Genomic DNA, 57,671 nt, shown 5'->3' with positions numbered 1-57,671 from the left:
CAAGGTGGCCGATGCGACCCCGGTGACGCCCCAAGCGAACCCTGTCACGAACAGTAAATCGAGCGCGATATTCAATAAGTTCATAGCGATTTGAATCGTCACTGCCAGACGGATGCGCGACATGCCCATCAGCCAGCCGAGGATGACGTAATTGATGAACGTCACCGGCACGCCCCATACGCGGATATGGAAATAATCCAGCGCCAAGGCCTCTACGTCTTGTGCCGGATTAAGCAAGGCCATCGCAGCTGCCGCAATCGGATTTTGGAGGAGCAGGAAAACGAGCCCGATTAACAACGCGATGAAAAACGGCCGGATAAACGACAGCGTTTCCTGCAGTTCATCCCGCGCGCCAAGTGCCTGAGCCGCAAAGCCTGAGGTGCTGACGCGCAAAAAGCCAAACAGCCAGTACATCGTATTGAATATTACGGTGCCGATGGCGACGCCCCCGAGATAAGCGGGGTCCGGCAGCTGCCCGACGACCGCCGTATCCACGGCCCCGAGCAAAGGCGTCGTCACGGTTGAAAAGGTTAAAGGCAAGGCCAACGCCAAGTATTTTTTATGATTCATGGTGCACTCCTGTTCAGTCGAATAAAGAAATCAATTGTTGTGTATAAGGATGGCGTTCATCTGCAAACAAATCACCTTTTTCGAAACGGTCGACGATTTGCCCTTGTTTCATGACCAGTATTTTTTGGCTTAATGCCTGAATGGCCAGCAGATCGTGGGAAATAAATAAATACGATAAGTCCAATGCGTCGCGAAGATGATCCAGCAACTTCAAGATCGACATTTGCGTCAGGACATCCAAACTCGAAGTTGGTTCATCCAGCACTACAAGCGCGGGCTCCAGGCTGATGGCGCGCGCAATCGAGATACGTTGCTTCTGGCCGCCGCTCAGTTCATGGGGATAGCGAGACAACAAGTCCGGAGAAAGTTCCACCGCTTCCATCAATTGGCGCGCCATCCCTTCTTCACTGCCATGTTGGAAGTGGCTCAAAGATACTTGTGCGCCGTATTGGCGAAATGGTTCCATCAATGAATGGCGAATTTTCAGCTTCGGGTTCAGTGAAGAAGCGGGATTTTGCATGACGGTTTGCAGGTGGCGCCGATACGGGCGGATTTCCCGTTCGCCTTTATCCTGCAAGGGCGTGCCTTCAAACAAAATCTCCCCTTGGTCAAGCCCCTCCAACTGCAAAATGCAGCGGGCGAGGGTGCTTTTGCCGCATCCGCTTTCGCCGACAATCCCGAGACATTCCTTCCGGTCGAGCGAGAAGTTGATGTCTGTTAGTACCGGAATGCCCGGCTGGTAGGATTTTTGGACATTGTTCAATTGCAGTAAACGCATGATGTGTCGTCCCCCTTCAACAGCTGGGATGCTGCGGATAAGCTTGGTGATGCCGCCATCAGCGACCGGGTATAAGCATGCTGCGGCTGGTCCAGAACGCTTTGCTTATCGCCTTTTTCGACGATTTCTCCTTCTTTCATCACAATAATTTGGTCGGCATGTTTTCGTACATGCCGCAGATCGTGGGTAATGAACAGCATCGCGCAGCCGGTTTTCTGCTGTAGGTCCGCGAGTAAACGAAGCACCTTAGCGGCTGAAATGCTGTCGAGTGCCGCTGTCGGTTCATCTGCAATGACGAGGTCCGGCTTTGTCAGCAATGCCAAGGCGATCGAGCTACGCTGAAGCTGGCCGCCGCTCAATTGAAACGGGTAGCGCGTGTACATCTCGGGCTGCAATCCGACCGATTCGAGTGCTTGTTCCGCCATTTCCCGTCGCTGTGCTTTCGAAAGCTTGAAATGGGCTTTCAAAAACTCCTCAAAATGGCGGCCGATTGTATGGAACGAAGTAAATGAACCTTGATAGTCCTGAAAGATATAGGAAATGGAAGTGCCCCGCAAGCGGCGCATTTCTTTTGCACCGAACTGCAGGATATCTTTTCCATTATAAAGCGCTTTGCCCTGGGCTTTCAAATTCGGCGCGAGCAAACGGCCGATCGCGGAGGCGCTGACGCTTTTGCCGCTACCGCTTTGCCCGATGATGGCGAGCCATTCGCCTTTTTGGACATCAAAGGAAATGCCCTTAACAAGTGGGACCTCTCCGGCCTGGACCGTTAAATTTTGTACAGAGAGCAACGTCATTCTGCCACTTCCTTTTTCACGTCAAATTTATCGCGTAAATAATCGCCAAGCAAATTAGAGAGCAACACAACGGTCACGATGGCGAGTCCGGGGTAGATCATCAAGGCCGGAACTGTCTGGAAATAGGGACGGGCTTCATTGAGCATCGCGCCCCATTCCGGCGCCGGCGGCTGAGCGCCAAGCCCGATGTAAGACAAGGAAGAAATCAATAAAATGATTTTCCCCAGATCCAAGCTGGCGAGCACCAAAATATGGCCAATCAAATGGGGAAACAAATGTTTCCACATGATGCGCCATTCGCTCAAGCCGTTGATCTTGGCCATGGTGATGTAATCTTTCTGCCGTTCCGTAACGACTGTGCTGCGGGCAAGGCGCGCGTAATTCACCCATTTGACCAAAATGATCGCCAGCAGCAAGTTCTCGATGCCTGCACCAAGCAAACCGCTCAGCACGATCGCGACGACCGTGTCCGGAAACGCCAAAAACGCATCCGCCACCCTCATCAGCAGGCGATCGACAAGGCCACCCTTGAATCCAGCAATGACGCCAATCGGCACTCCGATGGCGACCGCCAACAACAGCGCCAAAAAGCCATAGCCCACCGTCAATTGAAAGCCGAGCAGGATGCGCGTCAGCATATCACGCCCCAAATGATCGGTGCCAAAAGGATGCTGCCAGCTCATCGGGAGCAAGCGCTCATTCAAATCGACGAATGACGGGTCATGCTTCAATATGAGGAATGCGTAAACCGCAATCGCAGCAATGAGGATTAGGAAAGCCGATAAAAACACCTTGGTGGCACGCGTTCTATTTATAGTAAGCCGGCTTGTCATCACACTCTCCCCTTTCCTTTTAAGCGCAGTTCCGGATTCAAATAACGATACGATAGATCGACGATGCTATTGATCACAAATACCAGGATGGCCATAACAAAAATATAGCCCTGGATCATCGGATAATCCCTGCCGCGAATGGCATCAACGACCATCTTGCCGATTCCGGGATAGGCGAAAATCACTTCAATGACAACGACTCCACCGATCAAGCTGCCTAGGCTGACGCCAAATACCGTGATAACCGGCGGCAAGCTCGCTCGCAGCACATGGCTGAAGAAAATCCGCGGCTCTGAAATTCCGCGGGCGCGCGCAGCTCGGATATTTTCCTGGTTCAAGGAATCAATCAAGCTCGAGCGCAACAGCCGGACATAGACGCTTGAAATGGCGAGCCCTAACGTAATAGAAGGAAGGACGGCAGAATGCAAGCCGTCCCTCCCCATTGTCGGCAGCCATCCTAGGCGAACACCGAGCAGATCGATCAATATAAGGCCCAGCCAAAAACTTGGAACGGCGGCACCGAGCAATGACAAGCCGCGGCTCACTTGGTCGATCCAGCTGCCTCGGTAAAGCGCAGCGAGCGACCCGAGCGGCAAAGCGACCAGCACCATGACGAACAGCCCGCCGAGCGTTAATTCCAAAGTTGCCGGAACGCCACTCCACAACATGTCCATGACGGGCTGGTTGGAAATATAGGAATTCCCGAAATCCAAGCGGGCAAAATCTACCAGCCACTCGCCGTACTGGACGAGCAACGGCTCGTTAAACCCCATGTCCTCTCGCAATTGCTCCACCTGTTCAGCCGATACCGATAAATCATCAACGCGCAGGATCGACAGCACCGGGTCTCCCGGAGCCATGCGCGCGAACAGGAAACTGACAAACGTGATCAATAATAGAAAGACCGCAACTTCGGCTAAGCGGCGTGTAATGATGCGAATCACTTACTCCACATCCAATTCGTTCGTCAGCATATAGTACTCGCTTCTTGTCGTCGTCCAATTTTTTACCTTGTCGGAATTATAGGCAACGAGCGTGTTCGGATGCAGTACAAATGAGTTGTACATTTGCTCGTCCACGTAGCTGGCGATTTCTTCTGCGATATCCGAACGTTGCTCCTGGCCGACGACTTGATTTAACTCATCGATCATCGCCGTCAGCTTGTCATCGTCTGCACCGCTGAAATTGAGTGCGCCGTCGGGATGATAGGTCGCGTTCAAATAATAGCCGGCATCCCCGCGCGGTGCCGTTAAGTTGCTATAAGTCGTCAAATCCCAGTCACGGTTAGCGGCCATATGCTCTTCCGGGATTTCAATTTGCTCAATCACTACTTCAATGCCAAGCTGTCCTGCATCTGATTGGAACACTTGGGCAATTAACGGCAAATCGGCGCGTGCGCTATAGGTCAATAGCGTCCAGGTCAACGGCTCCCCATCTTTTTGCATCACACCGTCCTGCTCCGTATAGCCTACCTGTCCCAAAAGCTTGCGCGCTTCATCGATCCCACGCTTTTTTTCAGGATAGTCCGGCGCAAAAGAGAAGGAAGATGGAAACGGCCCTGTCGCCACTTCCGCATGGCCGCTCAAAATCGTCTCAGCGATCATGTCACGGTCGATCAATGCATCGATCGCTTGGCGGACATGCACATCTTTCAAGGACTCACGCTGCAAGTTCATGGTCATCTGGTGGACGCGGAAAGTTGAAGTCGACTCGACCGTCACCCCGTCAATCGCTTCCAACTGTTCGACCGTTTCCACTTCAGGGCGGAACACGATGTCCGCGCCTTTTGATTCGAGCGCAAGCGAACGCGCATTGGCGTCTTCGTTAAATGAAAATCTCGCTTTCTCCAATTTCGCAGCACCGTCCCAATAATCTTCGAAGCGCACCAAGTCTACAGCCGTACCAGGCGTAAACGATGCCACGGCAAACGGGCCGGTGCCGATTGGTTTATTGATAAAATCGGTTTCACTGACGTCGATGATCGAGGTGTTCGGATGCACCAGTTCAGAAGGGAATTCCGGAAACGGCATCGTCGTCTTGATGGTCAATTCCGCCCCTTCGACTGCAATCGATTCGATGCGCAACGCATTTTCAATGGCGATATTATCTGCCATGGCGCGTTCCAAGGAAGCTTTCACCGCTTCGCCGTCCATCGGCTTGCCGTTTTGAAACTTCACGTCTTCGCGCAAGGTGAACGTCCAAGTCTGGCCATCCTCACTCGACCAACTTTTCGCCAGCCAAGGTTCGATCTCCAGAGTTTCGTCATTCAAATAAACCATAGTCTCGGCAATGCCAGCACGCACTGGCACATAGCTTGTGTCGACATGAGGGTCGAGTGAATTGGTCGCAAAATTGAATAATAGATTCACTTCTTTAACGGCGTCTTCCCCGCCCTCCGCCGATGAATCGGAACATGCGGACAATAAAAGCGCCATAGCGGCTAATACAGTGAGTAAAACTAGCAGTTTCTTCATAAAATCTTCTCCTTATCGAATAATTTTGGCAAAATTAGCCGGTCATACAAACTTTTCTTTCGCTAATTGAATGTAATGAATCTTTAAAAAGTAATTATTACGATTTATAAAACCGAAAATTTTTTAGCCTCGTGTGGCAGCGGGCTAAAGATATGCTATGTATTGAAAAACTCTCGATCAAGCGGTTCGGTTGTATGAATCAATGCAAAGAGTAAATGTTACGATTTACATCATATACCTTAGTTTTTCATTGCGCAAGCACAATTTGGGCTGGATGTTATTTTTCATAAAAAAAAAGAGCCTGGCTTCTATTTCAGCCCGCTCTGGTCTCTATTACTTCATCAGGTTTCGGATATGTGGAGGAATCATGACCGCTTCGACTGATAAATCGACGGCTTCAAAATCAGGATCGATGCATTCCTGCCAGTACTCCATATGCTTTTCATCGATCCAATGCGTTGAAGTTTTCACCGCCTGCCCGCCTTTTCCCTGTATCGAATACCAATACAGATACTCGTTCCCATCCAGCGTCTCCCGGAAAATGGTCTCAATGTACATGTTCTCGCCTTCCAAGGTCACCAGAACTTCTTCCATGTGATCGTTCAAGAACTTCAGCCATTCGTCCACTGCTCCCGATTTTCCTTGTTTCACCCGAAACCGAGTTAACTCAATATTCACCCCGACCACTTCCTTTGAAATTTTTTATAATCGCCCGCCTTGCCCGACACTGGCAAACTTATCGAAATTATCTTCCATAAGTTTGTTGACAATACATATATGGAGAAGTAGGATTAAATAAGAATCTAATTGAAAATGATTATCATTATTGATAGACCATTTTCTACTAAAGGAGAAGAAGAACTTGAAAAAATCAGGATTATTGTTCGTGCTTTTACTGCTATTGGCTGTACTCGCTGCTTGCGGCTCTGCCGAATCGTCTGAAGATACGGGCGCTGCAGAACCGGAACAAGACGCAGCAGCGGAAACATTTACATACGAATCGGAAACGGGTCCCGTTGAAGTGCCGACAGACCCACAGCGCATCATCGCCTTGACGAACGGGCCGAATGTCTTGGCGCTTGAAGGCAATATCGTCGGCATCGACGAATGGACCAATGCCAACCCGCTTTTTGAAGATATGCTGTCCGATGTGGAAATCGTTACGGAAGACAATTTGGAGAAAATCATCGAATTGGATCCGGACCTTATCATCGCTGGCACACATATGAAAAATCTCGACAAGATGAGCGAAATCGCACCGACCGTTGCCTTTACATGGGGCAAACTCGATTATTTGGATCAGCAAGTGGAAATCGGCAAATTGCTCAATAAAGAACAGGAAGCGAAAGATTGGGTCGCTGATTTCCAAAGCCGCGCACAAGCTGCCGGTGAAGAAATCCGCGCCAAAATCGGTGAAGACGCCACTGTTTCGGTCATCGAAAGCGGCAATAAGGAATTCTATGTATTCGGTGATAATTACGCACGCGGCACTGAAATCCTCTATCAAGAAATGGGCTTGAACATGCCTGAAAAAGTCGAGGAACTGGCTCTTGAAGCGGGCGTCCACACGTTCTCGCTCGAAGTATTGCCTGACTTTGCAGGGGATTACGTCGTCCTCAGCAAAAACCCGGATGTCGACAACTCATTCATGGAAACCGATGTCTGGAACAATATCCCTGCCGTAAGCGAAGAGCGCGTCATTGAAATCAATACGAAAGCTTCGACTTATAGCGACCCGATCACACTTGACCATTTGCTTGGCATCTTTGAAGAAGGATTCCTTGCCGAAAGTTAAGCCATTTGAAAGCCCCCGTCCGAACGGCCTTCCACACCCCCCCGGAAGCCGTTCGGACGGGGGCTTTCGTTATTTTTTGCTTTTCGAGCACGCATCGCAGGTAAACTTGGCCTCTAGTTTTAAGTACGCTTTGACCTCCGCGAACCCTTTGCGCTTCGGGTAACGCATCTGGAGCTCCACTAATTCACCGCCCTCGATTTCCCTGCCGCACACTTGGCATTTTGGTGGTTCATTGATGAACATCATCATCCCTCCTGCTCAATCGTTATTGTTTCAAGCGCTCTGATAAACCTTGGTCGTCTATATAAGTGAACTTGCCGATCTTGCCTTCTTGGACGGTCGAGAATAACACGACGCCTCCCACTTCAGCGTGCTGCTCTTTTCCGCCTTTTTTCTGAAACGCCACTTCTGCCGTGAACAGGTAGCGGTTCGCCACCGTATCGCTCAACTCGATGTCCACGTCTTCCAAGCGCAGCTCATAGCCATAAATATCAGCCAATCCTGGAAAATAGGTGCCGAATACCCGCATGAATTGATCCAATTCACTGTCGGTGAAATAGGCTCCATATTTGTCGTCCACTTGCTGTTCAAATGCCTCATTCACTTCGACGCCATCCACGATTTGTTTGTTGGCAGGATTCCACATCGCCTCCAAAAACTCCTCGTCCGGCCCGTTGAATTGCAGCTCCAATACGCGCTCAATCGTCTCCATTTTCGGGTCATCGGCTTTCGCCGCCATACACCCGCCTATGGTGAAGACTGCCGCGATCACGGCCAACACCGCCAGCGCCAGCTTCAATTTGCTTGCTCCTTTCTGCACCCCGATCATCCCCTTTGTTTATAATACGAAATAACTAGGGTTAAGTTTCAATTTTCTGGAATTTAAGGAAATTTGCTTAGAAGTCATACATTCCACAAAAGAAAAAACGCCTTTCCCTACGCTCCCCCTAAGGTTCACGAGTAAAAAGGCGTTTTTGGAATGCTATTAGGTATCCAGGAAGCTTTTTCCGTTTAATTCATTCGACGATAAAATAAAGTGTTTCACCAATTCTACTGTATGATCCAAATCTTCCAGATCCACGATTTCAATCGGTGTATGCGTATAACGGGAAGGAATCGAGACGACGCCAGCTGACACCCCTTTATGCGTCATATGGATTGCGCCGGCATCTGTGCCTATACCCATAAAGATTTCCTGTTGATACGGAATCGCTTGCTCTGTGGCCACTTTTTCCAACAAACCCGTTACTAAAGGATGTGAGATCAAGGACTTATCCGTAATCTTGATGCATGGCCCTGCTCCCAGTTTTCGTGTGCCGGTCATGAGCACATCATTCGTGTCACTCGTCGGCGTCGTATCGATTGCCAAAGCGAAATCCGGATGCAGGTTTGCGCTCAAGACGGAAGCGCCGCGCAGCCCGACCTCTTCCTGTACAGTGAATGCGAAATGGATATCGCCATGCGCCAAATCGGCTGCTTGGTGGAATTCATTGATCAACTTCAGCAAGACGGCACAGCCCGCCCGGTCATCCAAGGCTTTCCCGACGACGCGGTTTTGCTTGGCATCACCGATTAATTTCAATTCGCTGCCATAGCTCACTGGCTGGCCCACTCTGACGCCCATTTGCGCCACTTCTTCAGGCGAAGCCGCCCCAATATCAATATACAGTTCCCGGTGCGAAGCAATGCGCTTCGGGTCATCCCATTTCACGTAATGGACAGCGAGCGTTCCGATGACTCCCTGGATGTAGCCATCATCACCTTTGATCGTCACCGGCTGGGCCAGCAAGGTGCGGTTATCGAATCCACCCAGCTGTTCGAAGCGCAGCGTGCCATTCGCTTCGATCTTTTTAACAATAAAGCCGATTTCATCCGCATGCGCAGCGAGCAGAATCGACGGCAAGGAAGCATCCGTCGCCGGAATCGTGGCGATGATATTTCCGAGCGGGTCCACTTCGCAGGTCTCCACTTTATTTTCTATTTCAGCCTTGATATAGCGTTGTACATCTTGTTCGAAGCCGCTTGGCCCCACCAACCCACATAATTCCTTCAATACTTTATACACAACTGCTCAACTCCAACTACTTAGTTTGATAGATATACATCAGTCATTAAATCGTTGCTCATCGGATGCGGATTGTAATCTTCCACATAATCGCTCTGTGCCAAAGGCGGTGTCGTATACGCGAGCATTACCCACGGCGCGTCTTCCTGGAACAATTGCTGGGCTTCTTGGTACAGCTCCGTCCGTTTGTCCTGGTCGATTGTTTCACGTGCTTCCGTGATCAACGATGTGAATTCGTCGCTCTTATAGAACGCGATGTTTTGTGCAGGCACTTCGGCGTTTGTTTTGCTGAGGTTCGGATACAAGAAATTGTCCGGGTCCGCCATAACCCCAGTCCAGCCATACATAGCCATGCTGTGCTTGCCGTTCTTCGTATCTTCCAAATAAGTCGCCCATTCAGACGACACGATTTCTGCCGTGATGCCAATTTCCGCCAAGTCCGATTGGATCGCTTCCGCAATTTTCATCGGTTCCGGCAAATAAGGGCGCGGATTGCTCATCGTGTGCAGTTCCGTGGTAAAGCCGTCCTCGAAGCCGGCTTCCGCCAATAGTTTTTTCGCTTCTTCTACATTGTAATCGTATTTCTCCAGCGACTCGTCGTGGCTCCAGAGAGAAGGCGGCAGCGGGCTTGTCGCCGGGTCTGCCAGCCCGTTATAAAACGCATCGACGATTTCCTCTTTATCGATCGCCATATTGATGGCCTTGCGCACTAAAGGATCATCGAATGGCTCTTTTTCCATATTGAACGCCATATAGCCGATATTGAAACTTGGGCGTTTAATCAGTTCAATGCCTTCCGTGTCTTCAACAATCGTCGTATCGCTTGCATTCATGCCATCCACAATATCGATTTCCCCTGTCTGCAAGGCATTCAAGCGTGCAGAGTTTTCGGGAATGACTTGGTAGATGACTTGGTCAAGATAAGGCTTTCCTTCCATCCAATAGTCTTCGTTTTTAGACAGCGTAATCGTGTTATTGCGGTTCCATTCCTCGAACTTGAACGGCCCTGTGCCGACCGGATTCTCGCCGATGCCAGCTCCGTATTGTTCGATCGCTGCAGGGCTCGCGATCCCGAACATCGAAATCGCTAAATAGCTAAGGAACGGTGCGGTTTTTCGCTTCAACACGATTTCAAGTTCGTGCTCACCAGTCGCTGTCACCGATTCAATCAGGTGGTTTTCGTCTCCTTTAAATCCTCCATACAGGAACGGATAATAAGGAAAATCCCCTTCATGGTACGGGTTTTCCGGATCCATCCAGCGCTCAAAATTAAAGACGACGGCCTCTGCGTTAAAATCGGTGCCGTCATGGAACTTCACGCCTTCGCGCAGCTGGAATGTCCAAGTCAGGCCATCTTCGCTCGAACTGTAATCAGTCGCGAGTTTCGGCTGAAGCTCTAAATTATGATCATACTCCAATAGAGTTTCGTATATATTATGCGTGACCCGGATCGATTCACCGTCTGTCACATTGATCGGATCCAGACTGACCGAATCGGCGCCGCGCCCATACACCAAGGTGCCGCCGCTCTTGTCGTCTTCCGATGCAGTGCCGGCCTCACTTTCCGTATTATCGCTAGAACATCCAGCCAATAACACGATCCCAAATGCGATGAACAAATAAAATAAATTGCGAACTTTCTTCTCCAACCGGCTTCCGCCTCCTTTTTTGCTCTCTTTCTCTAGCACAGTGAAGTTTTAGAGAAAAGAAGATATGTTCAAGTATAAAGTTATTTGAATTGATTTTCAAATCATTTTTTTCAGAAAATTTTAATATTCACAAAAAAACACTCACTTGTAAAGTGAATGTCTTTTATTATTATTCATCTGTAAAGGATTAACGCGTCTTTCTTATCCTCCTGCAGAAGCAGCTGCTTGATCTGCCTTTACGCAATCAATAGCCACAACCAGTGAAATGACGAGATGCTCCATCGTTTCATCTAGGATATCTACTTGATACGTGTCTCCCCAGCTGAGCCATTGTTTGCTTACCGAACCGATAACTTGCCCGTGGCGAAGAATATCAAAGCTCATTTCCCACCAATCCCCCTCAACATCGATGCCTTCCGCTTCAATGGCATAACGCGGCTTTAAAAAAGTGAATTCTTTCTTGATCGTGACAGCTTCCTGGCCATCCACTTCCACAAAGAAAGTCGGCAAGAAACTGAAGGTCTTTTTCGTGATAACTCCAATTTCCTGGTTTTCAGCGTCCAAGATTGAAAAGGTCTTCGGGATTTTCAAAAAACTTCCTTCTACAAAATAGCGGTCCTGTTCTTGCTCGTCTTTAACCGTGAATTTCTCGCTCAAGCTGAACACTTTTTGTTTGATATACAGTTGCTTCATAATAACTTCCTTTCTGGTTTCTGCTATCGGGTCTCCCCTTGCTGCCAAGTCCATCCGTGTGGTTCCACGTGAAACATCTTCACTCGTTCATACTTTCAAAATTCCCCTAAACCCTCTTGCGGCGTAATAGGAATCAGCTCCGTTATGGTAAACAAAAACCTGTCCGTACCTGCAATCACCAAAAATCGCACCACCCCGTTCCCTTATTTCAGGCGGTGTCTCTAGCCAGCTCGACGTTTTTAAATCGAACTCGCCCAATGTCTGGAGCAGCCTGTACTGGTCTTCTGTCAACAATTCAATGCCGATCTCATTGGCCCTGTCGACTGCTGAATTTTCAGGTTTGTTCTTCTTACGCGCTTCAAGCGCCGTTCGGTCATAGCAAAGGCTTCTGCGTCCTGCAGGGCTTTCTTTTGAGCAATCGCAAAACAAGAACATGCCAGTCTCCACTTCATAGCCGATGACGTCCGGTTCACCGCCGGTTTCCTCCATTTGATGCAAAATCGCTAACTTCTCTGGGTTTTCGTTCAGCTTCAGCAAGACATTGTCCCAGCCCATCTTTTCGTGGCGTTGTTCGTTTTGTTCAAAGCGTTGTTTCAAGGTTTCGAGCAAATCCTGGCTTTGCTCTTGGGTCAACTGTTTGTTACGGGCACACATGTAATAACCTCCTATTCCAACGTATGATTTTTGAAAATCCGTGCTGCTGCCTTCTTCATCTTACTTTTGACATACCGCATAGTTTCTCCTGCTTAGAGGTTTTTTTGACAGACGCAAAATTTGAGGGAAATTAAAAGGCATCTCTTATGAATTGAATTCATAAGAGATGCCTTTTTCTTATTTCACTTAATGGATCCCATTATTTTCTTGTATACAGACACTTGATCTCGCCCATTCTGTTTCGCTGCATAAAGAGCGATATCCGCTTTCTTTAAGAGCTGCTGCAAGCTTCCGTTCGTGCTTTGAGCGACGCCCATGCTGACTGTGGCTGAAATCCTTCTTTCACCGGTGACAAGTGGATGCAGCTGCAAATAATTCCTGAGTTCATTGCCCACTTGCTCCGCTTTCTCCACTGTATGTCCTTTTAACGCCAGAACAAACTCCTCCCCACCGTAACGGGCGAAAATCTGTCCTTCTTGCAATTTGTTTCGGCAAATTTGGGCAATATGGACAAGAACTTGGTCGCCTATATCGTGTCCATATGTATCATTGATGGCTTTAAAGTGATCAATATCCATGAGAATGACCGAAAAAGGAGCGGAACTCTCAATAGCTTCTGCAAAATTCTCTTCGCATTGCCGCAAGAAAGCGCGCCTGTTGTAAACTTGGGTCAATTCGTCGTAAAAAGCTTGGCGTTCCAATTGCTCCTGCAGTTTTTTCAGCTCGGTCACGTCTGTGAAAATAAGCAGCAAGCCTTCACTGCTGCCGCCATGTTTCATGGTCGAGGCGCTGATTTGGTAGATGCGCTCTGAATGGCCTATAACGGCTTGAATTTCCTGAAGGCCCGTGCTCGCCAGTTCGACAGGAAACCGTTCCCCTGCCAGTCGCAGCCAAATGCTTTGAAACTCCATGCCATACATAGACTTATCCAAAAGCGGAAAACTATTCTTCGCAGCCCGGTTAAACTCTATCAACCGGTGAGATTTATCGAGCACAATGACGCCGTCTTTAATATTATTGAAAATGATATCTTTCGCCACTGGCATAATAGCAAACAAGGTCGATGAGCTAATCGCCCAAAAATATAAAACAGACGATAGCCATAGCACCATTGGCACCGGATCTAACCCGCTCGGTGTCACGCCAATCAAATACAAAAAAGCCGTCAGCATCGGGAGTAATTGCCCGAACAGTAATGCCACTAGCTGTGGAAGATAAGCACGGGCAGTTTCTTTCCACTTGGACAGCAAAAGTCCAAAAGCCACAAACATGCAGGAAAAGATGTAAAGGCCGTGAACAGCATACCAGGTCCCGATTTCTTGATAGATGAACGGCATGCCCATCGCGGGATCGGCTTCGAATACCCGGTAGTGCAGCCCATGCCAATCGTTGGTGATGACCATGAACAAGGTAATGGACGGCACAATCATTAGGGACCAAAACCCAGTCCTTGTTACATTAATCCCCAAATAGCGCATGATGAATAGTAAACCGAGAGGCGCAGAGAACGGCATGCCGACGTATTGGATAATGGTCCAAAATTTCATCTGCCCAAGTGTATTTGCCATTAACGCCATTCCCGAGGCGAAGCAATAAATGCCGATTGCCGCGGTATAGAGCAAGAAATAATGCGCAATTTCCGAATAATTATGACGCTTCCGGAAAACGTATATAAGTAAAAATAGGATAAATACAGTCGACGTACAAATTAAGGTAAGATATACCATCAGCGGGGAATGCACGGAAGACACCCCTCTTTCACTCTTTTTAATCTTAATGTAGCATAATCTAATTGAAAAATATTGAAAACTTTATCGAATAAAAAGAAATTTTTTACTTCAATTAGAAAATTACAATCGCATATGTCAACTTCTCCATTTTTTTATTTTCATTTAATTGAAACGATCATTTCGGAATCACTTTTGGTAAATTTTTTCAACAAAAAATAACTTCGGCAGAAGCAAACGTCATTTTGAGCCCATAAAAAAACCGGCCAGCAAAATGCTGGCCGGCCAGTGTCTCATTTAGTTCTGCAAATCGTAGCGATCGGCATTCATCACTTTGTTCCATGCTTTGATGAAGTCGCGGACGAATTTTTCTTTATGGTCGTCTTGTGCATAGACTTCAGCAACCGCACGCAGGATGGAGTTCGAGCCGAATACGAGGTCAATGCGCGTCGCAGTGCCAGCGGATTCGCCGGTTACAAGGTTCTTGCCTTCGTATTTGTTGAACTCAACCGGTGCCCATTCGATATCCATATCCAAGAGCTTCGTGAAGAAGTCGTTGGTCAAGACGCCGACATTATCCGTCAAGACGCCTGCTGTAGAGCCTTCGTGGTTTGCGCCAAGTGCGCGCATGCCGCCGACCAATACAGTCATTTCCGGAGCTGTCAGGCCAAGCAATTGTGCTTTATCCAACAGCATTTCTTCTGGGCTTGTTGCGTATTCTTTCTTGTGATAGTTTCTGAAGCCGTCGGATAGCGGCTCAAGTACTTTGAAGCTTTCGGCATCGGTTTGCTCTTCAAGAGCGTCTCCGCGGCCTTGCGTGAATGGCACTTCAATATCGAAACCGGCTGCTTTGACCGCTTGCTCGATCGCTGCGTTCCCGCCAAGGATGATCAAGTCAGCGATGCTTACTTTGTCGCCTGTTTCTGCTTTCAAATGCTCATAGAAGTAAAGCACTTTTTCCAACTCTTCCGGTTCGTTGGCATCCCAATTGCGCTGTGGTGCAAAGCGGATGCGCGCACCGTTTGCGCCGCCGCGCTTGTCGGAACCACGGAATGTGCTGGCAGAAGCCCAAGCTGCTTTGACGAGCTGCTGCGGGTTGATGCCGCTTTCCAGGATTTTCGCTTTCAGTTCACTTAATTCTTTGTCTTTCAACGTTCCTGGAGCTGCCGGTACCGGATCTTGCCAGATCAATTCTTCTTGTGGAACTTCTGGTCCCCAGTAGCGGACTTTCGGGCCCATGTCGCGGTGAAGAAGTTTGAACCATGCACGCGCGAACGCATCTTGGAACTCTTCCATGTTTTCGTAGAAACGACGGGAAATTTTTTCATACTCCGGATCTACGCGAAGCGCCATATCCGCAGTTGTCATCATCGTTTTCACTTTGATAGAAGAATCTTCTGCATCCGGTGCCATTTGCTCTTCAGATAGATCTTTCGCTGTCCATTGGTAAGCGCCAGCAGGAGATTTCGTCAATTCCCACTCATAGCCTAACAATTGCTCGTAGTAGCCGTTATCCCACTTTGTCGGGTTGGCAGTCCAAGCGCCTTCAATGCCGCTTGTAATCGTATCGCGCCCTTTTCCTGAACCGTATGTGCTCTTCCAGCCCAGTCCTTGGGTTTCCATGACGGCCGCTTCCGGATCGTCGCCTACATTGGAAGGATCGCCAGCGCCGTGCGCTTTACCGAATGTATGTCCGCCTGCGATGAGTGCTACTGTTTCTTCATCATTCATCCCCATGCGCGCAAATGTCTCACGGATATCGAAAGCACTTGCCAACGGATCCGGTTTACCGTTCGGGCCTTCAGGATCTACGTAAATCAAGCCCATTACAACTGCTGCAAGAGGTTCTTCTAATTCACGATCTCCTGAATAACGGTTATCTGACAACCACTCTTTTTCATTGCCCCAGTAGACGTCTTCTTCAGGCGCCCAAATATCTTCACGGCCTGCACCGAATCCGAAAGTTTTGAAGCCCATCGATTCAAGTGCCACGTTGCCCGTCAAGACAAGCAAGTCAGCCCATGAGATTTTGTTTCCGTATTTTTTCTTGATCGGCCAAAGCAAACGGCGTGCCTTGTCCAAGTTGACGTTATCCGGCCAGCTATTAAGCGGTGCGAAACGCTGGTTTCCGGTAGAACCGCCTCCGCGGCCATCGAGTGTACGGTAAGTCCCGGCAGCGTGCCAAGACATACGGATGAACAATCCGCCGTAATGGCCATAATCTGCTGGCCACCATTCCTGGCTATTGGTCATCAAGTCGCGAAGATCTTGTTTAAGTGCATCGTAATCCAATTTCTCGAATTCCGCTTGGTAATCAAATTCTTCCCCTAAAGGATTCGTTTTTGTGTCATGCTGATGCAAAATGTTGATGTTCAGCATATTCGGCCACCAGTCTTTATTTTGCGTTTTGCCTGGCTTGTTCGAAGTCGTGATGGCGCTGTCCTGGTGTCCGCCCGTTTGGCTAGTAGGCTGTTGCCCACCGGCGCCCGTGAATGGGCATTGTGCGTCTGATGCTGCAGTGTGGCGCTTTTGTTCGTTGTTATCCATCTTGTCAAAACCTCCCAATTGATAATGAAAAAAGGTGAACTTTTATCCAACAGTCATTTTGCTGGATATTGCCAATTGCATATAATAATTCTTACATTAGAATTATACTCAACTAGAGATCAACTGAACAGTAATATGGATAATAATAAGGGCAAATTTTTTCTGCGTGAACCAAAACAGAAAGAGTTGCGTGAATTTCTTCTTTCTTTGCCTAAGGAAGGAAAAAATTGAAAATGGATTTTCACTTATATCAATTGCTTATTAAATCAATAAAAAATCAGTCAATTCAAACTATTTACTTGATTTATTTAATTTTCTCACTTACTATATATCTAAATGATATATATCTTTTAGATAGGTGTGTAAATATGAAATCATACAATAATACAACTTATGCCATATTGGGTATCTTGACGACAGACTGCACCTCAGGCTACTCCATCAAACAATTCATGGATCAAAGCTTGAATCATTTTTGGAAAATCAGCTACGGCCAAATCTATCCGACGCTCAAACTGCTTGTCGAAGATGGCTTGGCGGAAGTGAGAAGCGCTTCTGCCTCGGGACGCGCGGATAAAAACGAGTATTCCCTCACCGAAAAAGGCTTGGCGACATTGAAAAATTGGATCGAGCAACCCATCGACCAAGTCCCGGCTGAGCGCAACGAAGTCTTGCTGAAACTATTCTTCGGTGCACATCAATCTCGTGAGCACACTATGTCCTTACTTGAAGACTACCAAACAACACTGGAATCCCGCCATGCTACATATGAAGCGATTGAACAGGGCATCCGCCACAGCCATCATGAAGAAAAAGACGCCATGTACTGGCTGTTCACTTTGGATTATGGAAAACGAGTCACACGAGCGGCCATTGAGTGGTGTGAATATACTTTGAAAAATATCCGATAAGGAGGAACAGACATGGCACAGCAAGTTTTCCCCGGACGGTTCACAACGGAAAACTCGGATGATCTTGTCGTTTTCATCATAGGCATGCGTTTCAACAACCGGTTGGCAGTGACCAAATGGTTTCCGGTCTTCAGTGCGATGCCCGGCATGATCAAGGAGCTCTATACGCATAAGGAGGAGCTCGGATTTTTGTCGATGGAAAGCTATTTTGGGTTACGCACGACCACGATGATCCAGTATTGGCGTTCCACCGACGACTTGCTTGCGTATGCGCGCAACGACAAGCATTTAACTGCCTGGAAAAAATTCAACCAGAATGCACGCGATAATGACGCCGTCGGAATTTATCACGAAACTTTCCAAGTTCAACAAGGACAATATGAATCGGTTTACGTAAATATGCCGTTCTATGGCTTAGGAAAAACTTTGGAGCATCAACTCATAGATTCAGCTAAAAGTTCTGCCCATGAGCGTCTTAAAGCGCAGTGATTATTGTTTTAATTTCCGCTTAATGATTGTCACACTCTAATTAACCCATTGAGATGCAAAGAGCACTTTCCCCTGTTTGAATGAATACCAAAACAGGAAAAGTGCTCTTTATTTTAGTCATTTGATTGAACCCCATAAAAACTATGGATGTTAAAACTTGCTTGCTTGTGGTTTCGATTGGCCAATTAGGAAAACTCCCTGAAGAATGAAGCGAACAGCACAAAGACGATAATCAAAACAACGATCGTGATGATAATACCCGGCAGCACAACGATGAAAAATCCTTTCCAGGACGATACTCGATGCGCTTCACCTACCGCCTTGCAGACAATAATGAAGGTCCAGATGGAGACGACTGCCATCACGATCGACATGATGACGACAATCGGGTTTCCTTCCACATTCGTCCGGTCGGCCAGGAAGGTTTCGGGTGATGCCAGTACCCAGATGATCAGCAATGGCAACAGCCAAATTTGCGGGATTTGGGCCGTGACCAGTGCTTTGAACATTTCCTGATACGTCGCCGTTCCTTTAAACAACCGGCCGACAAGCACCAGGATCGCGGCTCCAAGGAAATAGCCGAAAGCGCTGCCGATCGGCCCGGTCACCAGTGCCTGCAGAATCGCTGCCCACGGTGCCATATCGGAGCTTCGTTCATTCATCATCCCGATCAAACCGGAAGCAAAGCCTGTCAGGACGATGAGTAGTATAATGAACTTAAATGATTTCCGTTCAATGACGAAACGGACGGTTTCCCGAGTGCGCAGCCAGATATCAGTGAATGGATTCAACCCGCGCTCATTTCTGATTCGCTCTTCCCTTACCATGATTTCTTCCTCCTTTCTACGTGATAATCGCAATTGCCCAAAAGGCTATCCCCTATGTTTCTTCATATCTTTTGAATACCCTTTTCTATTTTAATGAAAGCAATAAAATTGAGGCCGAAACGATAAGCGAACAGCCAATTGAGAAAGGAGTCGTGCCGGATGGAAATCGAGTATTTGCTTCGCGCAAACTCTAAGGAGGAATTAAGGGAATGGCTGGAAGAACATTCATCTTCAGCGATATGTTGCTGGCTGCTGATTAGTACTAAAGAACGGCCGGAAGGCATCCCTTATTTGGATGCCGTGGAAGAAGCCTTATGTTTTGGCTGGATTGATGGCACCGCAAAAAAGACCGAAAACAATGAATTGGCGCAGCGGTTTTCACCTCGCCGGAAAAAGAGCAATTGGACCGAATTGAACAAAGAACGTGTCAGAAGGTTGGAAAAACTAGGCTTGATGACAGAGCAGGGGTTGAACATCCTCCCCGATATGCGGCCTGAGTCGTTCACGATCGACCCCGAGATTGAAGCGCGCCTGAAGGAAGACCCGCAAGTGTATGAGAACTTCATGAATTTCCCTGAACTATATCGGCGCATTCGGATTGATAATATACAAGGTTACAAGGGTAACGACCGTTATATTTTCGATAAGCGCTTGGACAAATTGATCCAATATACAAGGAACAATAAGATGTACGGCCAGTGGGATGATAATGGCCGCTTGAGTGATTACTGAGAGATTCTCGCAAACTTCTACCTAGCACAAGTAGATATTTCCACCTTTGTTAAAACAGAAGTTTGTTTAGACAAGAAAGTGCCTGTTCATTATTTCCCAGGAAATAGTGAACAGGCACTTTCTTGTGCTCCTTTCAATTCATTAAAGCAAAATATTTTCCAAAAATTCATCCGCAACTCTATATTTCTTCGGGCGCTGGCTAACTATTTCCACAAAAGCTTCTTTTTCTAAATAGGCCATTACTTGATTGGTTTTGTATCTCGATTGATTGGTCAATTCCATAAGTTGTGGCATAGACAAAGGTTCGCTATCACTAACAAAAACATTTAAGTGCAGCATTACACGCAACACATTTTTTGCCTCCTGCTGATTCTCCCAACGGCTTTCTTTAAAGAACGCCTTGATTTGTTGTGTTTTCGCGAGGTTCATTTCTAATTCTTCAATGATGCTTTGCTGCCCTTCTAGCAACAACTCGAGCATATCAATTAAAAAGAATGTTGTTTCGCCCTGATTGAATGGATTTGGAACTTCTTCTAATGCTTTGTAATACTTGGATTTGTTATTATTTACAGCATAGGAAAACGTAATCGCAGAATACCGCTCCAAATATCTCGACAGATAACTGCACACGAGTAGGCGCCCGGTCCGTCCGTTCCCATCATAAAAAGGATGAATGTACTCATAATAATAATGGGCGACCATATAACGATACAATTCCGGATGGTTTTCATCCTCAAGAAAATGGATGAGCGCATCGAGTGATTCTATAATTTTCGCTTCAGAATTCACGCCTGTATGGGTAGTTTTTGTACCATCATTGATTTCCACATAGTCTTTCCGGAACATCTCACCATCGGGTTTATCATCTTTATCGACTTCATCCGACACTAGTTCATCATAAAGATTCCTAAAATCAGCAACGTCGTTAAAAGACTGAATTTCATCGATAAATAAATACGTTTTCATCATGCCTTTAAACCGTTTAGAGTTTTTCTTAGACTTCATTACGTCCTGCAAGACGTCTTTCAATTCTTTTCTAGTGCTTCGGATACCTTCAATCTCATTATTGCTTTGCGCTTCGTTAACGATAAGTTTGAGAAAATACGGTTCGATAACAAAACGCGGCAATTTATTGATCAAGGAGGAAATTTTTGAACTGTTTAATAACACCTGATTATTCAAATTCATCAGCACATGAGTATTCACATAGAACAATGAATACGTATCGTTCACTACTTTCCCTTTTCGGAAGCCATTGATCTCCAGCTCCGTCAGATAACTCCCATAACTGCTTTTTCTCTTTTCGATTTCCTGCTCATAAAAAGGATTTCCTTTTTTATAAAAAACCTTGGATAGTTTATCATAGCTCATCGTTTCCACCTCCTTAATTCAAAAAAGCGCTCTTTTTTTAAATTATAACCCGAATTATTTATAAAGGAAGTAAAGAAACCATATTTTTTAACTTGATGCTATTGAATATAAAACAAAAAAATTCTTTAAGACTAGATCAGCCCAAAAGAATCGTTTCTTTTTATAAAACTACTGGATTAAACATCTACATTAAAAATCGTCCGCACTGGCAATGTGCTGTTTTCTTTCACAAATCGGACAGCCATTTCAACGATATACTCCGTCTCATGGTCCATTGAAGCGATGTGGTAGGAATCGTTCAGTTCATATTTCTGTTTGCTGTCTGAACTGATATTGCAGAGGATATAATCGGTGTTTCCCGGCGGCACCACATGATCTTCAAGCGACTGGAAACAAACGACCGGGCAGCGGACTTCGCCGAGTTTTGGGCGAACTGTGTCCATATAACCGAGCAATTGTTGATACGCCTTGATCGGTGCTTGCCCGTAAGTGATTTCCACCGCGTCCGCTTTTTTGATGTCCGGAGCATCTTCTGTGACGTAAGCATGAGCCGGGCAGTTGCGGTGGTTTTCAAACTGCGGGATATCAATTGCCGGATTGATCAATGCGAGGCCCTGGATTTCAGGATGGCGGCTGGCCAGATCCAAGCTCAAGGTCCCGCCCATCGATTGGCCGATGACAAAGACCGATGTGCACGATTGCTTGAGGTCTAAATAAGCCTGCTTAACACTCTCGAACCAGTCGTCATAAGAGCACTGATCCAAATCTTTGAAATGGGTGCCATGGCCCGGGAGCCGTGGACAGGAAACCGTATAGCCTTGTGTGCCGAGCGCTTCGCCTAATTCCCTGACGCTTTGCGGCGTGCCGAGAAAGCCATGGCATAACAGGATGCCGGTGCTATTCCCTCTCAAAAAGAAAGTTTCCGCTCCTTGAATGACCGGATATTGTTCGTTCATGCAAGCCCTCCTCCAGTGGATTTAAAATGAAGCAGCCCGTTTGTGGCCGCGAGTGTCAAATAATGTGTCAAAAAGCTTATTCACATTAGACTATATTTAAAACCCACTTGTCAACTAGGATTTAAGCGCGAACCCATCTCTGTTCAAGCCCTGGCTTTTTCTTCACGTACCCAAGCTGCAATCGCTGCAATATCCTCCGGGGTGGTGCTGCAACAACCGCCGATGACGTCAGCACCCGCTTGATACCAGGCTTTTGAATTGGCTGAAAACGCACCGGCCGATGGTTCTTCGCTCCAGGTTTTGCTTACGGGGTCGTACGTGGCGCCAGAGTTCGGATAGACGATGACCGGTTTCGAAGACGTGCTTTTCACTTCCTGGATCAAGGATTCGATAAACTGCGGAGCGGTACAATTAATGCCGATCGCCGCCACTTGCGGCTGGCCATCGAGCCATTTTGCACAGTCCGCAATGCGCTCCCCGTCACTGATATACACCTCATCTTTCGCACTGAACGTGAACCAGGCCGACACTTGCGGGAATTCTTCCAGCACGCTCACGATCGCTTTCGCTTCCGCAAGGCACGGCAAAGTTTCACACGCTAACAGATCCACTCCTGCTTCCACGAATACCCGGATGCGCTCTCTATGAAATGCGACCAATTGCTCTTCGCCGATCGCATAGCCGCCACGGTATTCGGAACCGTCCGATAAAAATGCGCCGTATGGGCCGACAGATGCCGCCACTAAAGGCTTCGGTCTCCCCGTTCGATTCGTCGCATCGTCCCAAAACTCATCGCGCGCTTGTGTTGCCAACTGGACAGACTTCGTGATCAACGCGATCGCTTGTGATTCTGTCAGCCCTCTTTCCCGGTAGCCTTCAATGGTCGCCTGATAACTGGCCGTAATGGCACAGTCCGCTCCCGCCTGAAAATAATCCACATGTACTTTCTTGATTAACTCCGGGTTTTCCATCAATATTTTCGCTGACCATAAGGAATCATTCAAATTGCATCCATAGTTCTCAAGTTCCGTCGCCATGGCCCCGTCCACGATCAGGACCGGGAACTCGTTCAATATCTGTTCAATTGGGTTCATTGCATATCATCCTTCCGCTATCGGTCACTTCGTATTTTTCAGCCACCTTGAACAACTTTCCCTAAAAATTGCCTCGTTCTTTCGACGGCGGGCTTGGTGAAGATTTGTTCGGCCGTTCCTTGCTCGATAATGACCCCGTCTTCCATAAAGATGACACGATCCGAAATCTCTCGCGCGAAACTTAATTCATGGGTCACGATGAACATCGTTTTGCCGGTATCCGCGACGCGGCGGATGGTTGCCAATACTTCATCAACCAGTTCCGGGTCCAACGAAGAAGTCGGTTCGTCGAATAACAGCACTTCCGGATCCAAAGCCAGCGCACGGGCGATGCCGACACGCTGCTGCTGGCCGCCGGATAGTTGGGCGGGGTAATGGCTCAGTTTATTCGACAAGCCGACCTGATCGAGCATCTCGATGCCTTTTTTGTCAGCGGCGTCTTTTTTCATCCGCTTGACGCTCGTCAAACCGACAGAGATATTTTGCAGCACGGTCAGATTCTTGAACAGGTTGTATTGTTGGAACACCATGCCGGTTGCCGTCCTCAGCGCAAAGATTTCCTTTTTCTTGGCGGTCGCTGCATCCACCCGCTTGCCGCCGATTTCCACGATGCCGCTCGTCGGCTCCTCTAAAAAATTGATGCAGCGCAATAGCGTCGATTTCCCGGAACCGCTTGGCCCGAGGACCGCCACCACTTCGCCTTTTTCGACGGTTAAATCGATGCCTTTCAACACATGCTGTCGGTCGTAATATTTATGCAGCTTCTCCAATTTGATCATCAGGCAATCCCTCTTTCATATCTGCGTGCACGCTTCTCGATCTTCGCCAATAAGCGCTCGACGACAATGCACAAAATCCAATAGACGATCGAGACGGCGATATACACTTCAAAGAACGCCAAGCCGCGGGAGCCGAGGATTTTTGCCTGCCCCATGATATCGATGACGCCGATGATGAACACGAGCGAAGTGTCTTTAATCGTGCTGATGAACATATTGCCGAGGTTCGGGATCGCGACCGTCAAAGCCTGCGGAAAGACGATCTTCAGCATCATCTGAACAGGCGTCATGCCAATCGCTTTGGCGGCTTCGAACTGCCCACGGTCGACCGATTCGATCGCCGAACGGATCGTCTCGGATAAATACGCGCCCAAATTGATGGAAAAGGCCATCAAGGCATAGAATTCGGGTGCGATGCTATTGACGTCTGCCGACTGAAGCCAGCCATATTCGCTTTGTAGAAAACAAATGATTTTCGGAATCCCGTAAAACACCAGGTAAATCTGCACCAATAAAGGAGTCCCTCGGATAAAGGAAATATAGATCGACGTGATGACGCTGAGCACGGGCACTTTGTAGATTTTAATCAATGCCGCAGCCACACCGATGATCAAGCTCAACAGCAGCGAGCCGACTGCGATGCCGATCGTAACCGGCAGCCTGGAGAGGATGGCAGGAAAGCTCTCGATCAAGAAATTCAAGTCCAGTAAATTTTCCATTGTCTCTGTCCTTCCGCTAGCTTATTCAGGGATGTAGTCGCCGCCGGTCCATTTCTCGGACAGTTCGGACAAGGTGCCGTCTTCTTTCAGCTGTTTCAAGATCGGGTCGATCAAGGCTTTCAGCTCTTGGCCTTTTTCTTCGTCTTTCAAGACGATGCCCATATCGTCATTGACTAGGGATTGCCCGACAATCTCCACGCCGAGTTCATTTTTTTCCAGTACCGCGTTCATCATGATCGGGTCGTTGACGTATGCGTCGACACGGCCGTTCTGCACATCCTGCAGAATTTCCGACGGGTTACCGCTTTCGCTGTATTTCAATTCAATCGGCTCGGCGGCGGTTTCGTTAGATTCCTCCAACAATAAGGTGTAAGAATCGCCCGCCAACGCCCCGACCGCTTTGCCTTCCAAATCTTCAATCGTTTGGATGTCTTCGCGGCCTTCTTTTACTGCGATGACCGTTTCCGCTGCGAAATACGATTCATCGGTGAACAAATACTTTTCTTGGCGCTCCGGCGTTTTCGCCACTTGATCGGCGATGGCCTGGATTTTATTCGATTCGAGCGCGAGGAACATGCTGTCCCACGGTACGGCGACGTATTCGAACGTATAGCCGTCCAATTGTTCATCGACGGCCTTCATCATGTCCACGTCGTAACCCGTCAGCTGGTTGGCCTCATCCGCGAAAGCGAAAGGCGGATAGTCGTTTTGCGTCCCGACGCGGATTACTTGGTCTCCTGTAGCGTTCGCCGTCTCTTCCGATGAACAGCCGGCGAGTGTTACGGCAAGGCCTATTAAACAGGCAGTTGCGAATACATAAGCGTTTCTTTTCATGATTCAAGCTCCTTTTTGAATGCAATTTTTTTATGGTTCCAGTAGACTTCCTGGCTTTTTTCAAGCGCACTTCCTGCTTTTTGGATGCAAAAAAGCCTCTTCCAATAGGAAAGAGGCTTCGACCAATTTCTTATCTCTCAGAATGAAAACATCCTGCAGGAATTAGCACCTCTCATGTGTATGATGGTTGCTGGACGTCATAGGGCCTGTCCCTCGGTCTCTCTGGATAAGTTATTCAATTTATTAACATATTAACGATAGTATTTGAGATAGCCACTGCTGTCAAACCCTTTTTGAAAATAAATCAAAAATTCGCATAAAGATTCACCAGGAAATTGACAAAGCGAGCCGCATTGCATACCATCGATTTTAATATTTACTTACGGCCAGATTTTCACTGGACGGCTGACATCCACTATAAGAGCGGAGTTGAACACGAAATGAGCGAGGAAACTGTTTTTGATGTCGCCATCGTCGGTTCCGGAACGATGGGCATGGCTGCCGGCGCCTTTTTGGCACAGCAAGGCAAGAAGACATTGGTGATCGATGCATTCGACCCGCCCCATGCGAACGGCAGCCATCACGGCGATACCCGATTGATCCGGCACGCTTACGGGGAAGGCAGGCATTACGTAAGGTTAGTGTTGCGCGCGCAGCAATTATGGGAAGACTTGGAGAAGCAGACCGGCTACAAGATTTTTGACAAGACCGGCGTTATTGGGCTAGGCCCGGAAGACTCTCCTTTTCTGCTTGAGAGCATCGCAGCCGCGAACAGCTACGGCTTGCCGCTCGAAATACTAAGTAGCAGCGCGATCCAGGAAAGATGGCCAGGCTTCACAGTGCCCGAGCATTTCATCGGCTGCTTTGAAGCACAAGCAGGCGTGTTGTACAGCGAAAATGCCATCCGTGCCTATAAGAAACTGGCGCTCGAAAACGGCGTTCACTACGTGCCGAATACACCCGTCCAGCACATCGATATACAGGACGGGGACCGAGTGAAAATCTCCACCGGGCAAGGTGTTTTCTATGCTGAAAAAGTGATCGTCACAGCCGGTGCATGGGCAAAGAAGCTACTGCCGGAGCTGCAATTGCCGATCCAACCGACACGCAAAGCGGTCGGTTGGTTTGAAGCACCTGAGATGTACAATGCCGATCAATTTCCTGGTTTTTTTGTAGAAGGTCCCGAAATGATGTTCTACGGTTTTCCGAGCATCGACGGCGCTGGCGTAAAAGTCGGACGCTCGGACGGCGGACAGCCAATCGACCCGGACGAACAAACCCAGAACTTCGGGCAATACGAATTGGATGAAGGCGACTTAAGAAGATTCTTGGACCTCTATATGCCGGAAGCGAGCGGAGAGTTGAAACAAGGCAAAACTTGTTTATACACTGTCTCGGACGACCATAACTTCATCATCGACCGCCATCCGGACAACGAGCGCGTCATTTTCGCCTGCGGCTTTACCGGCCACGGCTTCAAATTCGGCAGCGTCATGGGCGAAGTATTGAGCCAATTAGCAACAGACGGCCACACCGAATTCGACATCGCCCCCTTCTCACTCAACCGTTTCAAACTATGAGCGAAATGAAAGAATAGTGTTAAAGAAGTTAGTGATTCATTATGTATAGAAAGAAAATCACTTATTCTACCTTTTAAGATCAATGTTCTACCTAAGTATTTGGAGAAGCGTTTGCTCGACTCCAGTGGTAAAGCGAGACGACCGAGACCCCGCAAGCAGCGAAGCGGCTGAGGAGGCTTGGGCGCGAGCCCACGGAAAGCGAGCGATAAGCTTCGGAAAATATGGCTTCTTAATTTTCTCGACAAGCAAAGAGTCTCTCCTTAATGATGAAGGAGAGACTCTTTTTCGATGGTGACCACTTGCTTGGTGTCGGCTGCTTCCATGATGCCCAAAATAACTTTCAGTGATTTCAAGGCATCTTCTCCCGTAACGATCGGCTCCTGATCCAGGTGAATGGAATCGACAAATGCATCAATGACACCGCTCGGAGTCTGGTTGTCATTCGTTTGGATCACTTCCAGCTGGTAGTTCACTTTCTCGCCGGATTCCATGATGAGCTCCAGCTGATACTCGTCATTGTGGTAGATTTTCATGATGCCTTTCTCGCAATAAACGACGGTGCTATTGTCTTCTTCCCCGTAATAGGTCCAGGAGAAGGCAGCGTTTCCGAGACGCCCTTTTTCGGTCACCAAGCTGCAGACAAGATTGTCGCATACTTCAATCGGCTCGCCGTTTTCATCCGTTTTGTGCAAAGCTCCTTGAAAGGCGCTCACTTGAATGATTTCATCATCGAGCAAGTAATGCAGCAAATCGATTTTATGGATGCCGAGGTCGCCGCCAACACCGAAGCCCGAACGTTCCTTCTTGAAAAACCATGTCGATTTGGTTTTATTGATTCCCCAGGATTCCGGGCCTGAATGCCCGAAAGCGGTGCGGAAGGTCAAGACTTTACCGAGCTCTCCACTGGCCAGGATTTCCCGCGCTTTTTGATGCGCGCGCGTGAACCGCTGATTATGGTCGACCATCAGTTTCTTGCCGGATTTTTTCTGTGCCGCCAAAATCTCCTTAGCGTGTGCCACCGTCAAGGAGATCGGTTTTTCGCACAGCACGTGCTTGCCGCTCAATAGTGCCTGCGTGGAAAATAAACGATGGTTTTCATTCGACGAACAATCGCTGATGGCGATAATATCCGGATCGTTGAATAAGTCTTCGACATTCTCGACATTCCTGCCGCCGAACAATTCCACCATCGCTTCGGAACGGTGCAAGTTGCGGTCGTAAAAGACGATACCGTCGACATACGGATTCGCTAAATATTCCGGCGCATGGCGTGTTTTGGCGATTCCTCCACACCCGATGATGCCCACTTTCATGCCATCCAACTCCCCCTGTTTTCTTTCCATCATAAACTACACTAGTAAAAACTCACACCACAGAGACGGGCAAATCAGACAAAAACTAACTGTACTTGCTCCGTTGCATTCCTCTCAATTAGGATGATCGGATGAGAAAACATCATACTTAGACACCACTTAATTATCTCACAATATTTGATTGATAGTTATTTCACTATCTTTTCGAGACTTTAAATATTCGGCAATTTACATTGAAAACGCTTTTACCGGCGGTTTTTCTTACTCCTATAAAGAAAGCGTTTACACATATGGGTTCTCTTTGACAAAAGCCACGTTTCATATGACAATGGAAATATCATTAGAATTATTATAATCAGATAACGATATTAATTGAGGCGTATTTCCTCGATTATTTTAGTTATCTATTATATTCATTCTAAAAAACATTCAGGAGGTAATTACTTTATGTCTTTAATCGGAAAAGAAATCCAACCATTTAACGCGTCAGCTTACCAGGCGGCGAGCGGCGACTTTATCGAGGTTACAGAAGAAAACATGAAAGGCCAATGGAGCGTCGTGTGCTTCTACCCAGCAGACTTCACATTCGTTTGCCCAACTGAACTTGAGGATCTCCAAAGCCAGTACGCAACATTGAAAGAGCTTGGCGTGGAAGTATACTCTGTTTCTACAGACACTCACTTCACCCACAAAGCTTGGCACGACCATTCAGATGCAATCGGCAAAATCGAATACACAATGATCGGCGACCCGTCGCAGCGCATTTCACGCGGATTCGATGTTCTTAATGAAGAAGAAGGCCTTGCACAGCGCGGCACATTCATCGTCGACCCGGAAGGCATCGTCCAAGCTGCAGAAATCAACGCAGACGGCATCGGCCGCGACGCAAGCACGCTTGTCGGCAAAATCAAAGCGGCACAATACGTGCGCAACAACCCAGGCGAAGTATGCCCGGCTAAATGGGAAGAAGGCGGCGACACATTGAAGCCAAGCCTTGACCTCGTAGGTAAAATTTAAGGAGTTTTGACAATGATACTAGATGCGCAAATCAAATCTCAATTAGAGCAATACTTGCAGCTATTGGAAGGCGACGTGCTGCTCCAGGTGAGCGCCGGCTCCGATAAGGTATCAACAGATATGGTCGATTTGGTGGAAGAACTGTCCGCCATGTCGCCGCGCATTCAAATGGAGCGCACGGAGCTTGAGAGAACACCGAGTTTCAGCGTTACCCGTGCCGGCGAAGACATGGGCATTACCTTTGCGGGAATCCCGCTCGGCCATGAATTCACGTCGCTCGTCCTTGCCTTGTTGCAAGTGAGCGGACGCGCGCCGAAAGCCGATGAAAAAACGATGGACCAGATCAAAAACCTGGAGGGTTCTTACCATTTCGAATCCTATATCAGCCTAAGCTGCCAGAACTGCCCGGAAGTCGTGCAATCACTCAATTTGATGAGCGTCCTAAACCCGAACATCACACATACGATGATCGACGGGGCTGCCTTCAAAGAAGAAGTCGAACGTAAAGACATCATGGCTGTTCCGACAGTCTTCTTGAACGGCGAATCGTTTGCGAGCGGCCGCATGTCGCTTGAGGAATTGCTTGCGAAGCTCGGCAGCGCACCAGACGCTTCCGAATTCGAAGGCAAAGATCCGTTTGATGTGCTCGTTGTCGGCGGAGGGCCGGCTGGAGCCAGCGCGGCGATTTATGCGGCACGTAAAGGCATCCGCACGGGAATCGTCGCAGAACATTTCGGCGGCCAAGTGATGGATACCTTGAGCATCGAGAACTTCGTCAGCGTCAAGCACACGGAAGGCCCGAAATTTGCGGCCAGCCTTGAAGAGCATGTGAAAGAATACGATATCGAGCTGATGAACTTGCAGCGCGCAAAACGCTTGGAGAAAAAAGAGCTGTTCGAGCTTGAACTCGAAAACGGCGCTGTCGTCAAAGGCAAAACCGTCATTCTTTCAACAGGTGCCCGCTGGCGCAATATCGACGTCCCTGGCGAAGAGGAATTCAAGAACAAAGGCGTGGCCTACTGCCCGCATTGCGACGGCCCGCTATTTTCCGGCAAAGACGTCGCGGTCATCGGCGGCGGCAACTCCGGCGTGGAAGCCGCGATTGACCTCGCAGGCATCACCAACCATGTGACGGTGCTGGAATACAATGCAGAGCTTAAAGCGGATTCTGTTTTGCAGGACCGCTTGAAGAGCTTGCCGAACGTTACGGTGCTGAGGAATGCCCGTACACAGGAAATCACCGGTACCGATAAAGTGAACGGGCTTTCCTATATCGACCTTCAAAGCGGCGAAGAAAAGCATGTCGAACTATCCGGCGTCTTCGTCCAAATCGGCCTTGTGCCAAACACCGACTGGCTCGGTGACTTTGTCGAGCGCACCGCTCACGGCGAAATCGTCATCGACCAGCGCGGCGCAACGAACATGCCGGGCGTGTTTGCAGCAGGCGACTGCACAAACATCCCGTACAAACAGATCATCATTTCGATGGGCTCTGGCGCAACGGCTTCACTGAGCGCGTTCGACCACCTCATCCGAAGCGATATCCCTGTTTTGGTGTAATAAAGACAAAAGGACTGCGAAGAGATTTTTCTCTTCGCAGTCCTTTTTATGTGCTTACTGTTTCGATTCGTGCAAGCGCCGATGAAGCTGATGCACTTGTTCCGCTAGTTCCGGCACCGGCCCGTCGATGTCCGGATCTGTCAGGATTTCCGGGATGGAAAGGTTGCGGACAGGCGAAGGCGCGGCTCCGAACTCTTGCATCCACTCCCCCAACTGCTTCGACGAACTCGCGTAGACGATGCGGCCGAGCCCGACCCAGCCATGCGCCGCCGCGCACATCGGGCAATGCTCGCCTGACGTATAGACGGTCGCTTGCGCCCGTTCTTCCGGGGTTAGATGCTCTGCCGCCCAGCGCGCGATTGCAAATTCTGGATGCTGCGTATGGTCGCCTGATGCCACGTGGTTATGGTCTTCGAACAACACATCACCCTGTGCCGAGACGAGAATGGAACCAAACGGCTCGTCCCCTTTTTCAAGCGCCTGTTCGGCGAGTTCTACACAGCGATTTAAATGCTGCAGATCAGTTTCTGAGATCATAGTGGTCCTCCTTTATGCTATCTAGTTCCTCCTAGACTTTTATGTCTATTAGATATAAGTATTAAATAAATAAAGGCGGAACCTTTAACAGATTCCGCTTTTAGTTATACAACTATTAAACTTTGAATAATAGTTTTTCTCCCTCTTTAGATCACTTGCTCAAATATAGGATCTAAATCCGTTAATTCTTCTTTATTGAGAGGAGGTAAGTCACATTCAAACTCTATATTAACCCACCAACTCGAACTACCCACTGCATTGATAAAATTTATTCTTAAATCCGGAATCATTTGATTATTTAATAATGCAGCTATACCAGATGCATAAAAGCGTGGCACGTACCCAAGTTTGATTCCGAAATCAGTATAAATTGCTACAGCATTTTCATCAACTGGGTTATCTGGTTCTAACTGTAATTTTATTTTCTTATTTGTTTTTAAAATATCTGGCCAATTCTTTGGTAAATTTTGATAAGCCATACCATTAATATAAAATGATGTTTTCAGCAAGCCATTTACTACTTTGAGCGGTTTTTCAAAAGAATATTGATCACTGCCTAATTTACCACGCGTTCGTTCTAGCAAATCCATTTCTGAATAATCTTTAGTTAAATGCAAATCATTTAAAATTATTGGAAAGTCGGCACGTATCTCAGAAGGTAACCGACGTTTGAAAGCACCAAATAAATCTTTAGACTTATATTCCTTTTCTAAATCCGGAAACATCGGATGAGGTAAATATCCATTTTTCAACGCATCTTTTAACTTTTGAGGGCCCTCACTTTGATGGGTATATTGAAATGTATATTGATTTTCAAAAAACGATAGCGTGGCAACATGGTAAAATAACCGAGTATTGACATTTTGCCAAACCAGCCAAAGCGATTTATGTTTTTCCATGTTTATCACTCTCCCTCATACCATTTTAGAACATACTCTCTTCTTTAAGAAATAATTAGTTTTAACCATTCTTTTTGATTTCTACTTAAATATGGACTTTTATTGATATATTTTTCATATTTTTGAAAATCAAATTTATCTATTTTAGAAATTATTTCATCACTTTCTTGAATATATCTATTCTTCATTACTTTCACTAAATCCTGTGCTTTAACTTTCTTTTTTTCAAATAAACCCGCTTTTACTTTAGTCTGCCTTATATACTTTTGTAATTGCGTCTCACCAGATAAATAAACTTTTAATTTTTCATCATCAAATCTAAAACCAAGAGAAGCTCCATTATCATATATCGGTGAAAACTTTTTCTTGCCATCTTCATAGTAGAGCATCATCCAATTAAAAGGATGCCTATCTTGATTTCCAATCAGAATATCGAAGTAATTCATTGCAATGTACTCTTTTTTTATCTCATTCCAAAAACTTAATTTTTCCATCATCTCAAAACCTGCAATAATTAGTTCTTCGCTTTCTAGACTTAGTATTTCGAAGCTTTCATACTCGTCTAAATTCGACAGAATAGAGCCTCCTTCAAGAAACTGACCTCTATAAGGTACAAAGTTTTTCAATAAAGCTCCTCTTCTACCATTTCTAATAACTATCTCCACATCCATCATTTTTAAACCTAGTAATTTTCCAATTTGAGAAGCAATAAGTTCAGTAACATCTTCCCAAGACACCCCAACTTTAAAAGTTCTAGGATATTTTATTATATACCTTCGATGGCCCTCAGGCTCGTTCGGGAAATTTTCAGGTGATAATAAATCATGTTTTTCTAATGTACTATCTACTCCATATCCGTTAAATATCCAGTCACTCACGTCTTTCAATTTATCACCCCCATTTATTTTAGTGCTTAAAACTTAAGAAAAAGAAAATATTAAAGGTCAAAAAGTTCCTTACTTTTTCAATTACAATCACAAATTTAAAATGAAAATTTATTCACGCCTATTCCAACTCTTCCTCTGCCAACAATTTAAACCCTTCCACGACCGTATCCTCTTCGACTTCGATCAGGATGCAACGGCGGCCATTGTAATTGACTTGTTTGACGTAACGTAAGTCTTCGGGGCCGATCTTGATTTCGGCGACTTTCGTGTTGATCTTGATCGATTTGGCCCCGTATTTCGGCACGATGTGACTCGCTTTCATCTCGTACTGGCGGTCATCAGTTACTTGTTGGAATGCCTGTTCCACTTTCTCGGTGCTGATGTCTTTGATGCCACTTGCCTTCAAGACGCGTTCGACTTCTTTGGAATCGAGCATCGGTGCTGGCTCGTCCTCATCTTCCGCTTCCACTTCGAGCATGCTGTTGATCTCGTCGTAGACGCCCGCGAGCGTTCTTGAATTGACCTCGTCGCCGATCACTTGCTTGACGATTTCTTCAAATACCACTTTATCGTCTTCTGCAGTGGTGATTTCGTCGCCGTTCAGCACGTTTTCGATAAACTGGAAATCCGGCTTATTGGCTTTTGCCGCCGAATACAAGATGCGGTTAACATCTGCGGCATTGTTCGTGAAGCTCGGGAACAAGAACCCGCCGACCGGAGACGACAGCTTAATGACCGGGTCCGCCATGATGTTCGACTTGAATTCCTTTTCGATAAAATCAAACACCAGCGACGATTTCGGCAGTTCGGTCTGGTTCATGCTGCTGAGGACGAACGGCGTCGTGTACACCTCGTCGCGCATCGCAGCTTCTGTTTCATCCGGCTCGCGTTTCGTCGTCTTGAAATACGTGCCGCGGATGAACGTGATGACCATGTCTTTCTCGTATGGCGTTTCTTCAACCATCTTCAAAGCGACGCGCTGCATATTGTCTTTCCAGCCCTCTGCATCATCCGCATGTAGCCCCTCGTATAGCAGCGTCTGCGTATGGTCTACCTGTCCTTCTTCCGGGCGCTGGAACTTCACTTCGAACAGCTTGATGTCGAGCTTGCCCGCGAGCACTTTCTTGAAATTGGCCAAAAACAACTCCTGCTGCTCCCGGTCGAGCAAGGAAAACGAACGGCTCTCCTCATGGAAAATCTCACTTGTGTCCTGCTTGATGTATACGTTATAGATCTCGGCGATTTTCAGTAAATCCGTCTCCAGCTTGAACTGCTTGCGGATCTCGGCAATGTCTTTTTTGTTCATCTCTATTTCCAACTCCCAGCTAGTAAAATCCATGTTCGTGCAAAAAAAAGAGCATCCAAGCCAATTCGCTTTGGACACTCTTTTATTATAACAAGAATTCGCCAGGAAACAGTGATTGCCCCTTTTGATTTACACAACCCTTACAGAAACAGCAGCAAGACCGGAATCGTGACGATGCTCGCCAAGGTGCTGACGAACATCGCGCTCGACACCATCTCCGGGTTCATATTGAACTTGATGGCCAAAAGCGTCGTCGTAGCAGCTGCCGGAGTCGCCGCAGAAATGAGCAGCACTTTTGCTTCCAGCGACCCTCCAGGATACAGCCAGGCCAACAGCACGAACGCGATCGCCGGGAACGCAGCCAATTTCAGCACGGCCGCCGTCTCGATAAACTTCAGCACGGTCTTGATCTGAATCGATGCCAAGGTGATCCCGAGCAGCGTCAACAGCACCGGCACCGCCGCCTGCCCAAGCAAGCCCGTCGCATTGCCAATCGCCTCAGGAACCGCGATGCCCGCTATTTTCAGAACCAGCCCGATCGTGATGGCGATGAAGCCAGGCATGCGGATGATGGTAATGAAAATCGCCTTCTTGGACACATCCGCATGGTTCGAAGCATAAAAAATGCCAGCCGAATTCATCAGCAAAGACTGCATGACGACGTAAATAATGGCGATCGCCATCCCTTCGTCCCCGAAGGCGAACAACACGATCGGCAAGCCGTAATTCCCGGTATTCGGAAATGCGCTCGCGAGCATCATCGTGTTGCGGTACGACAAATTCCATCTAAATATGAGGCCGAGAAGCTGAATCAGCATCGCAAACAAGACGAATAACAACACCGCAAACAGCACAATCCGCCCCAAATCCCCCAAATCCAAGGAAGATGTCGTGACGGAATGGAAAAACAAGGCCGGGCTGAACACATAGATGCACAAATCCGACACCGGCTTCTTTTCGATGTCCATGAACCGGCCAACAAAAAAACCGATGCCGAGCAAAACAAAGACCGGCAAAATGACATTGATGATTTCACTGACAATCACGGCATTCACTCTCCATCAGAAAGAGGGAAAGGATTTCTCCCCTCCCTCAGATTATAAAAAGCCAATAGATTTCTAGTTGGCAAAACGTATACATTTACAATAAATTTAAACTTCTAAAGTAGCTTGGAGAAGCGTTTGCTCGTAACCCCTTCTGCTCAATAATGCTGCGCATTACTTTCGCAAAGATAATGTCTCCCATAGGTCGACTTTATCTTTCCTGTGGATCAGCGAGACGACCGAGACCCCGCAAGGAATGAATGAGCGAAGCTTAGCTGAGCGCATTTATTTGCGACGCATCTGCCACGCAGATGTGGGAGCACAAGGGTTTCACAGCGACTGAGGAGGCTTGGGCGCGAGCCCACGGAAAGCGAGTGGTAAGCATCGGAAAGCTAAGTTTTTTTAATTTATTAAATAAAAAACGGTATAAATATACTGGCCAATAACAAGATCAACGCGCCGCCGAGACGGGATGAAATTTGCGCAAATGGCATCAATTCCATGCGTCTTGCCGCAGACAGCACCGCGACATCGCCCGTTCCGCCCATATTCGCCATACATAGCCCTGCTGTGATGGCCGCTTCGATCGGGTAGAAGCCCATGAACTTCCCGACCACACCGGCACCGATGACGGCACCCACAACGACTGCCAAGACGATGAGCACGTATTGGATGCTCAAGGCATTGAGCACGGCTTCCAAGTCCGTATATGCGACCCCAATGCCGACCAATAACGCATTGGTCCAGTTGCGCGCCACGAATTCATACCACTGGCTCGCGCCTTCTACGATAATTTCCGGCATGACGTTGGCCACTTTCAGCGCTGCCACCAAAACGATCATGATGGCGTACGGATGAAGCGGGATAAAATCACCCAATAAGTTGCCTAAAATATAGAACGATACAGCAGCCAAGACGCCGATGCCCATTTTGGCCAAATCGTAGCTCGGCGTTTCTTTTTTCTCGTAATGGAAATTGCGGATCAGCTGGCCATTCCCCGTCAAACTCGGGTATTTATCGCCAATCAAGTTCAAGACACTCGCCAAGATGATGGCGAAGACATTGCCGAGTGCCAAAGCCGGCACTAAAATCGATAGGTAATACCCCGGTTCATTGCCAAGCATTTCCGAATAGACTTGGGACATCGGCACAGCGCCTGCCCCCATGCCGCCGCCCATGATCGGCATGGCGATGACGAGCACCGCTTCCTGGACGCTGAAGCCCAATACCATTCCGACTAAGGCAGCCAGTCCAACCGCTCCTGCCACCGCAGCGAGCAATGGCAAGGCATAGCGAACGCCCGCTTTCACCAAGATCTTCGATTCCATCCCTAAAATACTGCCGGTAATCAAAGCCGCAATATAGAAGTTGAGGAAATCGCCGTCTTTCATGAATTCCGTAATTCCTGCCGTCGTACTTTCAGGCATAAGCCCACTATAGACCATATAGGCGGATCCGAAAATAGCGACAATCGCGCCGCCTCCAAGGAATGTGCGGACGATCGGCATATGATTGCCGAACCAGCCCAATAATTCACCGAGCACCATGGTAATGAGTAACGCGCCGATCATGCCGGCCGGCAAGTTTTCGGTATACATCGCATAAATCGCAATAACTGCGAAAACCCCGAACCATAGAATCGGCATATTGAAAATCGTGAATTTGTCTTTCAAATTTCTCGCCGGCAACTGCGGCGGAATCTTGTTTGTTTCCTTCATCGTTGGACACCTCGTTTTCTTGAGCTTGGCGCTGTTCTAGTAAGCGCTTTCAATGTATTTCATATTCTAGACAACTTTCAGACAACTTCTAGCTTATGAAAGTATTGGTTTTATTGTAATTAAAAAAAGCAGCCGAAAAAATCGGCTGTGGATGGCAGGTGTTTCCCCAAATAACGACTTAGAGATCTTTCGATTGCTTCATTCTATGTTTCTTTTTAAAGAAACAAGTGAATATAAATAGAAAATATTGTTTTTCTGTCACAGGGCTTTTTCAGAAAAAATCCGGTAAAGATCGGTTCAAAGCAAATTGGAGTTTCAGACATTTACCAGCCAGGATAGTTCACATGCTTATAACTGGCTGTGTTGCTAAGGAGGAAGGTATAGGATGAATCCCACACATAAGGAGCTAACTTCAAGATTACAAGAAAATGCTGAACACTCAAAAAAGGGCAGTTTAAACATCATTAATAAGGAAATCCCTTTTCAAGAAGGCAGCCGAGGCTTAGACCCCCGAGTAAAAGAATTCCTTACTAACGAAGTCGATCCGCACGGCAGGCGTCCGCTCGAAATCGATGACCTGGAGATTACCCGAAAAAGAGTGGAAGTAAATAACAAAGATTTAAGTACTGGAATTCGTTCGGAAACCATGGAAATCTCCGTGGAAAATCGCAAAATCCCTTTAAATATTTATAACCGCACAACAGAAAAAAAGCCGGTCCTCGTTTACCTTCACGGTGGAGGTTTTTTTGAACGCGATATGGATGTCATGGAGAATATCTGCAAGTTTTTGGCACAGGAGGCCAATTCAGTAGTGGTCGGGGTGGAATATCGCCTCGCGCCGGAGCACCCTTATCAAGACGGACTGAACGACTGTTTTGAGACTGCCCGGTATATTTATGAACACCCCCAAGAGTTCCATATTGATGTCGACCAAATGGGGCTGGTGGGAGACAGTGTCGGGGGCAACTTGGCGCTCGGAGTCCAGCAGCTAAGTTTAGAGAAACCATGGGAATTCCGTTACCTCGGGATGCTTTGCCCACTAGTAGATTTATCGGACATATCAAGAAAATCGTGGAACATAAACCACTACGACATATCAAAAGATGAGGAATTAATTCGCCAGGAGCTGGTGACCATGAAAGACTCCCTTAGTTTCATTCAGACGCTCTATCTGACTAATCTAGAAGATGTGTTTCTGCCGCTAGTTTCGCCGCTCCTGCGCAATGATAAAACCAAGCTGCCGCCGATCACGATGATCACGGCAGAGTTTGACTTTTTGCGTATTCAAGGAGAAGAGTTTTCCGAGCAACTGCTAGAAGCAGGAGTTCCAGTCCGTCATTTTAAATACAAGGGGATGGATCACGCTTTTGTCAGAAAGCTCGGCTATTACCCCCAAGCAGCCGACGCGGTCAAAGAAGTTGCCAGCCATTTTTTAGAAGTGCTGCAAAAATAAATGCTCTTCAAATTTATGACATCAAAGAACCCGTCAAGCTTTTACGATAAGCTTGACGGGTTCTTTGTGATCATACATAAAAATAAAGCGCGGACTCGATGCTTTCATAGATATGAATCAAGGTGGCTGGCACCTTGTGGATTTACCCGGTATTGGTAGATAGGCCGCCCCACCCCGTAGGTCAAATCTTCCTGCAAATAGCCGATGGCGCTGAGGAATTTCAGGTATTTCCGGACGGAGACACGGGAAATCCGTGCCGACTGTGCCAGTTCATCTGTTGAAAACACCGCGCTTTCGTTCGACAGGATCACTTGCTGGATGGTCTGCAAGGTCGTTTTGGTCAGCCCTTTCGGCAAATGCTGGACAGCCGCTGATGAGGACGCGGACTGCTGTTTTCTGCCAAGCAGGCTGTCGATTTCCTGCTGGCTGATTTGCTTATTAACATGCAGTTTATGGAAATGGCTTTGGTATTGCAGCAGCGCTTCCTGGAAACGGCTGAACTCGAAGGGCTTGATCAAATAATCGGAAGCCCCGAGCCTCAAGGCGTGCTGGATTTGCTGGATTTCAGAGGCCGCCGTGATCAAGATGACGTCGAGGTCCTGTTTTTGTTCGCGGAGCATCTGCAAAAATTCGATGCCGGTGAGTCCCGGCATGTGGATGTCGAGCAACACCAAATCGACGTCCGACTTCGCCAGTATCGCGATGGCCTGCTGGGCGTTTCCAGCGGTGCCGATCACCTCAAAGCCGTCCATGCGCCCCACAAATTGCCGGTTCAACGCAGCCACCATCGGGTCATCTTCTACTATCATTACCTTAATCATCATTTTCACCCCTTGCTTCATACGGCAGCACCAACTCGAAGGTCGTGCCTTCGTTTTTCTCGGAGGCCACTTCAATCGAGCCTTCGAGTTGGTCTACGCTGTCTTTCACCAAATACAATCCGAATCCGCGGTGGTAGCCTTCCTTGCTGGAGACGCCTTTCGCGAACATCGTTTCCTGCAATTCCTCATGGATGCCGGTTCCTGTATCGCTGATCGTGATCGTCAGCAATTCATCGATATAGGAAAACGCGGCATGCACCTGCTTGTGTTCGGTCGCTTGGACATTGTCGATCGCGTTGTCGACCACATTCCCGATGATCGTAATCAGCTCGTGCGTGACCGCGGGGTCGTCCGGTTTTGGAATATCGGTCTCGCAACTGATCGAAAGATTAACCTGCGCTTCTCTCGCGAAACTGATTTTCCCGAGGATAAAGCCTGCCAGCACCGGGTCCTTGATGGAGCGCGTCACAGTGCCGACTTCCACGGCCTGGTGGTCGACCAATTTCGCGATAAACTGCGACACTTGCTCGTATTGCTCCATTTTAATCAAGCCGAGCAAGACATGCAGTTGATTCATGAATTCGTGCGACTGCGCCCGCAACGTTTCCGCATACATCTCGACGCCGGTCAATTGTTCGGCAAGCACATCGATTTCCGTCTTGTCCCGGAACGTCACCATCGCGCCAATCACTTGATCATTCACCAATAAAGGCACTTGGTTCGACAGGATCGACAGGCCATTGAGCTCCTGCTCCTCATCCAAGACGGTGCGTTGTTCAACCAGCACACTAGTCGTCACCAGGCCTGGCAGAAATTCGCCAATCTCCTTGCCGATCGGCTCCCGGCCCGTGAATCCGGCTTTTTCGAACAGTTCCCTCGCCGACCGGTTGGCAAGCATGATACGCGAATTTTGGTCGATCGCGATAACGCCTTCGTAAACGGAATGAAGCATCTGGTTGCGCTCTTCGTGGATGCGCGCGATTTCGGGAGGTTCCAACCCAAACAGGCTCTTTTTAATATAACGCGCCAAAAACAATGCGCCGATGATGCCGAATAATAAACCAGTCAGCGAACCGATCCACAGCGTCTGCCGGTTTTGCCCGACCGCCGCTTCCACTTCTTCCAAGGAAATGCCGACCGCAACGGCGCCGATTTGATTATCGTCCTCATCAAATACCGGCGTGAATGCACGCACCGATTGCCCGAGCGTCCCTTCCGCACGCGAGGTGTATTCCTCGCCTGCTAGCACGCGGAGTTCATCGCCCCCGGCAAACGACTTGCCGATATTATCCGGATTCGGATGCGATTTGCGGATGCCTTCCATATCCATGATGACAACAAATAACACATCTGCGGCTTGTTGCACAGCCAGTGCATAATCCTGTATATTCGCTTCCGCCGCTTCTCTCTCCAAACCTTCGTGAATGACTTCTGACTCTGCGGCGGTCCGGGAAATGCTGACGGCTTTATCTTCCAGCTGCTGCTCAATCCGGTCGCCCGATATGTCGGCCACCAGCAAATTGGTGATCACCAATGACACCAACACCACCAATAGCACGAACAGGATAATGATTGTACTCAATTTAAATCTCGATAAAAACGCCATGATGCACCTCATTCTTTACTGCGGAAAAATTCTTGTAAACAGATGTTTCTACTATAAGCTAAAATCCGCTCTAAAGAAAATCGGGGGAATGAACTAAAAAAGCAGCCGCAGGAAGAATGCGGCTGCTTTACTTATCGAGATACTCTAGTTAATCGTATTTTCCGAAGCTTATCGCTCGCTTTCCGTGGGGCGGGAATCGAGCCTCCTCGTCACTAAAACCGTTGCTCCCACATCTGCAAGCAGATGCGTCGCAAATGAATGTGCTCAGCGAAGCTTCGCTCACTCATTGCCTGCGGGGTCTCTCAAACCCGCTAGTCCCACAGGAAAGATAAGGTCTCACGTAGTTCGACCTTATCTTTGCGAAGTAATGCGCAGCATTATTGAGCAGAAGGGGTTACGAGCAAACGCTTCTCCAAATACTGAGACAGGTCATTGATTATTTAATGTCGCAAAGCTAATCTCTTTTTTACTTATAGCAGATTAAAACCTATTCCACCCTCTGAAAGCCACCTCATGATTCACGTCGCAATCCCGATCGACTTGTTTTCATACGCTGCATCTCCCAGCGCTTTCAAAATAAAATGCGCCACGTCGGCACGTGGAATGGTCTTTGATTTACCCGGCACGCCTTGTTCTGACTCCCGGTACTGCCCGCTAAGGGAATCATTGGTCAATCCCATCGGCCGGACGATTGTATAGGTTAGTCCAGCCTCTTGAATGGCATCGACAGCGGCGCGGTGATCGATTAGCACCTGCTTGAGCACACCCATCATCACTTTGCCGCCTATGCCCGGAAGTTCATCGTTAATTCCTGCCGATGCCGTGTAAACGATGCGCTTGACGCCATGCTGCTGCATACCCGCCACGATATTTTTCGCCATCGTTCGCAGATCCTTCGACTTTTTCATACCTTGATTCGAACCCAAACACGATACCACTGCGTCATGGCCGGCAATCGCTGCGGCGACTTGTTCCACGTGGAACGCATCTCCCTGCACCACCGTTAGTTTGTCGCCTGTCACTTTCAATTTGTCCGGTGTCCGCACAAACGCCGTCACTTCATAACCTTGTTCCAATGCTTGCTTGACGACTGATCGGCCCACGCCGCCCGTTGCACCGAATACGATAATTTTCATCACGCTTCACCTTGCTTTCTTATGAGTTGTCGAGCTATCAAATCAACGAGATTCCACGCGATCCGAAATAACTTTTACCGCTTTTACAAACTCCTCAACGAACGCTTCGCGATCCACGCTATGCAGCACATGGACATTCGGCTTTTTGCCTGTCCGGTTCGTGAAATCAACCACTGTGGCGCCCGCCGTAATGCCTTCGAGCGATGCTTCCACAAAACAATCCTGCCCTTCAAACAATTTCGGTCTCAATAAATACATAACCGCGCAGACATCATGGAAATGCAGCACTTGATCATAGTTGTCTTCGTGAAAAGGCGTTCTCTTGATGACATCCAAATAATGCGTAACGAGACCATATGCCTTCTTAGCAAATTCGGTACCAATAGCCAAAATACCTTTCGCTTCCTCCAGCGTGACAAATGCTTTATGGGTCACATCCAAGCCACTCATGACGACCGGAACTCCCGAGCGGAAGACGATTTCCACCGCATGCGGGTCGACATAGGCATTGAATTCAGCGGACGGCGACATATTGCCGCCGACTGCCGCTCCGCCCATCCACGAAATGCGCTCGATTTTCGGCTTCACTTCCGGATGCGCCAATAATAACGCCGCCACATTCGTCAATGGGCCAGTCGCCACGATGGTCATTTTCTCCTCGCTCAAAAGCAAAGTTTCCCGCATTGCGGCAATAGCTGGACGTTCGCTCACCGGCAAAGTCGGAGGCGGAAACTCAACATTCCCGAACCCGCTCTCCCCGTGGATCTCTTCCGCCATCTCGAGCTCGCGGAACATCGGCTGCTCCAAACCGCGCGCCACTTCCACATCCGCCCCGATGTAACTCAAGAACGTGCGTGCATTGTAATTGGTCTTATCCTGCGAAATATTTCCCGAACAGGTCGTCACCAAGCGCACATCAAAGAACTCCTCATGCGCGAACGCCAACGTCAGCATCATCGCATCGTCAATCCCCGGGTCTGTATCAATCATGATCGGTAATTTGGCCATCCCTGAAAACCACCTTTTCTCATCTGTTGGTTTTGATTTTACGCTAGTCGGGGCTTTAGGTGAAATGATAGCGAATGTCTCTATTGATTACTCAACAATCACTCCATGCAACAAGCCATCAAAGTCAGGAACCTTGATGGCTTGTGATTATATGCATTAATAAAATTCGATGATTACTTCTTCATACGCAGGAGTTTCAAGCAGTGCCGTTAAAATCTCTTCGGTGTTGTTGTCTGCTTCTTCCAAAAACCCTTGTTCGATTTTCTCTTTTTCAAGTTTCTCTTTTTCGGTATTTATATCTTCTATGATTTTTTGAGAAGGATAATCCGAGAACAACTCGTCTTTAATGTCTCTTATTTCCATGTTTTCAGTGTCCGCGACATTCTCAAGTATCTCTGCTTTCGGTACTCTCACGACCAATTGCTTTGTGCTCTCGTCGTATGAAGTTTCGATTTCCGAGGCTTTGGATCCCGCTTTTATATACCCATCGTATTCAATTAATCTGATCGCTTCTGCAAATTTAATATCCGATACCCCAGGCAAGGAAATGTTCTTACCCGTCTCACTGACTATGACATTGCTATATTCATACTCAAGTGATGCCAATTCTGCAATTTTTACTATTTGATCCTTCACCAAGGAAGCGTCGGAACTGCTGTTAGTGGCGACCCCAAATAAATTGGTTTGTGAAAATGCATAGCCAGCAGCTGCCCCTATAATTAATACAAAGAATAAAATTACAACCAGTTTTTTCATCGTTTAGTTCCCCCACATATCTAATTCCTTGCTCTCTCTATGGTAGACCAAAAAAAGATTTATTACACATATTGAAAAATAAGTTCCCCATCTTCCATTCCAGCAGGCGTAAACTCCAGCTTTTTAAGCAACTGAATGGAAGCCTGGTTTTCAGGAGAGGTTCCGGCTTTAATGGTAAGTCCGGGATATGCCTGCCGGATCCAGTGAATCATGGCTTGGACCGTTTCATAAGCATAGCCTTGCCTTTTAAAAATCGGGTTGATGGTATAGCCAATCCAACAAGCCTCGGCTTCCTTTTTCACAAACACATCCCCAATCAGAGACTCGTCGGCTTTATGGATGATCGCCAATTGGGCACCCTTTTCCACTGATGGCTCTCTTAATAAAACTTCTATATATTGTTCTCGGGTCAAGCCCTTAAAATATTGAAATTCCATCCATTCGGGGTTATTGCGGTACGTAATAAAAGCGTCCAAATCACTTTCAATAAAAGGCCTGATATAGCACCTTTCCGACTCAAAGATAGATGATTTCTGCATCTATTGCGTTCCTCCTCATGGACTTGCCGGTATTTAGAACCATCGCGGTCCTCCATCGCTTATGAGCGCGCTTGTACCTCTTTGATGCTTTTGCCATCCAAGAACGCATGGCCCGTCTGCATATTCAAGACGGTCTCGAATCCAGAGCGGGCATACACTTTTTCGACCCGTTCGTTAATTGGATGCACCCATAGTTTTTCTAGCTCCATCGCTTGCGCTTCCTTTTGTATGTATTCGAGCAACGCGCCGATTAACCCTTTTCCTCTGTAAGCCTCAATGGTCGCAACACTTTCAACTCTTCCCTGAGTTCCGTGGACAAACAAGCAGGCAGAAGAACACGGGACGCCATCGTATTTCAAAACGTAATGGCGGTAGCGCGGATCGTTGAATTCCGTCTCAAACACTTTTTCGCGCACCGCTTTCCCGCCGAACTCTTCAATTTGGCATTCTACGGATAAAGCCTCATCGTAATTCAGGCTGGTCACTTTCTCGATGACAATGTGTTCATTAACTGGAATCGGAGCAAGTTGCTGATTCCACAATTGAATCGGCTGTGAAAACTGTTCGATCTGAAACCCACTTTCTTTCAATATCTCCATAAAGGAGGTCAATGACTCTATATTCCCTAAATAAAACCTGGGCGTAATTCCTGAGGCTCGGTAAAACGAAACGACTTCACTGATCACATGGCCAGGCTCATCGGGTGGCCTGTTCACATAAGCATGATTGGCGTCATAATAATCCGGCTGCTTAGGGTTGCTGAACAATGTACCCCAAGGCCGGTCGTGCTTGGTGGAGAAAGACTGCAATAACGCAAAGTCCAGCTCCTCTATCTGCTTTTCTAACTCCATGCCTTCTCCCCCTTTTTCGTTTTCATTACCGTCTAAGTGATGGGTATCTAAATTTCCTCTAGCGAAGCGATTGCTATATACTGATTATACAGAATTTACTATGATATTTGGAGGAGATCAGATGATGTTCGAAGACAAAGTGGTCATTGTAAATGGTGGAACGGATGGAATTGGCAAGGAAGTAGTTCGGTTCTTTTGCAAAGAAGGCGCTAGCGTTCACTTTACGGGAAGAGACAGTGACAAAGGCGCACAAGTCGAGAGTGACTGCGATGGAAACGCTCACTTTCACCAAGTGGATAACAAAAATCCGGAAGAAATCGAAAACTTTTTTAACACACTTGAAACTGAAGGACAGACAATCGACATCCTCTTCAACAACGCCGGCGTTCTCTCTACCGGAATGGGACCCTTGTCTCGCGTAAAACTGGATGACTGGAATCAGTTGATTGCCGTCAATCAAACAGCGATTTTTCTCTACATGAAATATGCCTTAGCCGTGATGGGCAAGCAAAAACATGGCGTCGTGATTAATAATGCCGCGATCCTCGGAAACGATAAAGTCAATCCGATGCTGCCAGCTTATAGTGGCACTAAAGCAGCCGTCGTCGCGATGACCCAAAGCTCGGCCCTTCGTTTTGCGAATCAAGGCATCCGCGTCAACTGCATCTCCCCTGGCCCAACAGAAACTGACCTGGCCATCAAAGCATACGGCGGGAAAGAAAATTATGACAAGCAATCACAAGGGCATCCTAGAGGAAATTATGGGAAACCTAGTGAGATCGCGGAAGTCGTGCTTTTCTTGGCTTCAGACAAAGCATCTTATATAAACGGTGCAGAAATCGTTGTAGATGGCGGCTACTCGTTAAAATAAATAGACTTAGGAAACAGAATAAGATTATTTTCCTGTCGGATGAAACAAATTTATTTTTTACAGTCTTTCACAAGTAGCACTCGATTAATTTAATAAAGCAAAAAGGTTCATTCTTCTCATTAAAAGAAGAATGAACCTTTTCAATAAACGCGATAAAGGAAACTACATCCGCCTCAGGCTTCTATGTAAGAAGAAAAAGACAGGTATTTTCTAAAATTTAATTGTAATACAGGTTCTCAGTTGGATATACCGGATCATTGGTGATGTCGATTCCAAGCTTCTTAAAGGTCTGTTCGTTTTCTCTGTTCAATATAACCGTAGAATGAGCTTGGGTGTCTTTTAAATGTGGCAATTGCTTATAAGCCAGCTCTGAAGTAGGATTCGTGACCGCACTGATTGCCAGTGCAATGAGCACTTCATTGGCGCTTAATGTCGGGACGCGGCTATTCAAGTCATCGGTTTTCAAGCGTTGAATCGTCTGTAAAATCACCGGCGACAACAAATCAATTTCATCGGAAATATTGGTCAATTTCTTTAACCCATTCAAAATCGCGGCTGCCGAAGCATCCATCAAAGTGGTCGTTCGACCGGTGATCATCTCGCCATTAGGCAGTTCTATCGCAATGACGGCTTGTAAATTCGTGCTGTCAATTTGTGCTTGGACTTCTTTCGCATAATTACGCGCAGGCCATACAGGTGCCCGATCCTCTTTTTTTAAACCGGTCTCTTCTAGAATCACTTGCATGTGGCGTACACTGTCTTCATCGGCAAGCCCTTTTTTATAATCGTTCTCTACGATGAAACTGCGCCGAATGATTTCCTGCTTGGCAGCTTCCTGGACAACGCCATCATCCGTGATGCCCGATTTCAGGCGATTGACCCCCATATCAGTCGGTGAGCTGTAGACAGACTCTTTGCCGGTGATTCTTTCAATGATCCGTTTGATGACAGGAAATGTCTCAATATCACGATTGTAATTGACCGCTACTTTCTCATACGCTTCATAATGATAATTATCAATCATGTTTACGTCTTTTAAATCGACAGTAGCCGCTTCATAAGCGATGTTTACTGGGTGCTTTAACGGCAAGTTCCAAACTGGAAAAGTCTCAAACTTGGCATAGCCGACTTCATTTCCAAGTCTATTCTCGTGGTACATTTGGTTAAGGCAGGTGGCAAGCTTTCCGCTTCCTGGGCCAGGGCCCGTTACTACCACGATTGGTTTTGTCGTTTTAATATAAGGATTCGTCGCAAATCCTTCTTCCCCAAGTACTGCCTCCACGTTTGCCGGATAACCTTCGATTTCGCGGTGAATACAGACGTTAATTCCACTTCTCTCAAGCTTAGTCATAAATACTTTGACTGTTGGCTGCCCCTGGTAACGGGTGATCAAGACACTGTTGACAGAAATGCCGTATGCCCGGTATTCATCAATCAAGCGCAGGACATCTTGGTCATAAGTGATGCCGTAATCTTCACGGACTTTGTTTCGTTCGATGTCTCCAGCATAGACACAGATAATGATTTCCGCCTTTTCTTTCAGTGTATGCAATAGTTTGATTTTGGCATCTTCATCAAATCCAGGCAACACACGCTTGGCATGTTTGTCGCCTATCAATTTCCCGCCAAATTCCAAGTAAAGTTTATCGTACTGCTGCACCCGCTCCAGGATGTAGGCTGATTGTTCCTGCAAATATTTCTCCGAATCAAATCCAATTTTTTTCATTAATTTTGGTCCCACTTTCTATGCTTAAAGCTTTCTCTTAACTCAATAGATAAAAACTTCTTAAGAGAAAATTCAAGCTAAAATTCATCCCTTTATCATTACATAGCTTTTTTAGAAAGTCGACCCAGCCAATTCAATTATTGAGTGATTCTAATAAGCTTAATATTAATCTTATCATCAATGCATTCAAACAAAATAACGAAATTTAGACCCTTGTTCAGCAAATCCCATGGGCCAAAACTTTATTTACTTTTGATAGTTTTCATTTATTGAACCGTTTATAGCGTTTGTTTAATGATATAACCGCATTTACTTGTGGTACGGCTCACCGTACTGGATCTAAATGAGGTTTAAATTTAAAAAACCATAAAAATTTTATTAACTAGCCTGTTCCTTTCAAAAGAATTTAAAATATTAAACATACTTGAAATGTATCTAGTATGTTATGTATAATATGATTACAACAATAGCTCAATTGGCTAGAGCGTTCTGAAACTATTTCAGAAGGTTGCAGGTTCGAGTCCTGCTTGTTTTAAAGAATTAATTAGTAATTCTTTAAAACAAGCAGGTTTCATTAGCTTTGTTCTTATGTAGAAAAATGAAATATTGTATTGCCCACCAAATGTCTATTTTGGGGGTTTTTTTATTTTTAAGTAGCTTAGTGTCAAAAGATTTTTATCTATTATCGGGTTGAAGTAAATCTATTGTGATAAAGGAAGTTTTTCAATTGAAAAAAGTGTTTTCGTGGATCTTTAAAAATGAATTAGCATTAATGGTTTCTTTTTTTGTCCTTTTAGCAATTACAACTATATCGCTTACTCTTCTATATGATTATATCCCCATTATTATACGTAAAAGCATATATGGAGAAATTTCCTTTTGGGAAGGTTTTTTAGTGAATCTTCATAACTCAGTATTTGATTTTCTAATTCTTGGAGTGATGTTATATTATTTTACAAACCGGATTAGTGAGAAAAGGAAAATAGAAGAATATCATAGTAATATCGACGATACTAGATTTTGGTTTAGGGAAGAAGCGACCAGTAAGATAGTTGCTAATATAAATCGATTAAACCAAAATGGTCATACTAAAATTAATCTTTCCAAGTGCTTTTTAAAAGATGCTCATCTTAGGAATGTAAAAATTATAAATAGCGAATTAATGGGAACAGTCCTAGAGGGCGCTACGCTTCGGGGCGCCATATTAACTGGATCAGATTTTAAAGGCGCAAAACTGCAGAATGTAAACTTTAACGGTGCTTCATTGAATGAAGCAAAAATGAAATATATATTTTGTGATAAGACAAACTTTACAGGGGCCAATTTAACTAACACTGATTTTAAGCAAGCACGATTAATTAATTCAAATTTTAAAAGTGCAATATTTAAAGGTGCTGATTTAAATAAAGCAGAATTCGACAACTCGTCGTTTATAAAGGCTAACTTTATTGGTGCTAAGAATATCGATATTAATAATATAGTTAAAGCGAAGACACTTAAAGGTTCAAAGTTCGATATTCAAATTAAATTAATAATTGATAGTATTAAACCTGAGTTATTTGAAAATTAATAATATACTATAAAATGTTGATACTCTTTTTTGCTTTTTAATGAGATGAAGCAGTCGATTTCCCACCGGGGCAACTGCCTCGACAACGCCTCCATCGAATCGTTTTTTAGTCACTTCAAAGATGATGTCGATTTTAAACCCGCCATCAGCCTGGCCGAATTGAAAGGGCTGGCGGATGACTATATGGAGCATTACAACGGAATGCGCAAGCCATGGAATTTAAAAAAGATGACTACGGCATAATACCGAAGTCATTTGATCGCAGCCTAGCTGCAGGATACCTTTTTTATAAACTGCTCATTAAACGGGGCGCCGTGCAGTTGTTAGCATTTTCATCCTTTTATTTAAATCACATCCTAAACAGTTCACTTTTGTAGTATCTGCCGTTTGGGACTTATTTTGAAGTTCTCTCTGCTACTTTGCTATTTCTATGTTTTTGCACAACATTTTGTTAACGTCCATTTACACAATTGATTTTTGTTAGTGCTAGTCCTTCTGCATGCAAAGCCATAACGTTACAATAAGATTTATTATAGTTGGGGAAAAATTTATTTATTTTAAATCCCCTAGTATATAACTTAAATCTTTTTTTAATTGGTTATATACTTTTTTACGTAGCTCATCATCTTCTCTAATATACATACTCAGAGCCGAGTTGCTTACACTAAAAAATGGAAGCCTCTTTCTTCCCAACCTTGATAAGGTTTGATTCATTTTTTGATATTTCTCTTCCTTTTTTACTGAATCATGGGAATCATTGAGTATTGCGGAACGAAAAAGCCACGTGTGCGGAGATTTGAGCCATCAATTGCGGAGAATGTGGCCAGTAAATGCATAGAAGAGAGCCACTGGCTAGATTTTACCGGTGACTCTCTTTTTGTATATTGTCAGTGAAGAAAGACAAGCTCGAGAACCACTCGTGCCATAAAATAGAACCACCTCGGACAAAATTTAGAACCACTTCGGACATCTGAGAACCACTCATAAGAATAAGAAGGCCGCCCAACGGCGGCTTTTTATGCTTATGACTGAATCCCAAGTCTTTCGCGCATGGAAATCTTACCATCAATCAAAATGGAATGAGAACTGTGAATGGCACGGTCAAGGATGGCATCTGCGAGCGTGGCTTCTCCAATCTGTTCATACCAACCGCTAGGTTCAAACTGAGAACAGAAAATGGTCGAGGCGTTTTGATACCTGGATACCTGGCTTCGACGATTTCTAGCACATCACGGGCTTCGTGCTCTGTCAGAGAGACAAGCAACCATTCGTCCAAAATTAATAAGTTTACCTTTCGGTAAGCTTTCATGTGTTTCTGATAGGTTCCGTTCAATCGTGCAAGGGCAAGCTCATCGAGTAAGTCGGGCAGGCGGATGTACTTGGCTGTATAACCATTCCGACAAGCGCTGATTCCGAGCGCGCATGCCAGATAGGATTTTCCGTTGCCAGATGCGCCTTTTAGGATGACGTTCTGCTTCTCGCCAATGTAATTGCAGCTGGCTAAGCGCAAGATGGTCGTGCGATCGAGCTTGCGGTCTTCGTGGTATTGGATGTCTTCAACACAAGCATCGGGCATACGTAAATTCGCAGACCGGATTAGCCGATCCAATTTATTGTTCTTTCGGCGGATGTACTCACTATCGATCAATAAATTAAAACGGTCTTCGAACGACAGTTCCTGGTATTGCGGATCTTTCATCTGCTCATAATACGTATCGGCAATCGCGCTCAAGCGCATCTCGTTTAGTTTGGTGATCGTGGATTCAATGGTCATTGGTCTTTCCTCCCGTAATAGTCTGCCCCTCTGACAAACCCATGCTCTTTTGAAAGGCTAACAGTTTTCTTTTGCGACAGAGTCGTCGCTTTGACTTCACGCTCTGTTTTTAGAATTGTTTTGATCGTATTCAAGCTCACCCTTGGAGAGAAGGTTAGTGACTTTTCGCAAGCCACTTCGAGTTCACGTTCGCTATACTGCGCAACGAGTTTAGACAGCCCTTGGCACAGTTTTAATGCCTGCTTTTCATTGGTGCCATTGGCTAAAATCGTGCGGACTGCTTTTTCCGTAGAGGGTCCGACGGACTCTCCCCATTCAATAAAATGCTTTGGCGTAAACAGAAGAAATTGCTGATGCTTAGCGGGCAGATGTTCGAACACCGTAGACGTTTGCCCATCCTTTCCAAACAATCGCTTGTGGGAGGCAATCCGGAAGTTGTTAAAGAATACCTCTACCATCGTTCGGGTGATACGGATTTCCACCACATGTTTAATGTATTCATAGGGCACGGAATAATACATTTTATCTTCTACGATATGATAATCTGGTTGTAGGGTGGCTTTCTTCCAGTGAGCCATTTCGTATCGGGAAGCAGGCAAGGGCAGAAGCGCAAACTTCTCCTCTTCCAAGAAGGCAGAGAGCCGGCTTCCCTTTTTCTTTTGAAATTCTTTTTGATTGAATTCATCCAATTTAAGCCGAACGGCTTCGTTCAGTTCTTGTAATGAAAAGAATACTTGGCTCCTTAAGGAAGCGATAATCCACGTGGTGATTGTACCGACGGTTCCTTCGACACTTGGTTTATCCTTTGGTTTCCTGACGCGTGCGGGGATAATAACCGTCTGGTAATGCTCTGCTAGCTCTTGATACGTTCGGTTAATCACAGGGTCACTATAAGACGGTTTATCGACGCCGGTTTTCAAGTTGTCTGGGACCACGGTCTGGGTGACGCCCCCAAAGAATTCAAAGGCGTGGATATGCCCGGTGATCCAATTCAGGGAATTCATAGAATAGAATCCTTCGACATACGAGTAGGAGCTGCACGACAAAGTAGCCGCAAAAAGAAAGACCTCGTGCACTTCACCGGTCGTTTGATCTCGGACGCTCATAGTAGAACCTGCCCAATCAACTTCCAGAGTTTCAGCCGGCTTACGCTTGATGCGCATGGTAGCTTTGGTTGTCGTGACGAACTTGCTGTATTCTCGGCAGAATTGACGGTAGCTGTAGGGAATCTGATTTCCATTGCGGCAGACAATCACATACTCATGCCAGAGCAGTGAGAGCGTCACGCCCGTTTTTGCCATTTCTTTATGGACGTAGTCCATGTCAGGCAAGTGCCTTTCGTCTTTCACATGCTTCTCGGGAAACAGAAGCTTCTGAAGTTCTTTGTCTCCGAGATCCTCCGACAAGGGCCAGGAAATCCCTTTCCTTTCTGCTTGTTCCAGCACTTCAGTGATGGTGTTGCGTGAACACTTACAGCTTGCTGCGATTCCCCGTTTAGATACTTGTTGAGAATTTAGCCGGAGAATCTCCCGATATTTGATCATAAAAAACCTCCTATACCATCAATTTGCGAAATATTCCGCAAACTAATTATATAGGAGTGGTTCTCGCATGTCTTAAGTGGTTCAATTTTTTGTCCGAAGTGGTTCTAAAATATGGCACAGGTGGTTCTGTTAAGTGGCTGTATGCAGTCAGCGAGGCGCGACTAAACTATGTCGTTCACGCATTGAGATTTTGCCATCGATCAATATTTTATAGGAATCATGGACAATTCGGTCGAGAATTGCATCAGCCACTTGGGCTTGTCCAAGTTTGGAATGCCACCCTTCGGGTGAGAACTGCGAACAGAAGATGGTAGAAGTCCGTTTGAGCCTCGCATCGATAATTTCTAACACGTGAAGCACTTGGTCTTGCGACAACTCACTCAGGAGCCATTCATCCAGTATCAATAAATCAATGGATCTGTATTTTTGAATCAGTTTGCGAAAACTTCCGTCTGCCTCATGTTTAGCAACGGCAAGTTCATCCAATAATTCGGGCAAGCGGATGTATTTCACCTTGTAGAATTGCCGGCAGGCTTGAATGCCGAAGGCATTTGATAACCACGTCTTCCCGTTGCCTGAAGCACCCATAAGGATAATGTTATGATGCTTCTGAAGATAGGTGCCGGACGCCAACTCTAAGATTAACTGCTTATCCAACTTACGGTCAGCGTGGTACTCGATCAGTTCCACCGATGCGCTCGAGTGTAACCGTCAAGTAGAATTCAACACTTTTCCCCAATTAAGATTCAACACCTGGATTTTCAAATAGTGACTTTCTATATTTCATCCGGATACTGTCTTGCGTTTCATCAAACGTAAGAATTTCACTCCGGTGAAGAAGGCGATCTAGAATGGCCGTTGTTAAGGTGGGATCCCCCAAAAATTTTCCCCATTCAGCTGGACCCTTATTCGAAGTCAAGATAAAGGCTGCTTTGTCATACATTTCATAAATAAACTGGAAGAATAAATGGGCCTCTTGAGGCTCATAAGCCATATACATGACATCATCAATAATAATCAGATCAGAACTCGCTATGCGCTTATATCTGGTTTTTGACTTGCTCGTGTATTCTTTTGATTTCAATACATAGATGAGACGCTCCATTGATATGAACGACACTTGATACCCACGCTCGATGGCGTGGATACCTAATGCAGTCGATAAATGAGTTTTGCCAGCGCCTGTCGGCCCCATCATGATTAACGTGAAACGATTGTCAATCCAAGACAGTTCTTTTAACACATTGAGTTGCTTTTCACCAATGGCGGTTTGTTCTTCCAAGCGAAACTGCTCAAATGTTAATACCTCCGGGAACTCCGCCCATTTCATGAGCTTTTCGCTGGTTTTTCGTTCTCGGCAACGCATTTCATAACTAAGCACTTCATGGATAAATTCATGATACGTCCATCCCTTCGCTTCGGCTTCGCGAAGAAAATTCGGCAGTTCTTTGGCCGTTTCTGCTAACCGTAAGGTTCGGCACTTTTCTTGTAATCCGTCATAGGGATGACTCATCGATTCTTACCTCCTCGAAGGACGGAGAGATAAATATCCGTTGTCCGTTCTGGAGCTACGATGTCTTTGTACTTTTCGTTTATCGTGCCGACCTTCTTTTGCTGTTTCTGGCTATCTATCTCTAACGAGATAGCGATGTCCCTTAAATCGTTGGCGCTCATTAGCTTAAGTCGTTTGACTTCTTCTAACGCTTCATCCACAAAGTCAGGGTAGTTCCCGATGACGGATTGGACAACTTTCAATTGGTCAATCAAGTGGCGGGGATATCGTTCGGTTAATTCTTCAATGAACCAGGTACTTGTCTTTGTTGCTGTCAATTGGCTTTGAATCTGTTGGATTAATAATTCCCGTTTGGTCTGATCTCGTTCGCGATGAGAAGGGTCTGAAATGACGGATCCTTTACCGGTTGCCAATGAGTGCTTCGCTAAAATCTCCCCATGTTCCTGAAGACGTATATAAAGGTAGTCGTTATCGGTTTGAATATAAGCAATGTTTGGCGCACCCTTACGGTATGTGCCACGAGGTACACTGTACCGATTTGCTTCAAACCGAATGACATTGTCATGCTGAATATCTCTTGTTATACTCGAAGTGAAGACTTTTTCAAAAATGTAAGTCCCAGAGATCTTTTGTAGGTGTTGCTTTTCCAGGGCGTGCACCTCAAAAGGTCTTTTTTTGATATTGTGATGCACTTTCTTATTGCCGGTTCGTTCTAGCCACTTCATGCAGTCACCTTGCCATTCCATTAAATTATCAAAGGTGCGATTTTTCATGAAATTGTTTTTTACATATTTTACGACTTGTTCGATTTTCCCTTTTGATTGGGGATCCGATTTTCGACAAAGATAGACTTTGAATTTTCGTGTCTGTTGATATTTAGTGAATTCGGCTGTCATAATCAAATCTCCCGAATTTTCACTAACCATGAGTAGTCGATCTTGATCATAGACGATTTCTTGCGACATACCGCCAAAGTGGCGAAAGGCATTCTCATGCATATGGATTAAATCACTTGCCCGAAAGGGTCGGTCCAAAAACTCCACATATTTAAACCTCGAATGTGCTAACACGAAGCCGATAAAGTACAACCTCTTGAACGTCCCTTTCGTAGTTAATACCTTCTTCTCTCCAAAATCCACTTGAATTTGCTGACCCATCGGTAGTTCCGGAACGGCACTAAAGGTTCGCTCTGCAGTCTGCTTGGGAATGTGATAGATTTCCCGCAATTCGTTCACATAATTCCTTACGGTATTTTCAGCGATAGAATTCACCCCCAACCGTTCCTCCAGCCAATCGAAAATCTGTGCACCTGTTAGATCAGGATGCTCTTTCAGCCAGCTGACAATTTCTGAACGGTAAGGATCCAGTTTCTTGCTTCTGTTTTGCAGCGAAAGAATAAATTCGCAAAACTCATCAGGTGTCATCTTTCCATAATCAATCACCCGATTTCTAGATATCTTCAGCTTTCTAGCAATCGCGCTATTCGTAAATCCCGCGCTGCGTAGTTGGTGAATCTCGTTGTAAATCATAAACTTTTCCACTCCTCATTCCTCACTTTCAATAGACTCTCTCAAGTATATTAAAAGTGCTTAGGTATCGGTAAACTGTTGATTCTTAATTGGCGGAATCTGTTTACCGTTATTTGTGGAAAACTGTTTAATCTAGTTTAGCGTTTACATCGAGTCATCAAACGTCGCCTGTTTAATCAGTCGGTCCAGTTTATTCGACCTCCTGCGATCGTATTCCGTATCCACCAATAGGTTAAAACGATCATCAAAATCCATCCCCTGGAAGTCTTTATTTTCATTCTGCAGTTGATATAAGTCCGCCATTCCACTCATCTTCATGTCCATTAATTTTCGTAAGGTTTCTTGATTGATCATTTTTTATCCCTCCCAAAATAGGTAGCGCCTCTGGTAAAACCATAATCCTCTGTCTGCGGTTCCCGCACGAGTTGTTTGTCCGCTTGCTTTTTCTTCTGCCTCGCTAAGATGCTTTTCAGCACGGCAACGGTTGGATGTGAGGATATCTTCAGTAACGTCTTGGTCGCTGCCTCAAGCTCTGTGCTTGTTTTTTTAGAAGCCGTATTTCTCAATCCATTCAATATATTCAACGCTTTCTTTTCGACATTCGTTTTTAGAATATGTTCAACCAGACGTTCCATATTTGGTCCGATCTCCTTCGCCCATTTCCGGTTATTTTCTGGGTTATGATCGAGATAACGCCGGTGGTGATCTGGCAGGTGATCCAGGTTTGTGGCATATGAATCTTCCGATTTTCGTTTGCGTGGATGGGATGCAATGCGCACATCTTTAAAGTACAATTCAATTACATCCGCAGTGATTCGAACATCGACATCCTCGCGGACGTATTCATAAGGAACGGAATAGAACTTATAGTCCACTTGAACATGGTAGTTCGGTTGGACTTTGGCAGTTGCCCATTCCGTCATCTTGAACCGTGTTGGGGGTAGAGGGTGAAGGTGGCTCTTCTCCTCTTCTTCAAACACTTTGAATCTAGAACCTTCGCGCTTTTGAAAGTCCATCGTATTAATTTCTTCCAGCTTTTCAAAGATCCGCGCATTCAAATCCTCAAGATGAAAACATTGGTAGTTTCGTAAAGATGCGATGATCTGTCTTGAGATGTATCCAACAGTTCCTTCTACACTCGCTTTATCTTTCGGCTTTCGGACGCGACTAGGCACGACAACCGCCCGGTAGTAATCAGCTAATTCCCGGTAAGCTTCGTTAATTATGGGATCGCCCCGGTGGGGCTTCGTCACGCCGGTCTTTAAGTTGTCAGGGACCAAAACCTCGGCCACGCCTCCAAAATATTCGAATGCATGAATATGGGCGCGTAGCCAGGAAGTTGATTTCATATCTAGAAATGCCTCTACATAACTCAATTGACTGTAGGGAAGAGTTGCGATGAACACGTACGCTGGTATAATTTCGCCGGTCGTATTATCCATGATTTTAAGCGTCGTTCCTGCCCAATCCACTTCTAAGATCTCACCTGGTTTTCTTCTAATCGGCATGGTCAGTTTATGCTTCTTTGCGAAGTTCCCATATTTTTCAGCGAATGTCCGATAAGCATAAGGGACTTTTCCATCTTCTCTGGCTGCACTTGCGTATTCATTGTGCAGAAGCGTCAGCGTGACGTTTTTCTTTTGAAGTTCTTTGTGAACCCACTCGAAATCAACCGGGCAATAGCCCTTTTCAATCGCTTGTTTCTCAGGGAATAGGTAAGTCCCAAGCCATTGGTTATTCATGGAATCCTCCAACTCCCTGATTCCTCTTTCTTTAGCCCGCTGAACAACTTCGGACAAAAAATTGAACCACTTAAGACA

General features: G+C 46.4%; 53 protein-coding genes, 2 pseudogenes and 1 riboswitch (1 of these 56 running past the window's edge). Of the genes and pseudogenes, 11 read left to right on the top strand and 44 right to left on the bottom strand.

Translation table 11 applies throughout. The annotated features are described in order from the left end of the window. From KTG14_RS12700 to KTG14_RS12670, 7 genes are all read right to left on the bottom strand, one after another. Positions 1-570, bottom strand: partial view of an MATE family efflux transporter gene (locus KTG14_RS12700; protein ID WP_216971270.1) — the 5' end (the start) only. It extends 732 nt beyond the left edge of the window; the window shows 570 of its 1,302 coding nt (coding positions 1-570); the start codon lies at positions 568-570; the stop codon falls past the left edge of the window. Positions 571-583: 13 nt separating this feature from the next. Then, positions 584-1,348 (bottom strand): ABC transporter ATP-binding protein, encoded by a 765-nt coding sequence (locus tag KTG14_RS12695; RefSeq protein WP_216971269.1) that lies wholly within the window; start codon positions 1,346-1,348, stop codon positions 584-586. Further along, positions 1,330-2,145, bottom strand: coding sequence for an ABC transporter ATP-binding protein (locus KTG14_RS12690; protein WP_216971268.1), 816 nt, complete (start codon positions 2,143-2,145; stop codon positions 1,330-1,332). The genes KTG14_RS12695 and KTG14_RS12690 overlap by 19 nt, the downstream gene beginning before the upstream one ends. After that, on the bottom strand, positions 2,142-2,978 hold the full coding sequence (nikC, locus tag KTG14_RS12685; protein WP_216971267.1) for a nickel transporter permease: 837 nt from the start codon (positions 2,976-2,978) through the stop codon (positions 2,142-2,144). Before nikC ends, KTG14_RS12690 begins: the two co-directional genes overlap by 4 nt. Further along, a complete protein-coding gene (gene nikB, locus KTG14_RS12680) occupies positions 2,978-3,922 on the bottom strand; it encodes a nickel ABC transporter permease (protein WP_308461993.1) in 945 nt (314 codons plus the stop codon). The genes nikC and nikB overlap by 1 nt, the downstream gene beginning before the upstream one ends. Beyond that, positions 3,923-5,452 (bottom strand): nickel ABC transporter substrate-binding protein, encoded by a 1,530-nt coding sequence (nikA, locus tag KTG14_RS12675; RefSeq protein ID WP_216971266.1) that lies wholly within the window; start codon positions 5,450-5,452, stop codon positions 3,923-3,925. It abuts the gene before it with no gap. Positions 5,453-5,785: 333 nt separating this feature from the next. Next, positions 5,786-6,130: a DUF6176 family protein gene (locus KTG14_RS12670; protein ID WP_216971265.1), complete on the bottom strand. Its 345-nt coding sequence runs from the start codon at positions 6,128-6,130 to the stop codon at positions 5,786-5,788. Between the two features lie 184 nt (positions 6,131-6,314). Between KTG14_RS12670 and KTG14_RS12665 the strand changes: the two genes are divergently transcribed. Next, entirely contained in the window at positions 6,315-7,247 is a 933-nt protein-coding gene (locus KTG14_RS12665) for an iron-hydroxamate ABC transporter substrate-binding protein (RefSeq protein WP_216971264.1), read from the top strand. A gap of 69 nt (positions 7,248-7,316) precedes the next feature. Here KTG14_RS12665 and KTG14_RS12660 read toward each other — a convergent pair whose 3' ends face one another. From KTG14_RS12660 to katG, 8 genes are all read right to left on the bottom strand, one after another. Next, positions 7,317-7,490 (bottom strand): Fe3+ hydroxamate ABC transporter substrate-binding protein, encoded by a 174-nt coding sequence (locus KTG14_RS12660; RefSeq protein ID WP_216971263.1) that lies wholly within the window; start codon positions 7,488-7,490, stop codon positions 7,317-7,319. A gap of 22 nt (positions 7,491-7,512) precedes the next feature. Further along, complete coding sequence (locus tag KTG14_RS12655; protein ID WP_216971262.1) at positions 7,513-8,067, bottom strand: hypothetical protein; 555 nt, start codon at positions 8,065-8,067, stop codon at positions 7,513-7,515. 165 nt (positions 8,068-8,232) lie between these two features. Next, positions 8,233-9,312 (bottom strand): M42 family metallopeptidase, encoded by a 1,080-nt coding sequence (locus tag KTG14_RS12650; RefSeq protein ID WP_216971261.1) that lies wholly within the window; start codon positions 9,310-9,312, stop codon positions 8,233-8,235. Positions 9,313-9,332: 20 nt separating this feature from the next. Next, a complete protein-coding gene (locus tag KTG14_RS12645) occupies positions 9,333-10,961 on the bottom strand; it encodes an ABC transporter substrate-binding protein (protein ID WP_254178153.1) in 1,629 nt (542 codons plus the stop codon). A 201-nt stretch (positions 10,962-11,162) separates the two neighbouring features. Next, a complete protein-coding gene (locus KTG14_RS12640; protein ID WP_216971259.1) occupies positions 11,163-11,654 on the bottom strand; it encodes an LURP-one-related/scramblase family protein in 492 nt (163 codons plus the stop codon). An 87-nt stretch (positions 11,655-11,741) separates the two neighbouring features. Then, positions 11,742-12,308 (bottom strand): DUF4256 domain-containing protein, encoded by a 567-nt coding sequence (locus KTG14_RS12635; protein WP_216971258.1) that lies wholly within the window; start codon positions 12,306-12,308, stop codon positions 11,742-11,744. Positions 12,309-12,490: 182 nt separating this feature from the next. Beyond that, positions 12,491-14,035, bottom strand: a complete 1,545-nt coding sequence (locus KTG14_RS12630; RefSeq protein ID WP_254178156.1) for a histidine kinase N-terminal 7TM domain-containing diguanylate cyclase — start codon at positions 14,033-14,035, stop codon at positions 12,491-12,493. Positions 14,036-14,332: 297 nt separating this feature from the next. Further along, positions 14,333-16,582 carry a catalase/peroxidase HPI gene (katG, locus tag KTG14_RS12625; RefSeq protein WP_216971256.1) on the bottom strand — a complete coding sequence of 750 codons (2,250 nt, stop codon included), beginning with the start codon at positions 16,580-16,582 and terminating at the stop codon, positions 14,333-14,335. Positions 16,583-16,950: 368 nt separating this feature from the next. Here katG and KTG14_RS12620 point away from each other — a divergent pair, with 368 nt between their 5' ends. Both KTG14_RS12620 and KTG14_RS12615 read left to right on the top strand, forming a co-directional pair. After that, a complete protein-coding gene (locus KTG14_RS12620) occupies positions 16,951-17,493 on the top strand; it encodes a PadR family transcriptional regulator (protein ID WP_216971255.1) in 543 nt (180 codons plus the stop codon). Between the two features lie 12 nt (positions 17,494-17,505). Further along, on the top strand, positions 17,506-17,982 hold the full coding sequence (locus KTG14_RS12615; protein ID WP_216971254.1) for a DUF4188 domain-containing protein: 477 nt from the start codon (positions 17,506-17,508) through the stop codon (positions 17,980-17,982). 185 nt (positions 17,983-18,167) lie between these two features. Here KTG14_RS12615 and KTG14_RS12610 read toward each other — a convergent pair whose 3' ends face one another. Next, a complete protein-coding gene (locus KTG14_RS12610) occupies positions 18,168-18,809 on the bottom strand; it encodes a Yip1 family protein (protein ID WP_216971253.1) in 642 nt (213 codons plus the stop codon). Positions 18,810-18,968: 159 nt separating this feature from the next. Between KTG14_RS12610 and KTG14_RS12605 the strand changes: the two genes are divergently transcribed. After that, positions 18,969-19,541, top strand: coding sequence for a YdeI/OmpD-associated family protein (locus tag KTG14_RS12605; RefSeq protein WP_216971252.1), 573 nt, complete (start codon positions 18,969-18,971; stop codon positions 19,539-19,541). A 141-nt stretch (positions 19,542-19,682) separates the two neighbouring features. Here KTG14_RS12605 and KTG14_RS12600 read toward each other — a convergent pair whose 3' ends face one another. The 6 genes from KTG14_RS12600 to KTG14_RS12575 form a co-directional block, all read right to left on the bottom strand. Then, positions 19,683-20,912, bottom strand: coding sequence for a Fic family protein (locus tag KTG14_RS12600; protein ID WP_216971251.1), 1,230 nt, complete (start codon positions 20,910-20,912; stop codon positions 19,683-19,685). A 176-nt stretch (positions 20,913-21,088) separates the two neighbouring features. Further along, positions 21,089-21,868 (bottom strand): alpha/beta hydrolase, encoded by a 780-nt coding sequence (locus KTG14_RS12595; RefSeq protein ID WP_216971250.1) that lies wholly within the window; start codon positions 21,866-21,868, stop codon positions 21,089-21,091. A gap of 143 nt (positions 21,869-22,011) precedes the next feature. After that, the gene (gene mmuM, locus KTG14_RS12590; RefSeq protein ID WP_216971249.1) at positions 22,012-22,962 is read right to left on the bottom strand and encodes a homocysteine S-methyltransferase; all 951 of its coding nucleotides are present in this window, start codon (positions 22,960-22,962) and stop codon (positions 22,012-22,014) included. 38 nt (positions 22,963-23,000) lie between these two features. Then, the gene (locus KTG14_RS12585) at positions 23,001-23,741 is read right to left on the bottom strand and encodes an amino acid ABC transporter ATP-binding protein (protein WP_216971248.1); all 741 of its coding nucleotides are present in this window, start codon (positions 23,739-23,741) and stop codon (positions 23,001-23,003) included. Further along, positions 23,741-24,460, bottom strand: a complete 720-nt coding sequence (locus KTG14_RS12580) for an amino acid ABC transporter permease (RefSeq protein ID WP_216971247.1) — start codon at positions 24,458-24,460, stop codon at positions 23,741-23,743. The genes KTG14_RS12585 and KTG14_RS12580 overlap by 1 nt, the downstream gene beginning before the upstream one ends. Positions 24,461-24,481: 21 nt before the next feature. After that, positions 24,482-25,294 (bottom strand): transporter substrate-binding domain-containing protein, encoded by an 813-nt coding sequence (locus KTG14_RS12575; protein WP_216971246.1) that lies wholly within the window; start codon positions 25,292-25,294, stop codon positions 24,482-24,484. A 127-nt stretch (positions 25,295-25,421) separates the two neighbouring features. Beyond that, positions 25,422-25,527: riboswitch (SAM riboswitch) on the bottom strand. 207 nt (positions 25,528-25,734) lie between these two features. On the opposite strand from KTG14_RS12575, the gene solA reads away from it, so the two are divergent. Next, on the top strand, positions 25,735-26,874 hold the full coding sequence (gene solA / locus KTG14_RS12570; RefSeq protein WP_216971245.1) for an N-methyl-L-tryptophan oxidase: 1,140 nt from the start codon (positions 25,735-25,737) through the stop codon (positions 26,872-26,874). A gap of 260 nt (positions 26,875-27,134) precedes the next feature. On the opposite strand, the gene KTG14_RS12565 is transcribed toward solA, so the two are convergent. Further along, positions 27,135-28,217: a Gfo/Idh/MocA family protein gene (locus KTG14_RS12565; RefSeq protein WP_254178152.1), complete on the bottom strand. Its 1,083-nt coding sequence runs from the start codon at positions 28,215-28,217 to the stop codon at positions 27,135-27,137. 417 nt (positions 28,218-28,634) lie between these two features. On the opposite strand from KTG14_RS12565, the gene ahpC reads away from it, so the two are divergent. Then, entirely contained in the window at positions 28,635-29,204 is a 570-nt protein-coding gene (gene ahpC, locus KTG14_RS12560) for an alkyl hydroperoxide reductase subunit C (protein WP_121299338.1), read from the top strand. 12 nt (positions 29,205-29,216) lie between these two features. Continuing rightward, positions 29,217-30,764, top strand: coding sequence for an alkyl hydroperoxide reductase subunit F (gene ahpF, locus KTG14_RS12555; RefSeq protein ID WP_216971244.1), 1,548 nt, complete (start codon positions 29,217-29,219; stop codon positions 30,762-30,764). 54 nt (positions 30,765-30,818) lie between these two features. Here ahpF and KTG14_RS12550 read toward each other — a convergent pair whose 3' ends face one another. From KTG14_RS12550 to KTG14_RS12525, 6 genes are all read right to left on the bottom strand, one after another. Continuing rightward, complete coding sequence (locus KTG14_RS12550) at positions 30,819-31,301, bottom strand: nucleoside deaminase (protein WP_216971243.1); 483 nt, start codon at positions 31,299-31,301, stop codon at positions 30,819-30,821. Positions 31,302-31,447: 146 nt separating this feature from the next. Continuing rightward, a complete protein-coding gene (locus tag KTG14_RS12545) occupies positions 31,448-32,200 on the bottom strand; it encodes an HIRAN domain-containing protein (protein WP_216971242.1) in 753 nt (250 codons plus the stop codon). A 44-nt stretch (positions 32,201-32,244) separates the two neighbouring features. Further along, positions 32,245-33,078, bottom strand: coding sequence for a HipA domain-containing protein (locus tag KTG14_RS12540; protein ID WP_308461996.1), 834 nt, complete (start codon positions 33,076-33,078; stop codon positions 32,245-32,247). A 127-nt stretch (positions 33,079-33,205) separates the two neighbouring features. After that, positions 33,206-34,393 carry a DUF4317 domain-containing protein gene (locus KTG14_RS12535; RefSeq protein WP_216971240.1) on the bottom strand — a complete coding sequence of 396 codons (1,188 nt, stop codon included), beginning with the start codon at positions 34,391-34,393 and terminating at the stop codon, positions 33,206-33,208. A gap of 140 nt (positions 34,394-34,533) precedes the next feature. After that, positions 34,534-35,439, bottom strand: a complete 906-nt coding sequence (locus KTG14_RS12530; protein ID WP_216971239.1) for an AEC family transporter — start codon at positions 35,437-35,439, stop codon at positions 34,534-34,536. Between the two features lie 407 nt (positions 35,440-35,846). Then, the gene (locus tag KTG14_RS12525) at positions 35,847-37,154 is read right to left on the bottom strand and encodes a 2-hydroxycarboxylate transporter family protein (protein WP_254178151.1); all 1,308 of its coding nucleotides are present in this window, start codon (positions 37,152-37,154) and stop codon (positions 35,847-35,849) included. 385 nt (positions 37,155-37,539) lie between these two features. Between KTG14_RS12525 and KTG14_RS12520 the strand changes: the two genes are divergently transcribed. After that, a complete protein-coding gene (locus tag KTG14_RS12520) occupies positions 37,540-38,607 on the top strand; it encodes an alpha/beta hydrolase (RefSeq protein WP_216971238.1) in 1,068 nt (355 codons plus the stop codon). 104 nt (positions 38,608-38,711) lie between these two features. On the opposite strand, the gene KTG14_RS12515 is transcribed toward KTG14_RS12520, so the two are convergent. From KTG14_RS12515 to KTG14_RS12485, 7 genes are all read right to left on the bottom strand, one after another. Then, positions 38,712-39,428: a response regulator gene (locus tag KTG14_RS12515; RefSeq protein WP_216971237.1), complete on the bottom strand. Its 717-nt coding sequence runs from the start codon at positions 39,426-39,428 to the stop codon at positions 38,712-38,714. Next, entirely contained in the window at positions 39,421-41,034 is a 1,614-nt protein-coding gene (gene dcuS, locus KTG14_RS12510; protein WP_216971236.1) for a DcuS/MalK family sensor histidine kinase, read from the bottom strand. Before dcuS ends, KTG14_RS12515 begins: the two co-directional genes overlap by 8 nt. Before the next feature lie 518 nt (positions 41,035-41,552). Beyond that, positions 41,553-42,170 carry an NAD(P)-dependent oxidoreductase gene (locus tag KTG14_RS12505; protein WP_216971235.1) on the bottom strand — a complete coding sequence of 206 codons (618 nt, stop codon included), beginning with the start codon at positions 42,168-42,170 and terminating at the stop codon, positions 41,553-41,555. Between the two features lie 42 nt (positions 42,171-42,212). After that, positions 42,213-43,178 (bottom strand): nucleoside hydrolase, encoded by a 966-nt coding sequence (locus tag KTG14_RS12500; RefSeq protein WP_216971234.1) that lies wholly within the window; start codon positions 43,176-43,178, stop codon positions 42,213-42,215. A 156-nt stretch (positions 43,179-43,334) separates the two neighbouring features. Further along, entirely contained in the window at positions 43,335-43,934 is a 600-nt protein-coding gene (locus tag KTG14_RS12495; protein ID WP_216971233.1) for a DUF4230 domain-containing protein, read from the bottom strand. 62 nt (positions 43,935-43,996) lie between these two features. Then, the gene (locus KTG14_RS12490) at positions 43,997-44,473 is read right to left on the bottom strand and encodes a GNAT family N-acetyltransferase (RefSeq protein WP_216971232.1); all 477 of its coding nucleotides are present in this window, start codon (positions 44,471-44,473) and stop codon (positions 43,997-43,999) included. 59 nt (positions 44,474-44,532) lie between these two features. Beyond that, positions 44,533-45,324, bottom strand: coding sequence for a GNAT family N-acetyltransferase (locus KTG14_RS12485; protein WP_216971231.1), 792 nt, complete (start codon positions 45,322-45,324; stop codon positions 44,533-44,535). Positions 45,325-45,445: 121 nt separating this feature from the next. Here KTG14_RS12485 and KTG14_RS12480 point away from each other — a divergent pair, with 121 nt between their 5' ends. After that, positions 45,446-46,195 carry an SDR family NAD(P)-dependent oxidoreductase gene (locus KTG14_RS12480; RefSeq protein ID WP_216971230.1) on the top strand — a complete coding sequence of 250 codons (750 nt, stop codon included), beginning with the start codon at positions 45,446-45,448 and terminating at the stop codon, positions 46,193-46,195. A 217-nt stretch (positions 46,196-46,412) separates the two neighbouring features. Here the strand turns inward: KTG14_RS12480 and KTG14_RS12475 are convergent, their stop codons facing one another. Further along, a complete protein-coding gene (locus KTG14_RS12475) occupies positions 46,413-47,921 on the bottom strand; it encodes a DUF1846 domain-containing protein (RefSeq protein ID WP_216971229.1) in 1,509 nt (502 codons plus the stop codon). Between the two features lie 736 nt (positions 47,922-48,657). Here KTG14_RS12475 and KTG14_RS12470 point away from each other — a divergent pair. Both KTG14_RS12470 and KTG14_RS12465 read left to right on the top strand, forming a co-directional pair. Then, positions 48,658-49,491 (top strand): pentapeptide repeat-containing protein, encoded by an 834-nt coding sequence (locus KTG14_RS12470; RefSeq protein ID WP_308461997.1) that lies wholly within the window; start codon positions 48,658-48,660, stop codon positions 49,489-49,491. A 45-nt stretch (positions 49,492-49,536) separates the two neighbouring features. Beyond that, positions 49,537-49,734, top strand: a complete 198-nt coding sequence (locus KTG14_RS12465) for an integrase core domain-containing protein (RefSeq protein WP_216971227.1) — start codon at positions 49,537-49,539, stop codon at positions 49,732-49,734. Positions 49,735-50,513: 779 nt separating this feature from the next. Here KTG14_RS12465 and istB (KTG14_RS12460) read toward each other — a convergent pair. From istB (KTG14_RS12460) to istA (KTG14_RS12430), 7 genes and pseudogenes are all read right to left on the bottom strand, one after another. Then, positions 50,514-51,265 (bottom strand): annotated as a pseudogene (gene istB / locus KTG14_RS12460) (IS21-like element helper ATPase IstB). Then, positions 51,262-52,809 (bottom strand): IS21 family transposase, encoded by a 1,548-nt coding sequence (gene istA / locus KTG14_RS12455; protein ID WP_216971226.1) that lies wholly within the window; start codon positions 52,807-52,809, stop codon positions 51,262-51,264. Before istA (KTG14_RS12455) ends, istB (KTG14_RS12460) begins: the two are co-directional and overlap by 4 nt. 147 nt (positions 52,810-52,956) lie before the next feature. Beyond that, positions 52,957-53,517 (bottom strand): annotated as a pseudogene (locus KTG14_RS12450) (ATP-binding protein); the annotation flags it as partial. 31 nt (positions 53,518-53,548) lie between these two features. Further along, on the bottom strand, positions 53,549-54,322 hold the full coding sequence (gene istB, locus KTG14_RS12445) for an IS21-like element helper ATPase IstB (RefSeq protein WP_216971225.1): 774 nt from the start codon (positions 54,320-54,322) through the stop codon (positions 53,549-53,551). Next, complete coding sequence (gene istA / locus KTG14_RS12440) at positions 54,319-55,851, bottom strand: IS21 family transposase (protein ID WP_216971224.1); 1,533 nt, start codon at positions 55,849-55,851, stop codon at positions 54,319-54,321. Before istA (KTG14_RS12440) ends, istB (KTG14_RS12445) begins: the two co-directional genes overlap by 4 nt. Before the next feature lie 144 nt (positions 55,852-55,995). Beyond that, on the bottom strand, positions 55,996-56,205 hold the full coding sequence (locus tag KTG14_RS12435) for an IstB-like ATP-binding domain-containing protein (RefSeq protein ID WP_216971223.1): 210 nt from the start codon (positions 56,203-56,205) through the stop codon (positions 55,996-55,998). Beyond that, a partial coding sequence (gene istA / locus KTG14_RS12430) for an IS21 family transposase (RefSeq protein WP_216971222.1) occupies positions 56,202-57,671 on the bottom strand: 1,470 nt, incomplete at its 5' end. The genes KTG14_RS12435 and istA (KTG14_RS12430), both read right to left, overlap by 4 nt.

The sequence above is a fragment of the Planococcus sp. CP5-4_YE genome (assembly GCF_019042655.1).
In the GTDB taxonomy this organism is placed as follows: Bacteria; Bacillota; Bacilli; order Bacillales_A; family Planococcaceae; genus Planococcus.
The sequence above is the reverse complement of the archived record's forward strand: the minus strand, read 5'-3'. Positions and strand labels throughout refer to the sequence as shown.

Bases quoted from the DNA above. Each gene is read 5' to 3' on its own strand.
- KTG14_RS12695 (WP_216971269.1), bottom strand. From the start codon at position 1,348: ATGCGTTTACTGCAATTGAACAATGTCCAAAAATCCTACCAGCCGGGC.
- KTG14_RS12595 (WP_216971250.1), bottom strand. From the start codon at position 21,868: ATGAACGAACAATATCCGGTCATTCAAGGAGCGGAAACTTTCTTTTTG.
- KTG14_RS12505 (WP_216971235.1), bottom strand. From the start codon at position 42,170: ATGAAAATTATCGTATTCGGTGCAACGGGCGGCGTGGGCCGATCAGTC.
- istA (WP_216971226.1), bottom strand. From the start codon at position 52,809: ATGATCAAATATCGGGAGATTCTCCGGCTAAATTCTCAACAAGTATCT.
- KTG14_RS12465 (WP_216971227.1), top strand. From the start codon at position 49,537: ATGAAGCAGTCGATTTCCCACCGGGGCAACTGCCTCGACAACGCCTCC.
- KTG14_RS12575 (WP_216971246.1), bottom strand. From the start codon at position 25,294: ATGAAAAGAAACGCTTATGTATTCGCAACTGCCTGTTTAATAGGCCTT.
- nikA (WP_216971266.1), bottom strand. From the start codon at position 5,452: ATGAAGAAACTGCTAGTTTTACTCACTGTATTAGCCGCTATGGCGCTT.
- KTG14_RS12585 (WP_216971248.1), bottom strand. From the start codon at position 23,741: ATGATCAAATTGGAGAAGCTGCATAAATATTACGACCGACAGCATGTG.
- KTG14_RS12515 (WP_216971237.1), bottom strand. From the start codon at position 39,428: ATGATTAAGGTAATGATAGTAGAAGATGACCCGATGGTGGCTGCGTTG.
- KTG14_RS12520 (WP_216971238.1), top strand. From the start codon at position 37,540: ATGAATCCCACACATAAGGAGCTAACTTCAAGATTACAAGAAAATGCT.
- KTG14_RS12485 (WP_216971231.1), bottom strand. From the start codon at position 45,324: ATGGAGTTAGAAAAGCAGATAGAGGAGCTGGACTTTGCGTTATTGCAG.
- KTG14_RS12690 (WP_216971268.1), bottom strand. From the start codon at position 2,145: ATGACGTTGCTCTCTGTACAAAATTTAACGGTCCAGGCCGGAGAGGTC.
- KTG14_RS12640 (WP_216971259.1), bottom strand. From the start codon at position 11,654: ATGAAGCAACTGTATATCAAACAAAAAGTGTTCAGCTTGAGCGAGAAA.
- KTG14_RS12525 (WP_254178151.1), bottom strand. From the start codon at position 37,154: ATGAAGGAAACAAACAAGATTCCGCCGCAGTTGCCGGCGAGAAATTTG.
- solA (WP_216971245.1), top strand. From the start codon at position 25,735: ATGAGCGAGGAAACTGTTTTTGATGTCGCCATCGTCGGTTCCGGAACG.
- KTG14_RS12605 (WP_216971252.1), top strand. From the start codon at position 18,969: ATGGAAATCGAGTATTTGCTTCGCGCAAACTCTAAGGAGGAATTAAGG.
- KTG14_RS12565 (WP_254178152.1), bottom strand. From the start codon at position 28,217: ATGGAAAGAAAACAGGGGGAGTTGGATGGCATGAAAGTGGGCATCATC.
- KTG14_RS12490 (WP_216971232.1), bottom strand. From the start codon at position 44,473: ATGCAGAAATCATCTATCTTTGAGTCGGAAAGGTGCTATATCAGGCCT.
- KTG14_RS12660 (WP_216971263.1), bottom strand. From the start codon at position 7,490: ATGTTCATCAATGAACCACCAAAATGCCAAGTGTGCGGCAGGGAAATC.
- KTG14_RS12580 (WP_216971247.1), bottom strand. From the start codon at position 24,460: ATGGAAAATTTACTGGACTTGAATTTCTTGATCGAGAGCTTTCCTGCC.
- mmuM (WP_216971249.1), bottom strand. From the start codon at position 22,962: ATGAACCCAATTGAACAGATATTGAACGAGTTCCCGGTCCTGATCGTG.
- nikC (WP_216971267.1), bottom strand. From the start codon at position 2,978: ATGACAAGCCGGCTTACTATAAATAGAACGCGTGCCACCAAGGTGTTT.
- KTG14_RS12620 (WP_216971255.1), top strand. From the start codon at position 16,951: ATGAAATCATACAATAATACAACTTATGCCATATTGGGTATCTTGACG.
- KTG14_RS12630 (WP_254178156.1), bottom strand. From the start codon at position 14,035: ATGGTATATCTTACCTTAATTTGTACGTCGACTGTATTTATCCTATTT.
- KTG14_RS12600 (WP_216971251.1), bottom strand. From the start codon at position 20,912: ATGAGCTATGATAAACTATCCAAGGTTTTTTATAAAAAAGGAAATCCT.
- KTG14_RS12635 (WP_216971258.1), bottom strand. From the start codon at position 12,308: ATGTGTGCCCGTAACAAACAGTTGACCCAAGAGCAAAGCCAGGATTTG.
- KTG14_RS12480 (WP_216971230.1), top strand. From the start codon at position 45,446: ATGATGTTCGAAGACAAAGTGGTCATTGTAAATGGTGGAACGGATGGA.
- istA (WP_216971224.1), bottom strand. From the start codon at position 55,851: ATGATTTACAACGAGATTCACCAACTACGCAGCGCGGGATTTACGAAT.
- KTG14_RS12500 (WP_216971234.1), bottom strand. From the start codon at position 43,178: ATGGCCAAATTACCGATCATGATTGATACAGACCCGGGGATTGACGAT.
- katG (WP_216971256.1), bottom strand. From the start codon at position 16,582: ATGGATAACAACGAACAAAAGCGCCACACTGCAGCATCAGACGCACAA.
- ahpC (WP_121299338.1), top strand. From the start codon at position 28,635: ATGTCTTTAATCGGAAAAGAAATCCAACCATTTAACGCGTCAGCTTAC.
- KTG14_RS12495 (WP_216971233.1), bottom strand. From the start codon at position 43,934: ATGAAAAAACTGGTTGTAATTTTATTCTTTGTATTAATTATAGGGGCA.
- KTG14_RS12535 (WP_216971240.1), bottom strand. From the start codon at position 34,393: ATGAACAAAAAAGACATTGCCGAGATCCGCAAGCAGTTCAAGCTGGAG.
- istB (WP_216971225.1), bottom strand. From the start codon at position 54,322: ATGAGTCATCCCTATGACGGATTACAAGAAAAGTGCCGAACCTTACGG.
- ahpF (WP_216971244.1), top strand. From the start codon at position 29,217: ATGATACTAGATGCGCAAATCAAATCTCAATTAGAGCAATACTTGCAG.
- KTG14_RS12545 (WP_216971242.1), bottom strand. From the start codon at position 32,200: ATGGAAAAACATAAATCGCTTTGGCTGGTTTGGCAAAATGTCAATACT.
- KTG14_RS12550 (WP_216971243.1), bottom strand. From the start codon at position 31,301: ATGATCTCAGAAACTGATCTGCAGCATTTAAATCGCTGTGTAGAACTC.
- KTG14_RS12435 (WP_216971223.1), bottom strand. From the start codon at position 56,205: ATGATCAATCAAGAAACCTTACGAAAATTAATGGACATGAAGATGAGT.
- KTG14_RS12615 (WP_216971254.1), top strand. From the start codon at position 17,506: ATGGCACAGCAAGTTTTCCCCGGACGGTTCACAACGGAAAACTCGGAT.
- dcuS (WP_216971236.1), bottom strand. From the start codon at position 41,034: ATGGCGTTTTTATCGAGATTTAAATTGAGTACAATCATTATCCTGTTC.
- KTG14_RS12610 (WP_216971253.1), bottom strand. From the start codon at position 18,809: ATGGTAAGGGAAGAGCGAATCAGAAATGAGCGCGGGTTGAATCCATTC.
- KTG14_RS12475 (WP_216971229.1), bottom strand. From the start codon at position 47,921: ATGAAAAAAATTGGATTTGATTCGGAGAAATATTTGCAGGAACAATCA.